Origin of the sequence: Hymenobacter jeongseonensis (genome assembly GCF_015694725.1) — a bacterium.
Lineage (GTDB): Bacteria > Bacteroidota > Bacteroidia > Cytophagales > Hymenobacteraceae > Hymenobacter > Hymenobacter jeongseonensis.
The window spans coordinates 1-57234 of record NZ_JADQDQ010000008.1 but is presented as its reverse complement, the minus strand read 5'-3'; the positions used below and the strand labels follow the sequence as shown (position 1 = coordinate 57234).

The 57234-nt window shown below is 57.5% G+C and carries 53 protein-coding genes (1 of these 53 only partly in view); 33 read left to right on the top strand and 20 right to left on the bottom strand.

Annotated elements, in window-relative coordinates:
• Positions 1–524, bottom strand: the 5' portion of a protein-coding gene (locus tag I2I05_RS15745) for a M48 family metalloprotease (RefSeq protein ID WP_196283216.1). 289 nt of this gene lie to the left of the window's left edge; 524 of the gene's 813 nt are visible here — the first part of the coding sequence; the start codon lies at positions 522–524; the stop codon falls past the left edge of the window.
• Positions 525–640: 116 nt separating this feature from the next.
• The gene (locus tag I2I05_RS15740; RefSeq protein WP_196283215.1) at positions 641–1240 is read right to left on the bottom strand and encodes a murein L,D-transpeptidase catalytic domain family protein; all 600 of its coding nucleotides are present in this window, start codon (positions 1238–1240) and stop codon (positions 641–643) included.
• Between the two features lie 305 nt (positions 1241–1545).
• Between I2I05_RS15740 and I2I05_RS15735 the strand changes: the two genes are divergently transcribed.
• Entirely contained in the window at positions 1546–1965 is a 420-nt protein-coding gene (locus tag I2I05_RS15735; RefSeq protein WP_196283214.1) for a hypothetical protein, read from the top strand.
• A gap of 62 nt (positions 1966–2027) precedes the next feature.
• Here the strand turns inward: I2I05_RS15735 and I2I05_RS15730 are convergent, their stop codons facing one another.
• Positions 2028–2375: a hypothetical protein gene (locus I2I05_RS15730; RefSeq protein ID WP_196283213.1), complete on the bottom strand. Its 348-nt coding sequence runs from the start codon at positions 2373–2375 to the stop codon at positions 2028–2030.
• 255 nt (positions 2376–2630) lie between these two features.
• Positions 2631–3110, bottom strand: coding sequence for a DUF4199 domain-containing protein (locus I2I05_RS15725; RefSeq protein WP_196283212.1), 480 nt, complete (start codon positions 3108–3110; stop codon positions 2631–2633).
• 287 nt (positions 3111–3397) lie between these two features.
• Between I2I05_RS15725 and I2I05_RS15720 the strand changes: the two genes are divergently transcribed.
• Together I2I05_RS15720 and I2I05_RS15715 are read left to right on the top strand one after the other, a co-directional pair.
• Positions 3398–5020: an ABC-F family ATP-binding cassette domain-containing protein gene (locus tag I2I05_RS15720; protein WP_196283211.1), complete on the top strand. Its 1623-nt coding sequence runs from the start codon at positions 3398–3400 to the stop codon at positions 5018–5020.
• Positions 5021–5119: 99 nt separating this feature from the next.
• On the top strand, positions 5120–5923 hold the full coding sequence (locus tag I2I05_RS15715) for a hypothetical protein (protein ID WP_196283210.1): 804 nt from the start codon (positions 5120–5122) through the stop codon (positions 5921–5923).
• Between the two features lie 78 nt (positions 5924–6001).
• On the opposite strand, the gene I2I05_RS15710 is transcribed toward I2I05_RS15715, so the two are convergent.
• Positions 6002–6160, bottom strand: coding sequence for a lmo0937 family membrane protein (locus tag I2I05_RS15710; RefSeq protein ID WP_196283209.1), 159 nt, complete (start codon positions 6158–6160; stop codon positions 6002–6004).
• Between the two features lie 198 nt (positions 6161–6358).
• Between I2I05_RS15710 and I2I05_RS15705 the strand changes: the two genes are divergently transcribed.
• A complete protein-coding gene (locus I2I05_RS15705; RefSeq protein WP_196283208.1) occupies positions 6359–7246 on the top strand; it encodes a 3-hydroxybutyryl-CoA dehydrogenase in 888 nt (295 codons plus the stop codon).
• Between the two features lie 149 nt (positions 7247–7395).
• A complete protein-coding gene (msrA, locus tag I2I05_RS15700) occupies positions 7396–7932 on the top strand; it encodes a peptide-methionine (S)-S-oxide reductase MsrA (protein ID WP_196283207.1) in 537 nt (178 codons plus the stop codon).
• 77 nt (positions 7933–8009) lie between these two features.
• Here the strand turns inward: msrA and I2I05_RS15695 are convergent, their stop codons facing one another.
• Positions 8010–8831: a 2,3,4,5-tetrahydropyridine-2,6-dicarboxylate N-succinyltransferase gene (locus I2I05_RS15695; RefSeq protein ID WP_196283206.1), complete on the bottom strand. Its 822-nt coding sequence runs from the start codon at positions 8829–8831 to the stop codon at positions 8010–8012.
• Between the two features lie 80 nt (positions 8832–8911).
• Between I2I05_RS15695 and I2I05_RS15690 the strand changes: the two genes are divergently transcribed.
• The 5 genes from I2I05_RS15690 (at position 8912) to I2I05_RS15670 (ending at position 14910) form a co-directional block, all read left to right on the top strand.
• Positions 8912–10096 (top strand): glycosyltransferase, encoded by a 1185-nt coding sequence (locus tag I2I05_RS15690; RefSeq protein WP_196283205.1) that lies wholly within the window; start codon positions 8912–8914, stop codon positions 10094–10096.
• 107 nt (positions 10097–10203) lie between these two features.
• Positions 10204–11214, top strand: coding sequence for a 3-oxoacyl-ACP synthase III family protein (locus I2I05_RS15685; RefSeq protein WP_196283204.1), 1011 nt, complete (start codon positions 10204–10206; stop codon positions 11212–11214).
• 111 nt (positions 11215–11325) lie between these two features.
• Entirely contained in the window at positions 11326–11988 is a 663-nt protein-coding gene (locus tag I2I05_RS15680; protein WP_196283203.1) for a metal-dependent transcriptional regulator, read from the top strand.
• 57 nt (positions 11989–12045) lie between these two features.
• A complete protein-coding gene (mnmE, locus tag I2I05_RS15675) occupies positions 12046–13470 on the top strand; it encodes a tRNA uridine-5-carboxymethylaminomethyl(34) synthesis GTPase MnmE (protein WP_317192358.1) in 1425 nt (474 codons plus the stop codon).
• Between the two features lie 147 nt (positions 13471–13617).
• Complete coding sequence (locus tag I2I05_RS15670; protein WP_196283202.1) at positions 13618–14910, top strand: citrate synthase; 1293 nt, start codon at positions 13618–13620, stop codon at positions 14908–14910.
• Positions 14911–15001: 91 nt separating this feature from the next.
• On the opposite strand, the gene I2I05_RS15665 is transcribed toward I2I05_RS15670, so the two are convergent.
• From I2I05_RS15665 to lepA, 5 genes are all read right to left on the bottom strand, one after another.
• Positions 15002–15379, bottom strand: coding sequence for a hypothetical protein (locus tag I2I05_RS15665; RefSeq protein WP_196283201.1), 378 nt, complete (start codon positions 15377–15379; stop codon positions 15002–15004).
• A gap of 446 nt (positions 15380–15825) precedes the next feature.
• Entirely contained in the window at positions 15826–17802 is a 1977-nt protein-coding gene (locus tag I2I05_RS15660; protein ID WP_230688365.1) for an OmpA family protein, read from the bottom strand.
• An 8-nt stretch (positions 17803–17810) separates the two neighbouring features.
• Positions 17811–18392, bottom strand: a complete 582-nt coding sequence (locus I2I05_RS15655; RefSeq protein ID WP_196283357.1) for a 7-carboxy-7-deazaguanine synthase QueE — start codon at positions 18390–18392, stop codon at positions 17811–17813.
• A 203-nt stretch (positions 18393–18595) separates the two neighbouring features.
• The gene (locus I2I05_RS15650) at positions 18596–19498 is read right to left on the bottom strand and encodes a bifunctional 5,10-methylenetetrahydrofolate dehydrogenase/5,10-methenyltetrahydrofolate cyclohydrolase (protein WP_317192357.1); all 903 of its coding nucleotides are present in this window, start codon (positions 19496–19498) and stop codon (positions 18596–18598) included.
• 163 nt (positions 19499–19661) lie between these two features.
• Positions 19662–21449 (bottom strand): translation elongation factor 4, encoded by a 1788-nt coding sequence (lepA, locus tag I2I05_RS15645; RefSeq protein ID WP_196283199.1) that lies wholly within the window; start codon positions 21447–21449, stop codon positions 19662–19664.
• 355 nt (positions 21450–21804) lie between these two features.
• On the opposite strand from lepA, the gene I2I05_RS15640 reads away from it, so the two are divergent.
• The 3 genes from I2I05_RS15640 to fdhA all read left to right on the top strand — a co-directional run bounded on the left by I2I05_RS15640 (position 21805) and on the right by fdhA (position 24356).
• Positions 21805–22458: a hypothetical protein gene (locus I2I05_RS15640; RefSeq protein ID WP_196283198.1), complete on the top strand. Its 654-nt coding sequence runs from the start codon at positions 21805–21807 to the stop codon at positions 22456–22458.
• A 172-nt stretch (positions 22459–22630) separates the two neighbouring features.
• Positions 22631–23038 (top strand): GlcG/HbpS family heme-binding protein, encoded by a 408-nt coding sequence (locus I2I05_RS15635; RefSeq protein ID WP_196283197.1) that lies wholly within the window; start codon positions 22631–22633, stop codon positions 23036–23038.
• Between the two features lie 91 nt (positions 23039–23129).
• The gene (gene fdhA / locus I2I05_RS15630) at positions 23130–24356 is read left to right on the top strand and encodes a formaldehyde dehydrogenase, glutathione-independent (RefSeq protein WP_196283196.1); all 1227 of its coding nucleotides are present in this window, start codon (positions 23130–23132) and stop codon (positions 24354–24356) included.
• A 95-nt stretch (positions 24357–24451) separates the two neighbouring features.
• Here fdhA and I2I05_RS15625 read toward each other — a convergent pair whose 3' ends face one another.
• On the bottom strand, positions 24452–24736 hold the full coding sequence (locus I2I05_RS15625; RefSeq protein ID WP_196283195.1) for a TIGR03643 family protein: 285 nt from the start codon (positions 24734–24736) through the stop codon (positions 24452–24454).
• Positions 24737–24922: 186 nt separating this feature from the next.
• Here I2I05_RS15625 and I2I05_RS15620 point away from each other — a divergent pair, with 186 nt between their 5' ends.
• From I2I05_RS15620 to I2I05_RS15600, 5 genes are all read left to right on the top strand, one after another.
• Positions 24923–25945, top strand: a complete 1023-nt coding sequence (locus I2I05_RS15620; RefSeq protein WP_196283194.1) for a carboxypeptidase-like regulatory domain-containing protein — start codon at positions 24923–24925, stop codon at positions 25943–25945.
• 98 nt (positions 25946–26043) lie between these two features.
• Positions 26044–29460 (top strand): methylmalonyl-CoA mutase family protein, encoded by a 3417-nt coding sequence (locus I2I05_RS15615; RefSeq protein WP_196283193.1) that lies wholly within the window; start codon positions 26044–26046, stop codon positions 29458–29460.
• Between the two features lie 71 nt (positions 29461–29531).
• Positions 29532–30374 carry a DUF1444 family protein gene (locus tag I2I05_RS15610; RefSeq protein WP_196283192.1) on the top strand — a complete coding sequence of 281 codons (843 nt, stop codon included), beginning with the start codon at positions 29532–29534 and terminating at the stop codon, positions 30372–30374.
• A 294-nt stretch (positions 30375–30668) separates the two neighbouring features.
• A complete protein-coding gene (locus tag I2I05_RS15605; RefSeq protein ID WP_196283191.1) occupies positions 30669–31130 on the top strand; it encodes a DUF1572 family protein in 462 nt (153 codons plus the stop codon).
• 227 nt (positions 31131–31357) lie between these two features.
• Positions 31358–31984, top strand: coding sequence for a chloramphenicol acetyltransferase (locus tag I2I05_RS15600; protein ID WP_196283190.1), 627 nt, complete (start codon positions 31358–31360; stop codon positions 31982–31984).
• 114 nt (positions 31985–32098) lie between these two features.
• Here I2I05_RS15600 and I2I05_RS15595 read toward each other — a convergent pair whose 3' ends face one another.
• Positions 32099–32569, bottom strand: coding sequence for a hypothetical protein (locus tag I2I05_RS15595; protein ID WP_196283189.1), 471 nt, complete (start codon positions 32567–32569; stop codon positions 32099–32101).
• A 185-nt stretch (positions 32570–32754) separates the two neighbouring features.
• Between I2I05_RS15595 and I2I05_RS15590 the strand changes: the two genes are divergently transcribed.
• The 7 genes from I2I05_RS15590 (at position 32755) to I2I05_RS15565 (ending at position 39419) form a co-directional block, all read left to right on the top strand.
• The gene (locus tag I2I05_RS15590) at positions 32755–33624 is read left to right on the top strand and encodes an aldo/keto reductase (RefSeq protein WP_196283188.1); all 870 of its coding nucleotides are present in this window, start codon (positions 32755–32757) and stop codon (positions 33622–33624) included.
• A gap of 153 nt (positions 33625–33777) precedes the next feature.
• A complete protein-coding gene (locus I2I05_RS15585) occupies positions 33778–34878 on the top strand; it encodes an OmpA family protein (protein WP_196283187.1) in 1101 nt (366 codons plus the stop codon).
• Between the two features lie 77 nt (positions 34879–34955).
• Positions 34956–35519: a pseudouridine synthase gene (locus tag I2I05_RS15580; protein ID WP_196283186.1), complete on the top strand. Its 564-nt coding sequence runs from the start codon at positions 34956–34958 to the stop codon at positions 35517–35519.
• 94 nt (positions 35520–35613) lie between these two features.
• Entirely contained in the window at positions 35614–35748 is a 135-nt protein-coding gene (locus I2I05_RS22175) for a hypothetical protein (protein WP_262895163.1), read from the top strand.
• 231 nt (positions 35749–35979) lie between these two features.
• On the top strand, positions 35980–36612 hold the full coding sequence (locus I2I05_RS15575; RefSeq protein ID WP_196283185.1) for an FKBP-type peptidyl-prolyl cis-trans isomerase: 633 nt from the start codon (positions 35980–35982) through the stop codon (positions 36610–36612).
• Positions 36613–36714: 102 nt separating this feature from the next.
• A complete protein-coding gene (locus I2I05_RS15570) occupies positions 36715–37344 on the top strand; it encodes a hypothetical protein (RefSeq protein ID WP_196283184.1) in 630 nt (209 codons plus the stop codon).
• 140 nt (positions 37345–37484) lie between these two features.
• Positions 37485–39419 (top strand): KUP/HAK/KT family potassium transporter, encoded by a 1935-nt coding sequence (locus tag I2I05_RS15565; RefSeq protein ID WP_196283183.1) that lies wholly within the window; start codon positions 37485–37487, stop codon positions 39417–39419.
• A gap of 100 nt (positions 39420–39519) precedes the next feature.
• On the opposite strand, the gene I2I05_RS15560 is transcribed toward I2I05_RS15565, so the two are convergent.
• Positions 39520–41340, bottom strand: coding sequence for a M61 family metallopeptidase (locus tag I2I05_RS15560; protein ID WP_196283182.1), 1821 nt, complete (start codon positions 41338–41340; stop codon positions 39520–39522).
• 133 nt (positions 41341–41473) lie between these two features.
• On the opposite strand from I2I05_RS15560, the gene I2I05_RS15555 reads away from it, so the two are divergent.
• The 3 genes from I2I05_RS15555 to I2I05_RS15545 all read left to right on the top strand — a co-directional run bounded on the left by I2I05_RS15555 (position 41474) and on the right by I2I05_RS15545 (position 44030).
• Positions 41474–42118: a C40 family peptidase gene (locus tag I2I05_RS15555; protein WP_196283181.1), complete on the top strand. Its 645-nt coding sequence runs from the start codon at positions 41474–41476 to the stop codon at positions 42116–42118.
• A 644-nt stretch (positions 42119–42762) separates the two neighbouring features.
• Positions 42763–43203, top strand: coding sequence for a DUF2147 domain-containing protein (locus tag I2I05_RS15550; protein ID WP_196283180.1), 441 nt, complete (start codon positions 42763–42765; stop codon positions 43201–43203).
• Positions 43204–43394: 191 nt separating this feature from the next.
• Positions 43395–44030: a hypothetical protein gene (locus I2I05_RS15545; protein WP_196283179.1), complete on the top strand. Its 636-nt coding sequence runs from the start codon at positions 43395–43397 to the stop codon at positions 44028–44030.
• Positions 44031–44104: 74 nt separating this feature from the next.
• Here I2I05_RS15545 and I2I05_RS15540 read toward each other — a convergent pair whose 3' ends face one another.
• The gene (locus I2I05_RS15540; RefSeq protein WP_196283178.1) at positions 44105–46186 is read right to left on the bottom strand and encodes a M1 family metallopeptidase; all 2082 of its coding nucleotides are present in this window, start codon (positions 46184–46186) and stop codon (positions 44105–44107) included.
• Positions 46187–46395: 209 nt separating this feature from the next.
• On the opposite strand from I2I05_RS15540, the gene I2I05_RS15535 reads away from it, so the two are divergent.
• Complete coding sequence (locus I2I05_RS15535; RefSeq protein ID WP_196283177.1) at positions 46396–48666, top strand: T9SS type B sorting domain-containing protein; 2271 nt, start codon at positions 46396–46398, stop codon at positions 48664–48666.
• Positions 48667–48689: 23 nt separating this feature from the next.
• Here I2I05_RS15535 and I2I05_RS15530 read toward each other — a convergent pair whose 3' ends face one another.
• The 3 genes from I2I05_RS15530 to I2I05_RS15520 all read right to left on the bottom strand — a co-directional run bounded on the left by I2I05_RS15530 (position 48690) and on the right by I2I05_RS15520 (position 50019).
• On the bottom strand, positions 48690–49343 hold the full coding sequence (locus tag I2I05_RS15530) for a cytochrome c oxidase subunit 3 (protein WP_196283176.1): 654 nt from the start codon (positions 49341–49343) through the stop codon (positions 48690–48692).
• A gap of 84 nt (positions 49344–49427) precedes the next feature.
• The gene (locus tag I2I05_RS15525; RefSeq protein ID WP_196283175.1) at positions 49428–49766 is read right to left on the bottom strand and encodes a hypothetical protein; all 339 of its coding nucleotides are present in this window, start codon (positions 49764–49766) and stop codon (positions 49428–49430) included.
• Positions 49759–50019: a hypothetical protein gene (locus I2I05_RS15520; RefSeq protein ID WP_196283174.1), complete on the bottom strand. Its 261-nt coding sequence runs from the start codon at positions 50017–50019 to the stop codon at positions 49759–49761. Before I2I05_RS15520 ends, I2I05_RS15525 begins: the two co-directional genes overlap by 8 nt.
• Before the next feature lie 195 nt (positions 50020–50214).
• Between I2I05_RS15520 and I2I05_RS15515 the strand changes: the two genes are divergently transcribed.
• Positions 50215–51003 carry a TapB family protein gene (locus I2I05_RS15515; protein WP_196283173.1) on the top strand — a complete coding sequence of 263 codons (789 nt, stop codon included), beginning with the start codon at positions 50215–50217 and terminating at the stop codon, positions 51001–51003.
• A gap of 18 nt (positions 51004–51021) precedes the next feature.
• On the opposite strand, the gene I2I05_RS15510 is transcribed toward I2I05_RS15515, so the two are convergent.
• Positions 51022–52395: a M23 family metallopeptidase gene (locus tag I2I05_RS15510; RefSeq protein ID WP_196283172.1), complete on the bottom strand. Its 1374-nt coding sequence runs from the start codon at positions 52393–52395 to the stop codon at positions 51022–51024.
• 150 nt (positions 52396–52545) lie between these two features.
• Here I2I05_RS15510 and I2I05_RS15505 point away from each other — a divergent pair, with 150 nt between their 5' ends.
• The 3 genes from I2I05_RS15505 (at position 52546) to I2I05_RS15495 (ending at position 54590) form a co-directional block, all read left to right on the top strand.
• Positions 52546–53400: a hydroxymethylglutaryl-CoA lyase gene (locus tag I2I05_RS15505; protein ID WP_196283171.1), complete on the top strand. Its 855-nt coding sequence runs from the start codon at positions 52546–52548 to the stop codon at positions 53398–53400.
• 76 nt (positions 53401–53476) lie between these two features.
• Positions 53477–53791, top strand: coding sequence for a hypothetical protein (locus I2I05_RS15500; RefSeq protein WP_196283170.1), 315 nt, complete (start codon positions 53477–53479; stop codon positions 53789–53791).
• 34 nt (positions 53792–53825) lie between these two features.
• Positions 53826–54590 carry a (Fe-S)-binding protein gene (locus I2I05_RS15495; RefSeq protein ID WP_196283169.1) on the top strand — a complete coding sequence of 255 codons (765 nt, stop codon included), beginning with the start codon at positions 53826–53828 and terminating at the stop codon, positions 54588–54590.
• 25 nt (positions 54591–54615) lie between these two features.
• Here I2I05_RS15495 and I2I05_RS15490 read toward each other — a convergent pair whose 3' ends face one another.
• On the bottom strand, positions 54616–56736 hold the full coding sequence (locus I2I05_RS15490) for a T9SS type A sorting domain-containing protein (RefSeq protein WP_196283168.1): 2121 nt from the start codon (positions 56734–56736) through the stop codon (positions 54616–54618).
• Positions 56737–57234 lie beyond the last annotated feature (498 nt).

The following is a 57234-nucleotide window of genomic DNA, read 5'->3' as shown; positions in this document are numbered from 1 at the left end:
GAACTACCGGGGCTATTGGGGTCGTAGGATGCAATGGTGGCTGCACCGGCCAGTCCCTGGGTTAGGTTTGATTTGGCCACCTGCGCGGCCGAGTGGCGGCCCACCACGTGGCCGACTTCGTGCGCCAATACTCCCGCCAGCTGGGCTTCGGTCTTAAGGTTCTTCAGCAAGCCTTCGGTAATGAAGATTTGGCCGCCGGGCAGCGCAAAGGCATTCACGGTTTTATCGTCGGCGAGAAGGTGAAACTGGAATTTATAAGGCGTCTGGCCGGCTTTGGTGGTGGAAATTATTTTCTGGCCTACCTGCTGCACCGCGGCCCGGGCTTGGGCGTTGGTGCTCACGCCGCCGTACTGGGCAGCCATGGAAGGAGCGGCTTGCACGCCCAAGGCTATTTCCTGGTCGGCGCTCATGCTCACGTGCTGGGTTTCGCCGGTCACCTCGTTTTTGGAGGTGTTGAAATAGTAGCCAAAAAGGGACACCGCCGCCACAATAATGGCAATGATGAAGCGGAGATTGAGTCGCATGGAATGAAAAAAGGGATAAGCGTGAGAGGCGCCGCCAGCGGCCCCGCCGCCGAACATTGCCCGATGGCCTTATAACGCACCCTTTTCGTTCTGGTTATTCTTCCGGCCCGCGTGGGCTAGCGCAACCCGGCAAAAGCCGTCACCGCCGTGTCCACGTTCAGCCACCGCGAGCGGTAGCCCGCGTCGGCCGGCCCGTGCAGGTACATGATGCTGCCGCCCTTGATGGCCTTCACAATGGCGGTGGTTTCGGCCACGGGCAGTGCCGGGCAGCCCTGGCTGCGGCCCAAGCGGCCGTGGGCCTTCACAAAGTCCTGGCACACATAATCGGCCCCGTGCACCACCACGGCGCGACTTTCGGCATTGGTATTGAACCCGGGGTCGAGACCCGAAAGCCGCAGCGAAAGCCCGTGCTTGCCGGTGTACGTGGTAGCCGCGGTGCGGTAAAATCCCAGGCTGCTCATCTCCGAGCCGCCCTTGTTGGAAAAAGAAACCGGGACATCGGCTCCGCTGGCTTTGCCGTGCGCCACCAGCGTGTGAAATAATACCTTCCCTTGCTCAACATTAATCACCCACAACCGCTTTTGGGTGCTGGGGCGGCTAAAGTCGATAAGGGTAAGGACGGGCGGGCTTGCCGTGCGTGCGCCTTCGGGCCGTAAATTATAATACCCTACCAAGCTCTGGCGAAAAACCGTGAGGGACAGCCCGGAGGCTCCCAAGCCGAGCCTGCTATAAAGCTGGGCAGTTTTTTGTTCAAATGCCGTCTGGTAGTAGGCCCGGCGGGCAGCAGGCGGTAATGCCGCTATTGCCGATTTAGAGACAGATTGCGCTGCCAGTTCGGCTGGGGAAAGTGCTAGAGATAATAGAATGCCGGCAACGAAAATATTTCTAAACATCAATAAAACAGTGCTACTGTGGTTTTTGAACAATTCTGAGTTGGCCTCTATACATAATCAGGCCAAATTTAGTGCTTAGATTCGTTCAAACCCCGGTGCCAGGCACTGTATTTTTATTATTAAACCCCATGGGCACTACTTTTTTTTCGCCTCGGTACATGCGCCAGCTGCTGCCCGTTCTAGCCGGCATCCTCCTGAACGGGTGTGGCCACGCCCTCCCTGAAGTGCCCGGATTCGACGCCACCACGTGGCGCAGCGACCCCTACGCCTGCCGCAATTTGCGCCGCACCGCCGTGCCTGCCCTGGTGCGAGCCAAAGAACAACTCTACGAAGCCCGGGCCAACGATGTAACCGCCCTACTCGGCCCGCCCGATGAAGAAGAACTCCGCGCCGGCACCGAAAAAGTGTACTACTATTATCTGGAGCCCGGAACGCAATGCGAAGCCCGCCACGCGCGCTCTGGGGCAGCCTGCCTCAGCATACGGTTTGGCCCCATTGGCACCGTCACCGAAGTGTTAGCCGACCCGCTACGGATACAAAACCCCTAAAAAAAGCCCGCTACGATAATAGCGGGCTTTTTTATATCCAGCAGTGTCAAAAGCAGGTATGCTTAGCCGAGGCCGTGCCCAGGCTCATTGGAGCCGGCTGGGTGGTCGTTGCTGTGCTGCAACTGGCTTAGCTGCGAAGGCGTGAGAATGCGGCTGCACTCCTGCTCAAACTGTGCTTCCAGTTCGGCCACTTTCGAAGCGCGAGTAGCTTCGTCGCCTCTATACTCGCGGGCTATGCTTTTGAGGGTAACCAACTTAGTGCGGTTCAGGGCGAGTAGACTGAGAAACTGACCTTCATTAAGGTGAAGCCGATTGCTCATTTCCCGCGTGATGACCAGCGCATCGTCGTCGGCCGATTTGCTTATTGAAGCGAGACTGAAAGTCGGGTGTTCGGCGAGGCGGTCAGCCATTTGGGCTTGGGCAGAAAACGAACTCGAAACGAGAAAAAACAGAACGAGAGAAAATATAACTTTATACATAAAAAAGCAGAGATTGGGGTGAAAATTCCTGCGCCGTTTTTGATTAACAGCAGAAAGGTAGTGGATAGTTTCTGTTTTGTCTAATTTTATTTATACAACATGTATTGCTACTATATATCGGACAAACAAAAAACGGCCTCAATTGAGGCCGTTTTCATTGCTACACCCAGGTATTATTGAATAGCGCTAATCAAGGCTGGTAATCGGTTGGTGGTCGGGGCTCTTATAATACTGCATTGCAATAAGTGAGACAATTACGCCCGTCATCGAACCCAGCAGGATAATGCCCAAGCCCCCGATGAGGATGCCCAAGTCGGCACCGAACAAGTCGCGGGCCTGAATCCGCTCAACGGACCCCATCACGCCTTTGCTAAGGCCGCCCAGCAACCAGAAAAATATCGCCAACAAGACCGAGGCCACAATCGCCGTCACGATGCCCGTGCCGAAGCCCTGCAGGTAGCTCATGCGGTTGCCGCGGGACTTTTTGAAGCGCTTAATTGCCAGCACCACGCCCACGGCCAGAATCACCAAATCGAGGGTACCGGCCTCAATTTGGTCGAGGAAGCCAGCCAGCGCCGCAATGCCAGTGTAGGCCATCAGCACGATGGCTGTGAGAATGCCCAAGCGCAGGCCGTTGTTTTCGGGAGTTATTGAATGGTCAGCCATGCTCGTGGGGTGCGTTAAGTGAGTGAAAGTGGAAGTGGGTATCACGTTGTTACGCATTTTATACTTGCTCTCGTGCTCAGAGGTTATCGGAAGGCTTTTCGGAGGGATTGGCTGATAATATTGCGCCCGGGCGAGGGCACTATTTTGACCGTAAGGCCGTTATTTCCGCTCGAATTGGCCATTACTTTTCCGTGCGAAATTTTGGCCCGCCTCCTGTTGCGTAATTTTGGGGCCCGCGGCGCGCACATGCGCGTGTTTTTTAAAGTTTGCCATTATTTTTTGACTGAATGATTTCGACCACCAATGTGAGCCTGCGCTACGGCAAGCGCATCCTGTTTGAAGACGTTACCGCTAAATTCCTGCCGGGCAACTGCTACGGCCTCATCGGGGCCAACGGTGCGGGCAAATCCACGTTCCTGAAAATCCTCTCCGGCGAGCTGGAGCCCAACACCGGCTCGGTAGAAATGCCAGCCGGCCAGCGCTTGGCGGTACTGAAGCAGAACCAGTTTGCCTACGACGAGCAGCCCGTGCTGCAAACCGTGATTCAGGGCCACCAGCGCCTGCACGCGGTGATGACCGAAAAGGACGCCCTCTACGCCAAAGCCGATTTCTCGGATGCCGACGGCGAGCGCGCCGCTGAGCTGGAAGGCGAATTTGCCGACCTCGAGGGCTGGAACGCGGAGTACGAAGCCGCTGAGCTGCTCTCGGGCCTCGGCATTGTGGAAGACAAGCACCACTCGCTGATGGCCGACCTCGGCGCCAGCGAGAAAGTACGCGTGCTGCTGGCCCAGGCCCTGTTTGGCAACCCCGACGTGCTGCTGCTCGACGAACCAACCAACAACTTGGACGCAGAGAGCGTGCTGTGGCTGGAAAACTTCCTCGACTCGTTTCAGAACACGGTGATTGTGGTGAGCCACGACCGCCACTTCCTCGACGCCGTGTGCAACTACATGGCCGATTTGGACTTCGGCAAAATCACGATGTACCCCGGCAACTACACGTTCTGGTACGAAAGCAGCCAGATGGTGCTGCGCCAGCGCCAGGATGCCAACAAGAAAACCGAAGACCGCCGCAAAGAGCTCGAAGAGTTCGTGCGCCGCTTCTCGGCCAACGCTTCGAAGTCGAAACAGGCTACCAGCCGCCAGAAACTGTTGCAGAAGCTGACGCTGGAAGACATCAAGCCCAGCTCGCGCCGCTACCCGTACATCGCCTTCAAAAGCGAGCGCGAGCCTGGCAACCAGTTGCTGAGCGTGGAAAACCTGAGCGCGAAAGTGGACGGCCAGACGATTTTCAAAAACGTGTCTTTCACGCTCGATAAGAAGGACAAGGTGGCCATTGTGGGCCGCGACGACCGCGCCGCTTCCCTCCTCTTCGATATCATGTTTGGCGAAGCCACGCCGGCTACCGGCGAAGTAAAATGGGGCACCACCATCACGCCCAGCTACTTTCCGAAGGAAAACAACAGCTTCTTCCAGTCGGGCGACCTGAACCTGGTGGACTGGCTGCGGCAGTACTCCACCGATAAGGACGAGAGCTTCGTGCGTGGCTGGCTGGGCCGGATGTTGTTTTCGGGCGAAGAGTCGCAGAAGAAATCCAACGTGCTGAGCGGGGGTGAGAAAGTGCGTTGCATGCTCTCGAAAATGATGCTGGAAGGCGGCAACGTGCAGGTTTTGGACGACCCTACCAACCATTTGGACCTGGAAAGCATCACTGCTCTAAACAACGCCCTGCGCGACTACCCCGGCTCGCTCTTGTTTGCCTCGCACGACTTGCAGTTCATCGACACCGTGGCCAATCGCATTATCGAACTCACGCCCGATGGCATCATCGACCGCCGCATGAACTACGAAGAGTACCTGGCCGACGAAACGCTGAAAGCCCAGCGCCAGAAAATGTATAAAGTGGCCTAACCTTTTTTGGGTTGGTCCGGATTGCAGAATGAGAGATGGGATTTCATCTCTCATTCTTTTTCACGAGTGCTTCGTTCTTCCTTTTTCTTCTTGCTAAGCATGCCCATGAAACTCCCGCTGCTTCCCCTGCTGCTCCTTGCTGGCGTGGCCCTTCTACCTGCCCACAGCGCCCTGGCGCAGGAAAAGCCGGTGCTAAACACCGCGCCTCCCGGGCCGCCGGCCACGCCACCGCGCCCCACCGAGCCCACGCCGGCTACTACTCCGCCTCCAGCGGCGGCCCCAGAGCCAGTTGCGGCCCCTGCAGCCCAGCCCACGCCCGATAGCCCCTCGGGCCTGGATTTCCCCAACCGCAAGGCCACCAAGGCCGGCGGCGCGGAGGACAAGCCCCCAACGAAGAAATTCCTTTATACCAATTTTGGCTTGGGCTTCGCTTCGAACGATGGGCTCAACCAATTCAACGTAAGCGCCGCGCCGGCCATAGGATTCCGCATCACCGACAAGTTTGCCGTTGGGCCGGGCATTTCCTATGCCTATAGCAGCTTCAGCTTAAGCAACGATGCGAAGAAGGCCGGTTTTACGCTGAACAGCCAAGGCGACAACAGCATCAAATCAAGCAGCATTGGCTTGAAGGCTTTTGCGCAGTACATCGTCTACAAAGAGTTTTTTGTACACGCCGAATACGAAGTCACCAACGCCGAGTTGATTGACTTTGACCCCAGCAATGGCTATTATAAGTTAAAGCGCACCGTAACTACCCCGCTCGCGGGTGTTGGCTACCGCTCCCCCATGGGCCAGAACGCGGCCTTTGACATTGTTGCGCTGTATAATTTCGACAACACCCTGTATGCCCTGTACCCAGGAATTGTGCTGCGCTTTAGCTTTCTGTACAACTTCGGGAAATAAAGATTTTCAAACTCCACAAAAAAGCCGCCCCGATTGCTCGGGGCGGCTTTTTGTATCTATTACAGTCGGAAACTGTCGTTAGACAGCGCTTCGGCCGCTGATAACACGCAGCAAGATTGCAATGATGGCAATTACCAGCAGCGTGTGAATGATGCCACCGGTATAGAAGCCACCAAAGTAGCTGATAGCCCAGATGATGACCAAAACGACGGCGATGATATAGAGGAGGTTACCCATGACTAGAGAGAGTGAAAGGAGGTGAAAGAAAAAGTGTCTCTGCGGCTTTGTACGCGGCTTCTTTCAAAAGGATATAATAACCGAAAAAATATTTTTCACGATGCAAACAAAACCGCTGGTTGCTAATAGCCCTCGTAGCTTTGCCGCACGGGCCAACTGGCCGCTAACCTCCACACCCTCCCTCTTTTCCCACTAGTTATGAACGTAGCCGTTATTGGTTCCGGCACCATGGGCAATGGCATTGCCCACGTCTTTGCACAACACGGTTTTACCGTGGCGCTCATCGACATCAGCCAGCCAGCTTTGGACCGTGCGCTGGGCACCATCACTAAAAACCTGGACCGCCAGGTAGCTAAAGCTACACTAAGCGAAGACGATAAAACCACCACTTTGGGCCGCCTTAAGACCTACACTTCCTTGGAAGCCGGCGTTGCGGGGGCCGCGCTGGTGGTTGAAGCCGCCACCGAAAACTTAGACCTGAAACTGCAAATTTTCCGCGACCTAGACCAGTACGCGCCCGCTGAAGCCATTTTGGCTTCTAACACTTCCTCCATTTCCATCACCAAGATTGCGGCAGTCACGAAGCGTCCCCAGCAGGTGATTGGCATGCACTTCATGAACCCCGTGCCGGTGATGAAGCTGGTCGAGGTGATTCGCGGCTACGCCACTTCCGACGCCGTGACGGCCAACGTAATGGAGCTGTCGCGCCAGCTGGGCAAAACTCCCACCGAAGTCAACGATTACCCAGGTTTCGTGGCCAACCGCATTTTGATGCCCATGATTAACGAGGCCATCATCTCGCTTTTCGAAGGCGTGGCGGGCGTGGAAGAAATTGACACGGTGATGAAACTGGGCATGGCGCACCCCATGGGCCCGCTGCAATTGGCCGATTTTATTGGCCTGGACGTGTGCCTAGCCATTCTGCGGGTGTTGCACGACGGCTTGGGCAACCCCAAATACGCGCCCTGCCCGCTACTAGTGAACATGGTAATGGCCGGCCGCCTGGGTGCCAAATCCGGCGAAGGCTTCTACCAATACACGGCCGGCTCGAAGGAGTTGGTTTTGGCGGAGCGTTTCCGCAAATAGCGAACTGCTCCGTTAAGGAACGTCCTGCTTCATCCTGCGTCCGCGCAGCCGAAGCAGGACGTTCTGTTTATGGTGATTTTCGGTAAGAAAAATAACTTCCGCTGCGTCTGGCGCGTTGTCTACCCAACCAACGAATCAACATCCTACCTATGCAAAAAGCAACATTTGGCGCCGGCTGCTTCTGGTGCGTCGAAGCCGTATTTCAGAACCTGAACGGCGTGAAGAAAGTGGTATCCGGCTACGCCGGCGGCCGCATCGCCAACCCTACCTATAAAGAAGTGTGCAGCGGCCTCACGGGCCACAACGAGGTGATTGACATCACCTTCGACCCCGCCGTCATCAGCTACAAGGAACTGCTCGAAATCTTCTGGAAAACCCACGACCCCACCACCCTCAACCGCCAGGGCAACGACGTGGGCACACAGTACCGCTCGGGCATCTACTACCACAACGACGAACAGAAGCAATTAGCGGAGGAGTACAAGCAGAAACTTAACGACAACCACGCCTTCCCCAACCCCGTGGTGACCGAGATTCTGCCCGCTCCCACCTTCTACCCCGCCGAGGATTACCACCAGAACTACTTTAACCTGCACGGCCACGAGCCCTATTGCCAGTTTGTGGCCCGCCCTAAGGTGGACAAGGTGAAAGCGCTGTTTGGCGACAAGTTGAAGGCGGGCGTATAGGAAAACGTCATTAAGCAAAAGGCCCCGCCTCCATTTCGGAAGCGGGGCCTTTTGCTTATCTATTTGAACTAGGATTATTAGACCGAAACCCCAAAGTCCCGCAACGCGTCATTGAGCGAAGTTTTCAAATCGGTGCTGGGCTTGCGCTGGCCAATGATGAGGGCGCAAGGAACCTGGTATTCGCCGGCCGGGAACTGCTTGGGAATGGAACCGGGAATCACCACCGAGCGCGGCGGCACGTAGCCGCGGTACTCTTTGGGCTCGCTGCCCGTCACGTCGATGATTTTCGTGCTGCCCGTGATGGTGACACCGGCGCCGATGACCGCTTCTTTGCCAATGCGGCAGCCTTCCACCAAAATACTGCGGGACCCGATGAAGGCGCCGTCTTCGATAATAACCGGGGCTGCCTGCACGGGCTCCAGCACGCCGCCCAAGCCCACGCCGCCGCTCAAATGCACACCCTTGCCCACTTGGGCGCAGGAGCCAACGGTGGCCCAGGTATCAACCATTGTGCCTTCGCCTACATAGGCGCCGATGTTGACGTAGCTGGGCATGAGGATGACGCCGGGAGCTAGAAATGCGCCGTAACGGGCCGTGGCGGGCGGTACCACGCGCACCTGCTGGCCCGCGTAGTCGGTTTTGAGGCGCATTTTGTCGTGGTATTCGAAAGGCCCAACCGACTCCGTTTGCATTTGCTGCAGCGGAAAGTAGAGAATGACGGCTTTTTTCACCCAATCGTTCACCTGCCACTCTTCGCCGTCGCCCAGGGGCTGGGCCACGCGCAGGCGGCCTTTGTCCAGTTCTTCGATGACGTGCGCGATGGCGGCTTGGGTGTCGGGGTTTTGGAGCAGGGCGCGGTCGGCCCAGGCTTGCTCAATCAGGGTTTGAAATTCGGACATGGGTACTAATCGTTAATCTGGCAAGCCACCGGAGAATGCCACGGCTCACTTAGAAGCGGCAAAACTAGCATCTTTGAGCCGTGCTTGGCTCCGGTTCTTCTCAATTGGTGGTGTTGCTGGCTTCGGTGTTGAAACCCGTAGACGACACGCGCATGCACGAAAAGTTTGCTCAAACCCTGCTCAGCCGGCCCAACACGCAGGTGCACGTAGTGGGCCGCGCCCCCGGCAATGCCCTCGACCGCAACTTACCCAAGGAATTTTTCCGCCTCCACCAGCACTCAATTTTCGAGGGTTCGCGCCTCAGCCTGAAACGCCTAATGGCCCAGTGGCGGTATTGGCGGCTGCTAAAGGCATTGCGGCCCGATATCGTCATCGTGCATGCGCCGGAGCTGTTGCCGCTCACCGTGCTGTGGCAAAAAATGAGCATAGGACGCAAATTCCTATATGATATCCGCGAGAATTACGCGCTGAATATTTCCACCCAACGCGTGTACGGAGGCATTACCCAGCGCTGGTTGGCTGCGGGCTTGCGCTGGGTCGAAGGCTGGGCAGCTGCCCAAGCCGCCGGCCTTATTCTGGCCGAAGCGAGCTATGCCGATGAACTGCCGTTTTTGGCAAAGCTGGACCCGAACCGCGTGGTTGTCATAGAAAACAAATACCAGCCAGACCCCGGAGAATCGGCAGCCACGCAAGCCCTCCAATTACCCTACACCGTGCGTCCGATACGCGTTTTATACTCGGGCACCATATCGGAGCTCAACGGCGTGTGGGAAGCCATTGCGTTCACGGAACAGCTGCACTGGGCATGGCCAGGTGGGGCTCACCTCACCATCGTTGGGTTTTGCCAGCAGCCAAATTTACTTCGTCGACTTCAGGAAAAAGTAGCGGCGCACCCGGCTTGGTTGACCCTAGTTGGCGGGGCTGAGCCGGTGCCACATGCGCGTATTGTGGCCGAAATAAATCGGAGTCACCTGGGGCTGCTGCCTTACCGGCCGCACCCGAGCACGGAACGCTGCCGCCCCACCAAGCTGTTTGAGTATTTGGCGCACGGCTTGCCCCTCATTTCTTCCCCTAATGCGCTGTGGCAAGCACTGCTGAGTAAACACGGGGCGGGCTGGCAACTTGATTTTACCCAGCCCCTCGACCGCACGGCAGTTGTGGCCCGCTTGCAAACCAGCAATTTTTATCCTTTGGGCGTGCCAACTGAGGTTCTGTGGACCGAGGAAGGGAAAAAATTGTGGCTTTTGCTGGATTCTCTCGTTTAACCTGCCACCTTTGCCCCCCGTTTTACGTCAAGTGCGCAACTTGTCGTTTTCGGCAGGCAGTCCCACCAGTACCATCACCCAGAATTCCCATTCATTTTCCGTCATCCATGGCAACCTTACGTCAGTCTTACATTGCCGGTGTCGGCCATTACGTTCCCAGCCGGGTAGTTACCAACGCCGAGCTGGAGCCCATGATGAATACGTCCGACGCTTGGATTCAGGAACGGACCGGTATCAAGGAGCGGCGCTGGTTTGAAGAGGGCAAAGACACCACGGCCAACATGGGCGCCAACGCCGCCCGCAAAGCCCTTGAAATGGCCGGCGTGACGCCCGACGACGTGCAGCTGATAGTTTTTGCCACGCTCTCGCCCGATTACTTCTTTCCCGGTTCCGGCGTGCTGCTGCAGCGCGAGCTGGGCATGAAGAACAACGCGCCTGCCTTGGATGTGCGCAACCAGTGCTCTGGGTTTATCTACGCCCTGTCGGTGGCCGACCAATTTGTGCGCACCGGCATGTACGATACCGTGCTAGTAGTGGGCTCTGAAATCCATTCTTCCGGCCTCGACAAGTCGCCCGAGGGCCGGGGCGTTTCCGTCATCTTTGGTGATGGCGCCGGTGCCGTCGTATTGCGCCCCAGCACCGAGGAAGGCCGTGGCATTCTCAGCACCCACCTGCACTCGCAAGGCGAGTACGCTGAAGAACTGATTGTGAAGGAACCCGGCTCGAACCGAGCCAACCGTTTGCAACACGTGCTCGACAATCCCCAGGAGCTTTATCCGTACATGAACGGCCAGAACGTGTTCAAACACGCAGTGGTGCGTTTTCCACAGGTTATCAAGGAGGCCTTGGACCAGAACGGGTACGCCGCTACCGATATCGATATGCTCATTCCGCACCAGGCCAACTTGCGCATTACGCAATACGTGCAGCAGAAAATGGGCCTTTCGGATGACAAAGTGTACAGCAACGTCCAGCGCTACGGCAACACCACCGCCGCCTCCGTTCCCATTGCACTGAGCGAGGCCGTACAGGAAGGCAAGATTAAGAAAGGCGACTTGGTTTGCCTAGCCGCGTTCGGCAGCGGCTTCACGTGGGCATCGGCACTGCTGAAATTCTAGTGCCCGCGCAATTGAAAAGGAAGCGTTAACCAGCGAAAGTGGCCGGCCAACCACAACGAGGCTATCACAGCTCGCCAGTTAGTTCTACCTTTTTAATTTTACCCGAAGAAGATGCCCAGCCACACCGAAGAGAACTACCTTAAAGCAATCTATAAGCTGGCCGAGGCCGAGCCCGACAATACCGGCGTCAGCACCAACCGCATTGCCGCCGCGCTCGACACCCGCGCGGCTTCGGTGACGGACATGCTCCGCCGCTTGGCCGACAAGGGCCTCCTCGCCTACGAGCGGTACCGCGGGGTGCAACTCACGGCTGAGGGCCAGCGCCTGGCCCTGCTCACCATCCGCAAGCACCGCCTGTGGGAGGTGTTCCTCGTGCAGCAGCTAGGCTTCAATTGGGACGAGGTGCACGAAGTCGCGGAGGAGTTGGAGCACGTGCAGTCGCCGCTGCTCATGCGGCGGCTTGATGCCTTTCTGGGCCATCCGGCGCTCGACCCGCACGGCGACCCCATTCCGGCCGAGGACGGGGCCATGCGCCGCCCCGCGCACCGCCTCCTGGCCGACCTTGCCGTGGGTGACCGGGGCACCTTGGCCGCCGTAAAAAACACGACTGCCCCTTTCCTGCAATACCTCGACAAAGTTGGATTACAGCTCGGCGCCTTAGTTGAAGTCCTGGACAAGGTGACCTTCGACAACTCTTTCGAAATCAGAGTAAATAAAGAGCGCACCGCTTTGATTTCGGCTGAAGTAAGCTGCAACTTATTCGTAACCGAATAACCTCTTTCACGGATTCAATCGCACAATCCGAGCACCCTAAGTAAACCGAGCGTAGCCGTGGTTCAGCCCATTTTTTCCGATACCATTGTCGCGTTGTCTACGCCGCCGGGCGCGGGAGCCTTGGCCGTCATTCGCTTATCCGGCGCCGCAGCTATTGCTCTCACGGCTTCCGTTTTTTCCAAGAAAAGCCTACCCACGGCTGCGGGCCACACCCTGCATTACGGCACCTTGCGCGACCCCAACAGCGGTGAGATTCTCGATGAAGTAGTGGTGGCCTTGTACCGAAATCCCCGCTCCTTCACCCGCGAAGACGTGGTGGAAATCAGCTGCCACGGCTCCGACTACGTGGTGCGTCAGGTCTTGGCCCTGTTCCTTCGGCAAGGCGCCCGCCTGGCCGAAGCCGGCGAGTTCACCAAGCGCGCTTTCTTGAACGGCGCCATGGACTTGGCCCAGGCCGAAGCCGTAGCCGACCTCATTGCCTCCGATTCGGCCCTGAGCCACCGCGTGGCGCTGAACCAGCTTCGGGGCGGATTCTCACAGGAGCTGCGCGAACTCCGCGGCCGGCTCATCAAATTTGCCGCCCTGCTGGAACTTGAGCTCGATTTTGGCGAAGAGGACGTCGAATTTGCCGACCGCACGGGCTTGGCGCACTTGCTGGCCGAAGTGCGCCGCGTGGTGGCAGCCTTGCTCCGTTCGTTTGAATTGGGCAACGTTATCAAAAACGGTATCACTGCCGTCATTGCCGGCCGGCCAAACGCGGGCAAGTCCACCCTGCTCAACGCACTTTTGCGCGAGGAGCGCGCCATTGTATCGGCCATTCCGGGCACCACCCGCGACTTTATCGAGGACGAAATAAGCCTCGATGGCCTGCGTTTCCGTTTTGTCGACACCGCCGGCCTGCGCGATAACCCTGCCGATGAAGTAGAAGCCATCGGTGTAAGCCGGACCCGGCAGCGTGTGCGACAAGCGGCCTTGTTGCTCTATCTCTTCGACCTAAGTGAAATGACGCCGGCCGAGGTGCAGCGTGAAATCCAGGAGTTGACAGAGGGCTTGGACCTGCCGGTAATGGCGGTGGGCAACAAAACTGATTTATCCACTACCGAAGCGCTGGCTGCGTTTGAAACAACGTTTCGGGCGGAACATTCCCTGACTGCCAGTTCCGCGCCGCTGGTTTTTGTGGCCGCTAACCAGCAAATTGGATTGGATGCCTTGCAAACGGCTTTGCTGGCCCAGGTGCGTGGTTCCGCGCTGGAAAACACCGCGTCAGCCACCATCGTGACCAACGTGCGCCACGCCCGCGCCCTCGAAACTGCCGCCGCGCACCTTGCGGCTGTGCAGGCGGGCCTCGACACCGGCCTGGGCACCGAATTACTAGCCGCCGACTTGCGGCACGCCCTGGCCGCGCTGGGCGAGATAACCGGCGAAATTTCTTCCGAAGACCTTCTCACCAGCATTTTCACCCAGTTCTGCATCGGCAAATAAGAATCTGGACGGCGCTGCTTTCATTTATTATCGAACATCTCTTCTACTTCACCTGTACTAAAGCCTATGCAAACGGCCGGAAAGTTTCCCGGCTTACGGCTTATGCCTTAGTTTCGCACTGTAATTTCTCTTTCATCACTCCCGCCCATGGCAGAATCTGCTGAACTTATCCTCGACGGCAAATCCATCACCTTGCCCGTCATTGAAGGCACCGAACACGAAAAAGCATTTGATATCGGCAAACTGCGCGACCAAACTGGCTACGTTACCCTCGATTCGGGCTACAAGAACACCGGTGCTACCAAGAGTGCCATCACTTTCCTCGACGGAGAAGAAGGCATCCTGCGGTACCGCGGCTATCCAATTGAGCAACTGGCTGAAAAATCGAGCTTCCTTGAAGTTGCCTACCTGCTGATTTACGGTGCCCTGCCCACCAAGGAGGAATTCGACGGTTTCAAGTACAGCATCACGCAGCACACCCTCGTGCACGAGGACATCCGCAAGATTCTCGACGGTTTCCCGTCGTCGGCCCACCCCATGGGCATCTTGTCGTCGCTCATTTGCTCGCTGACGGCGTTCTACCCCAAGAGCATCGCCCCCGAAATCAGCAAGGAAGAGTTGGATTTGAACATCGTGCGCCTGATGGCCAAGATTTCGACCATCGCCGCGTGGAGCTACAAAAATTCGGTGGGCCACCCGCTCATCTACCCGCGCAACGACCTGGATTATTGCGCCAACTTCCTCTACATGATGTTCAGCTTCCCCACCGAGAAGTATGACATCAACCCCATCGTGGTTAGCGCCCTCAATAAGCTGCTCATTCTGCACGCCGACCACGAGCAGAACTGCTCCACTAGCACGGTGCGCTTGGTAGGCTCGGCCAACGCCAGCCTCTACGGTTCGGTTTCGGCCGGCATCAACGCCCTTTGGGGCCCGCTGCACGGCGGTGCCAACCAGGAAGTTGTTGAGATGCTGGAAGCCATTGAGGCCGATGGCGGCGACACCAGCAAGTGGATTGCCAAAGCCAAGGATAAAAATGACTCGTTCCGCCTCATGGGCTTCGGGCACCGCGTTTACAAGAACTTCGACCCCCGTGCCACCATCATCAAAAAGGCGGCCGACGAAGTGCTGCAGGCCCTGGGCCTGCAAGACAGCCCCCTGCTGAAAATTGCTCAGGAACTCGAGCAAGCGGCCTTAACGGACCAGTATTTCATCGAGCGCAAGCTATACCCGAACGTCGACTTCTACTCCGGCATCATCTACAAAGCTCTGGGCATTCCTACTGAGATGTTCACGGTAATGTTTGCCTTGGGCCGCCTGCCCGGCTGGATTGCCCAGTGGAAGGAAATGCGCGAGAACAAAGAGCCCATCGGCCGTCCCCGTCAGATTTACACCGGCGAATTGGAGCGCGACTACGTATCCATCACAGAGCGCGCCTAGGCAAATCCTGGTTGTTGCCAACTATAAACAAAAAGCCCGCTCTAAGAGCGGGCTTTTTCGTGTCCGGGGAATTTGCAAGGGAATCCCTCCCCTACTTCAGGCGGTGCGCGGTAAAGTTGGTGCGGAGGGCTTGGTAAGCCAGCAATTGATGTGGCTTGAGCAAGAACATGAGCTCGCTCTCGTAGCGCTGCTGCGCCCAGGAAAGCTGGGCATCACGCTCTTCGGCACTGGCACCATTGAGCAGAATCTCCAAGTCGCGACGCTCCGTGAGCATGTTGAGGTGCAACTGCTTCACGGCGAGGTATTGGGCCTCATTGAAGTGGATGCGGTCGGCCAGGGCCCGAGTGAGCGTGGTGGCCCGGCTCATCATTGCCTGCGAGTAAGAACCGTCGCCAGGACCAGCTGCGTTGGCGGCTGGGGCGAAGCTAACGCCCGCAGCAATGCATGTAGCCAAGAACAAATTTTTCATGGGTTGGGAGTTGAAGGTGAAAAGATTTGTGAGAAAGCCAAGTGGTTAGTGTTTGACTGGACCAAACGTAAGCACAATTTATTTTTGAACGAAAAATATTTTTTTTGGCACTTTTTGCATTCAGCAATTCCCCTCAACACTTATAAGAATCTCATTTCAAATGACTTGAATTGTTTAAAAAAACAGTGCCCTTAAGCAAAAAAAAAGCTTGCCAACGGGCAAGCCATATTAATTCCCCACCAAAATGATATTATATTTTCACTTGTTTAAAGCAACACTTTAAGTAAAAGCCAACGAATAATCAATTTTTGACATTTGGCTTTTCCCAAGAAGGACGTCCCAAACCGTATGCAAATATCCTGGCCTTATCTAAAAAGCCGTTGTAAAACCGCTGGTCCGTTTTTCTCAGGAGCCTGAATTGGTCGCTGCCAAGTGCCAGCGCCGGCTTATAGAATGCGTAACTCGATACGCCGGTTCAGTTGCCGGTTGGCTTCGCTATCGTTGGCCGCCAACGGGTTCCGGTCGCCGTAGCCTTTGGCGCGCAAGCGTGCGGGCGGAATGCCGTGGCTCGACAGGTACGTAACAACGGATTCAGCCCGCCGCTCCGAAAGCTGCAGATTTGCCTCGGGGGTACCCACGTTATCGGTAAAGCCCGAAACCTGAATCTGCACATCCTGGTACTGCCGCAAAAACTCGATGAGGCGGTTTAATTCGGTTCTTGATTTTGGCTTGAGGTCGTACTTGTTCGTATCAAAAAACAAGTTGTTCAGTACCACGCTCCGCCCCGAACGCACGGGCTCCAAGTAGATATCAAGGGTCAGCGGGTCAAACGCGTGCTTATCGGAATAGTCGAAACTGAGGCTTTTGAGCAGATATTTGTCGGCCGCTGCGTACATGGCGTAGTGGTGGCCCTCGTTCAGCACCACCGTGTAGTCGCCATACTCCGGGTCGGAAGTCACAAACTGGGTAAGCACATCGGTGTCAATGTCGTAGAGCTTGACTTCAGCTTTGAGCGGTTTCTTGGTGTTGGCGTCGAATACGCGCCCCTGCGTGTACGTGCTGGTTTCGCGGGCTTTCACCACCGTTGGCACCGCAAAGCTGAACAGCTCCACGGGCCGTTCGCGCACCATGCGCGAGCCCGCCGCCGGCTCGTCGGTGGCGCGGCTACGCGAGCAGAACCCCTTCTGGTTATCAGAAGTGATGAAGAGCGAGGCTTCGTTTTCAAAGGTATTGAGCGGGTAGCCCAAGTTCTTGGGTTCGCTCCACTTCCCGGCCACGACCTGCTCGCACCGAAAGACATCGAGCCCGCCCATGCCCACCAGCCCATCGGTTACATAATAAAGCGTGGTGCCGCTGGCGTGAATAAAGGGCGCCATGTCTTTGCCAGCGGTGTTGACGGGCGTGCCCAGATTTTGGGCTGGGCTCCAGCTGCCACTGGGCTGCAGGTTGGTCACATATATATCTTCTTGGCCCTGGCCACCGCGCCGCGTTGACGTGAAATACAGCGTACGGCCATCGGCGGATAGCGATGGCTGCGAGTCCCATTCCGTCGAATTCACGTTGATGCCCAGGTTGGCCGGTGCGCTCCAGTTGTTACCGGTGCGGCGCGAGATGTACAAATCGCAGTTTCCAATGGCTTTGGGCCGGTCGCAGGAAGCAAAAACCAAGGTTTTTCCATCCCCCGAAATGGTGCCTGCTCCTTCGTTGTAGCTCGTATTAATTGCCCGCGAAATGGGCACCGGCATGCCCAATGTGCCGTCCTTGTTTTGACGGCTCACAAACAAATCCTCGCCGCTACTCGCGGCCGGACGCCCCGTAAAGAGCAGAAACCGATTATCGGCCGTGAGCGCCGGAAAATACTGAAACTTGAAACTGTTCAGCGGAGCTGGCAATGGCACCGGCGCCTCACCCACGGGGTTTTTGATGGCTTCCAGCGCAAACTCGCACGTGCGCAGCTGTCGCTCCGACTTTGCCAGATTCCGGTGGGCTTTCGGGGCCACTTTCAGCAGCATTTTATAGGCATTCAGTGCCGTCTGGTACTCGCCGTAGCTCAGGGCCAAGTCGCCCAGCATCTGGTATTCGGAGGCGTGCGACGCATCGAGCGCCACCTTGCTGAGGCCGTCGCGGTAGGCCGCCAATGCCCCCCGGTTGTTCCCAATCGCCTTTAGCAGTGAGCCTTTCATCAAATACGCTTCCCCAAACGAGGGAAACTTTTCATTGAGCTGGTTTAGCGTTTCAATGGCTTTGATGAAGTCCCGCTCCTTGGTCTGTTGCTGCGCTTTTTCCAGCAGGTTGCGGGCCTTCGTGTTGGTAGGAGTCTGAACCTTAACGGGAATCTGGCTCGAGGCTGGGGCCACGAAGGCGAGCCACAGCAGAAACATCGTTCCGAGCCGCACGGCCCCCAACACTGAAATACCACGCATAAGAAAGGCTACGGGATGTCTAGATATTTGTGCGTTTGCAGCGATACCTGCCAACGGGGATGTTGCTTCACGTATTCGACAAGCTCAGGCGTCATTCGAGCCGCCCGGCTCCATTCGGGTTGCAGGTAGAGCCGGGTGGAAGCCGGAACCAGCGCCGCGTGTTCCTCGGCCCATGCAAAATCGTGCCCATTAAAAACTACGACCTTTAACTCGTGCGCGGCGGCCAGCACTTCGGGCAGGGGCGCTTTAAACTTCTTGGGCGACAAACAAATCCAGTCCCAGGTGCCCGACAGCGGATGCGCGCCCGAGGTTTCGAGCCAAGTGCGACAGCCTGCGGCTTGCAAGGCCGCCGTGAGCGCCCCCAACGGGTGCATCAGCGGCTCGCCACCGGTGATGACAACGTCGCGGCCAGGATGCGCCAACACGGCTTCAACCAGTTGCGTGACGGACTGGCGCGGGTGCGCGTCGGCATCCCATGATTCCTTGACATCGCACCAAACGCAGCCCACATCGCACCCCCCCAGCCGAATGAAGTAAGCGGCCCGACCTGTATTATAGCCTTCGCCCTGAATGGTATAGAACTGCTCCATTACGGGTAGCAGCAAGCCCGCTTTCGGGGCCACCTCAGCACCGTTTGATACAACTATTTCTGAAGAAAGTAAATTCACGGTAATCATAACGTAATGCGTCAGAAAGCTGAGCATTCTGAACGTTGGCAAAGGAACACACCGTTCCAAACGCCGGACTTTAAAAGTACGGCCTAGCCATAGCTTAACCAAATATTCCTAAAATATCAGCGGGTCAGCTTGGGGTATATTTGCCCCTTGGCGGCGCGGAGTGTGTTAAGCAAAAGCATGGCAATTGTCATGGGCCCGACTCCGCCCGGCACGGGCGTGATGGCGGAAGCCAACGGGGCTACCTCGGCAAAATTAACATCGCCTTTTAGGGTGTAGCCGCTCTTCTTGCTGGCATCGGGCACGCGGGTAGTACCCACGTCGATGACCACTGCGCCGGGCCGCACCATATCGGCGGTCACGAACTCGGGCCTACCAATTGCGGCTACTACTATATCCGCCGTCCGGCATATTTCGGCCAGGTTTTGGGTACGGGAATGACATAAAGTAACGGTGCAGTTAGCTGTATCCAAATTCTTGGCTAGTAGAATACTAACTGGTGTGCCTACAATGTTGGAGCGACCAATCACCACGCAATGTTTACCGCTGGTTTTAATTCCCTGACGGCTCAGCAATTCCACTATGCCCGAGGGCGTGGCGGGCAGCAAGGCGGGCAAGCCGGCTACCATCCGCCCGATGTTCATGGGATGAAAGCCGTCGACGTCCTTCTCCGGCCGGATGGCTTCGATGACCTTTTCGGGGTTGATGTGCGCGGGTAACGGCAGTTGCACGATGAAGCCGTCAATTTCGGGGTCGCGGTTTAGCTCTTCTACTTTAGCCAGCAATTCGGCTTCGGTGATATTGTCCTCGTAACGGAGCAGCGTGGACAGAAACCCTACTCTTTCGCAGGCCAGTACTTTGTTCCGAACATAGGTTTCGGAACCTCCGTCGTGGCCTACCAGAATAGCGGCCAAGTGCGGCACCTTTTGCCCGGCGGCCTTCAGGGTTGCTACGTCGGCAGCAATTTCGACTTTGATGTCCTCGGCGGTTTGTTTGCCGTCGATGAGATTGGAAGTTTGCACGGGGTTCATAAATTGTCTGGCATCCTGAGCGGCGCGAAGGACCTTACCACGTCCGTTCCGCATCGATTATAAATTCTAACCAAGGATGCAGTGGTAAGAAGCATCCTTCGCCAGCTTGACGGCAATACAAAAAAAGAGCGGCCCGAAAGCCGCTCTTATCAAATCAATCAATCTTGAGAACCGCCAGAAAAGCTTCTTGCGGAATTTCGACGGAGCCCACGGAACGCATCCGTTTTTTGCCTTCTTTCTGTTTTTCGAGCAGCTTCCGCTTCCGGCTGATGTCACCGCCGTAGCATTTGGCAATTACGTTTTTGCGGAGGGCCTTCACCGTCTCACGGGCGATGATTTTCTGGCCAATCGACGCCTGGATGGCAATGTCGAACATCTGGCGGGGCAGTAGCTCACGGAGCTTCTCGCAGAGACGCTTGCCCCACTCGTAGCTCTTGGAGCGGTGTACGATGGCCGACAAGGCATCCACTTTCTCTCCGTTCAGCATCACGTCCAGCTTCACCATGTCGGCTTCGCGGAAGCCAATCAGCTCGTAATCAAGCGAGGCGTAGCCGCGGCTGATGGTTTTGAGCTTATCGAAGAAGTCAAATACAATTTCCGACAGCGGCAACTCGAAGGTCATTTCCACCCGCTCAGAAGTCAGATAGGATTGGCCTTTGATGATACCGCGCTTGTCCATGCACAGCGTAATGATAGGACCTACGTACTCAGATGCCGTGATAATCTGAGCCTTAATGAACGGCTCTTCAATGAGCTTAATCAAGTTCGGCTCGGGCATTTCCGACGGCGCGTTGATGGTCAGCATCTGGTCCTTGGTGCCGATGGCGTGGAACTGCACGCTGGGCACCGTGGTGATAACCGTCATGTTGAACTCGCGCTCCAGACGCTCCTGCACGATTTCCATGTGCAGCATGCCCAGGAAACCGCAACGGAAGCCGAAGCCCAACGCCACCGACGTTTCGGGCTCCCACACCAGCGAGGCGTCGTTGAGTTGGAGTTTTTCCATGCTCGAACGCAGTTCTTCGTACTCGGTGGTTTCAACCGGGTAGATGCCGGCAAATACCATGGGCTTCACATCGGCAAAGCCCTGAATGGCTTCCGGTGTGGGCCGGCTCACGTGGGTGATGGTGTCGCCCACCTTTACCTCGCGGGCTTCTTTGATGCCCGAGATGAGGTAGCCCACGTTGCCCGCGCTCATTTCGGTGCGCGGCTCCTGGTTGAGGCCGAGAATACCGATTTCGTCGGCCCCGTACTCCTTGCCCGTGGCCATGAACTTCACCTTGTCGCCTTTGCGCATGGTGCCGTTCTTGATGCGAAACAGAACTTCGATGCCGCGGTACGAATTGAAGACCGAGTCAAAAATCAACGCCTGCAGAGGAGCTTCCGGGTCGCCTTTCGGCGCCGGAATTCGCTCGCAGATGGCGTTGAGAATGGCTTCGATACCAATGCCAGTTTTGCCCGAGGCGTGCAGAATATCACCGGCATCGCAACCAATAAGGTCCACGATTTCGTCGGTCACTTCCTCCGGCATGGCGTGCGGAAGGTCGATTTTGTTGAGTACCGGGATTATTTCCAAATCGGCCCCGATAGCGAGGTAGAGGTTGGAAATGGTCTGAGCCTCGATGCCTTGAGAAGCATCGACAATCAGCAAGGCGCCTTCGCAGGCGGCAATGCTGCGGCTTACTTCGTAGCTAAAGTCGACGTGGCCGGGCGTGTCAATCAGGTTCAGCGTGTAGATTTCCCCTTTGTAGGGATACTGCATCTGGATGGCGTGGCTCTTGATGGTGATGCCGCGCTCGCGCTCCAGGTCCATGTTGTCGAGCAACTGGGCCTGCATGTCGCGCTTGGCCACGGTGCTGGTGAACTCCAGCAGGCGGTCGGCCAGGGTGCTTTTCCCGTGGTCGATGTGGGCAATGATGCAAAAGTTACGAATATTCTTCACAGAGGGCAGTTTTTCAGTCCGCGAAGGTACGAAGGATGGGCCGCAAAAGCCAGCCGGCAGCCGTTGGCCGTTCACTGTGAGCCCTTAGATTTATTGAACGCAGGTGCTTAGTTTTGCCAATTACCCATTTCAGCGCGATTTATTCAAGCCGCCTATGCAACCGGAAACCGCTACAAACTCTGCTGCGCCCTTCGAAACGGAGCGGCATAAGTTTATTACTGCGGCCCTAAACGGGACGGCTATCTACATCCTTGCCTATTATTTGGTATGGGGGGTGCACGACGTTGCCAAGGTTGGGATATCCAAGCATTACCACCTGCGGGGGAATTGGAATCCTAGCTGGGTGGTATACACAATGGATAATAGCGAATGGTGGCGCAGGGCCATTATTGTGGTGTATGGCGTGGGACCAGCCTTGTGCTTGGTGCTTGGCATTGCGGCTTTCCTGTGGTTCTGGCAGCGGGCTCGCGCCCAGCGCGGACTATTCAAGCTGTTGTTGTTGTGGGTGGCTTTTCACAGCTTGAACGCTGTATTTGGCGCCCTTTTGGCCGATACGTTCACGCTGTCGGGCTTCTATTACGTTCCGGATTGGCTGTTTAACATGGGCAAAACGCCTGCGATGGTAACGGCTTGTTTGTTTGGCTTAGTCCAATTGGTGCTCGGTTATTTTGGGTCCATGGCCTTCCTGCAGGCCCACGACTCGAGAACAGTCATGCGCTACACCAATCGCAAGCAGATGGTACTATTCACGCTTATGACGCCGTGGGTTGTGGGAGGGCTTTTTATTTCGCTCACCAAGCTGCCTTATTTATCCATTCAAGAAGTGCTGCACCTGCTGATAATAGGCTTGCTGCTCGTCCCCATGGCGTTGGGGTGTTTGAACGAAACGTTTTCCGAAACCGTAGAACGCGCCTTGCCAACGCACGTGGCCTGGGGCCTGGTGGGCTTGGCGGTGCTGGTTGCCGTAGCATGGCGGTTTGCCCTGAGCCCGCCGTTGGTTTTTGGCTAAAAGCACATCAATTTAGGTTTGCCAACTGGAAGCCTACCTGTCTGCTTTGACCTTATGCTATCGTCGCAAATTTGGGCGGTATTATCGCAATACCTAGCTGAAGCATAAACATGCTGGGGCCTTTTGCGTTGTTTGAAGAGAATCTTCTCTCCTATTAACCCTCCAAAACAACATGGGAATTACCCTAGCACAAGCGCAGACGGCACTGGAAGCCGCACACCAGAAGGCCGTTGCCATGAACGTCAAGATGAACATTGCCGTGGTCGACGCAGGCGCAAACCTGGTCGCCTTCATCCGCATGGACGACGCCTGGCTCGGTTCGCTCGATATTTCCATTAAAAAAGCCAAAACCGCCCGGTTTTTTGACATGCCCACCGGTGCTATCGGCGGCTTGTCCCAGCCCGGCGGCTCGCTCTTCGGCATCGAGCACTCCAATGGCGGGCTCATCACCTTCCCCGGCGGCATCCCCATCAAGGGCCGCAGCGGCTTGGTAATGGGCGCCATCGGCGTATCGGGCAGCACTGTGGAAGACGACCACGCCGTAGCCGAAGCTGGCGTTCAGGCCCTTGAGGGCAACTAAGTCCGACTGAATGAATAGGTAAAGCGTCATGTCAGGCATCGCTCGGCATGACGTTCTTTTTTCATCCCTTCACACTTTAATCCCCAGCATCATGGCAGACAACAGAGGCGTAGTATACCTGGGCCCCGGCAAAGTCGAGGTTCAGAGCATTGATTTTCCCGAGCTGAAGAATCCCAAGGGCAAGAAAATTGTCCACGGCGTGATTCTGAAGGTGGTTTCCACCAATATTTGCGGCTCCGACCAGCACATGGTGCGCGGCCGGACCACGGCGGCACCCGGGCTGGTGTTGGGCCACGAAATCACGGGCGAGGTGATTGAAGCCGGCGCCGACGTGGAGTTCCTCAAAAAAGGGGACCTAGTATCCGTGCCCTTCAACGTGGCTTGCGGGCGCTGCCGCACCTGCAAGGAGATGAAAACCGGCATTTGCCTGACCGTGAACGAAGGCCGCGCCGGTGGCGCCTACGGCTACGTGGACATGGGCGGCTGGGTCGGCGGCCAGGCCGAGTACGTGATGGTGCCTTACGCCGATTTCAACCTGCTGAAGTTCCCCAATAAAGACCAGGCGATGGAGAAAATCCGCGACCTGACTATGCTGAGCGACATTTTCCCGACCGGTTTCCACGGCGCTGTGAAGGCGGGCGTGGGACCCGGGGCGACTGTATATGTAGCCGGTGCGGGCCCCGTGGGCTTAGCTGCTGCCGCTTCGGCGCAGTTGCTTGGCGCGGCCGTAGTGATTGTGGGCGACATGAACAAGGCGCGCCTAGCGCACGCCCGCTCGTTCGGCTGCGAAACGGTGGACTTAAACGAGGACGCAAGCTTGGCCGACCAAATTGCGCAGATTCTGGGCGTGCCCGAAATTGACTGCGCCATCGACTGCGTAGGCTTTGAGGCCAGCGGCCACGGCACCCAGGCCAAAACCGAAGTGCCGGCCGCCGTTCTCAACTCCCTCATGGAAATCACCCGCGCGGGCGGCTCCATTGGCATTCCCGGCCTATATGTAACCGACGACCCTGGGGCCAAGGAAGTTTCCGCTAAAACCGGTAACCTGTCCATCCGCTTCGGTTTGGGCTGGGCCAAGAGCCACTCTTTCCACACCGGCCAGACGCCCGTGATGAGCTACAACCGCCAGCTCATGCAAGCCATTCTGTACGACAAGGTGCAGATTGCTAAAGCCGTGAATGTGGAAATCATCACCCTTGACCAAGCCCCCGAAGGATACGCCGAGTTTGACAGCGGCGTGGCGAAGAAGTTTGTAATCAACCCGCACAACCTGATTCCGAACGTTAAGCCCAAAGCAAAAGCCAAGGCGACTGCTTAAGCTATAACAAGCTCAAAAGAGAACAGCCGGGCTGCCCAAAGGCAATCCGGCTGTTTTCTTTTGAAAGCGCCAAGAAGTTGGTTCACCAGCGGCCTCTACTTGCGCTTGGATATTTTGTTAAATGTGATGTTTTTCTGCAAGGTCGACTTGAAACGCGCACCATCGACGGCACTTATGGCGCGGTGCTTAGTGGGGCGGTTTTGCACGCGGGCGCGCCACATCCGCCACGACGACGCTTTCATTTCGCGACGCATTAGCTTGATGACCTCCGATTCGGGCAATCCGAACTGCAACTCTATTGCTTCGAAGGGGGTGCGGTCTTCCCACGCCATTTCGATAATGCGGTCAATGTCTTCGGCTGTTAGTTCGGATTGGGTCATGCTTGTTATCGGCCGTTAGCGCTGCTTTTTGCTACATCGGTACGGTTGCAACAAGCGAAAACACATTTCGGGTAATTAATAATCACAAATGATACTGCGCTACTTGAATGGTTAGTACTCAGAAAAATCAGCGGTGCAACCAAGGAGCAAGTTTGTGGCCTCCCCTGGGCAACCAAACTGCTCAATATGCTTTTCTCTGCAATTCGTCGGCTAAATACCCTGCTTGTTATTTACTCTGTTCCTGCTATTTCCTCACCGATTCGGATTATTAAAGCCTACCAACCGGTTGATGCCCTACGCCGTGATTTTGGGGCAACACGAGCGAGTGGCCGTGACATTGGGTTGATACGCGTTGCATTGTTATTGTTTCTGCTGGCTGGAACGCTGGCAAGCGCGGCCCAGCAGCTGACTGGCCGGGTGCTAGCTGCTGCTTCCGACCAGCCGGTGGCTTTTGCCACGGTGGGCATCAAAGGCAAGGCGCTGGGCTCGACGGCCAATGCCAGCGGCCACTTCGCTTTTGCAGTGCCCGCCGCTTTGCCCGATGTCGATTCTGTGATTATTTCTTGTGTCGGGTTCCGGGCGCTGCGGCTCACGGTTGGCCAGTTGCGGCGGGGTGAGGCCGCGTGGCGCCTGCTGCCGCAATCGCAAACACTGGGCGAAGTGCAGGTGCGCCACTCCCAACTCAGGCCGGCTATTCTAGGGCGCAAGGAGGTGGGCGGCCTGGCCTACTGGACCACCAACTCCCGCGATACCAGCGAGACCGTGGCCACCGACGAACGGGGCAGGGAATTGGCGACGCTTTTGTCCGTGCGCAAGAATTGCTACCTCGACACCTTCCGCTTTCACGTCCAACAAAACGACTTTAAGGCCATTCGCTTCCGGTTTAAACTCTATGAAATGGTCGATGACCGCCCCGGGCGGCAGTTGCTTACCGACGACATCCAGTTTACCCTGGCCAGCCAGCAAACCGGCTGGATTAGCTTGTATTTGCACGCCTACAACATTCAGTTGCGCAAAGGACAGACCGTCGCGGTGGGCTTCCAATGGCTGCATGGCGAAAGGCTGGCCCCTGAAAACGGGGTGTTTGGCGGCCAAGCCGCTTTTCCCTCGGTGGGGCATCGAGCGCTTGTGCGCAAAAAAAGTGAAGCCGATTGGCGCATTTTTCCAATGAATCTGAGCATGTATCTGGCCGTACAACAGCACGACTAACGTTCGAATAACGTTCTACAAAAAGCCCCGGTGCCACCGCGCCGGGGCTTCTTTCGTACCTTCACCCCGTCAAATTCCCACTCGCTACTCCCCTGCTTATGCAAGCTCCTGTTGCGCCCTACAAGCCCAAAAATCACGTTCGTATTGTAACTGCTGCCGCGCTGTTCGACGGCCACGACGCGGCCATCAACATCATGCGCCGCATTATCCAGAGCAGCGGCGCGGAGGTGATTCACCTCGGGCACAACCGCTCGGTGCAGGAAATCGTGGATTGCGCCATTCAGGAAGACGCTCAGGCCATTGCCATCACCAGCTACCAGGGCGGGCATAATGAGTACTTCAAGTACATGCACGACCTGCTGAAGGAGCGCGGCGCAGGCCACATCAAAATCTTCGGCGGCGGCGGCGGCGTGATTCTGCCCACCGAGATTGCCGAGCTGCAAGGCTACGGCATCACCCGCATTTATTCGCCGGACGATGGCCGCGCTATGGGCCTGCAAGGGATGATTAACAACCTGCTGGAGCAGGCCGACTTTCCGACTGGGCAGAACCTGAACGGCGAAGCCGACCACGTAAAGGAGAAGGACGCCCGCAGCATCGGCCGTTTGATTTCGGCCGCTGAGAATTTTCCCGAGGAGTTTGAGCGGGTGAAAAACGAGCTGGTAGCCGATTTCAAAATGGGCGAAAACAACCAGAACCAAACGCTGAACTCCGGTCATAAAGCACCTATCCTCGGCATCACGGGCACGGGCGGCGCGGGCAAATCCAGCCTCGTGGATGAGCTGGTGCGGCGGTTTTTAATGGACTTCCCGGACAAGACCATTGCCATCATCTCCGTCGACCCCAGCAAGCGCAAGACCGGCGGCGCGCTGCTCGGCGACCGCATTCGGATGAATGCCATCAACTCGCCGCGGGTGTACATGCGCAGCCTGGCCACGCGCCAGAGCAACCTAGCCCTGAGCAAGTATGTGCAGGACGCCGTGGACGTGGTGCGCGCCGCCAACTACGACCTCATTATCCTCGAAACCTCCGGCATTGGTCAGTCCGACACCGAAATCATCGAGCACTCCGACGCCAGCCTCTACGTGATGACGCCCGAGTACGGCGCGGCCACGCAGCTGGAGAAAATCGATATGCTCGATTTTGCCGACGTCATTGCGCTGAACAAGTTCGACAAGCGCGGGGCGTTGGATGCACTGCGCGACGTGCGCAAGCAGTACCAGCGCAACCACGGCCTATGGGACACGCCCACGGACCAGATGCCGGTGTTCGGCACAATAGCCTCGCAGTTCAACGACCCCGGCATGAACCGGCTGTACCGGGCGGTGCTGAAGATGCTGGAAACGAAGACCGGCGCTACGTACGCCTCGCACCTGGAAACCAGCGCCGAGGATTCGGAGAAGATTTACATTATCCCGCCGCACCGCACCCGCTACCTCTCCGAGATTGCCGAAAGCAACCGCGCCTACGACCAGCGCGTGCGCGAGCAGGCCAACATTGCGGAAGTAGCCGGCGCCTTCGCCAAGCTGGAAGAGCACTACCGCGCCGACAAAAAGAGCCCCGAAGGCACCGTGGTGGAGTTCGGCAAAAACAAGCAGACGCAGCTCCGCCGCCTCGATGCCGACAGCCAGGCCATTCTGGAGAATTGGGAAGGCACTCTTCAGAACTACCGCAATCTGGAGTACGTGTACTCGGTGCGGGGCAAGGAAATCCGGGTGCAGACGCACACCAAGTCGCTTTCCGGCAATATGATTCCGAAGGTTTCGGTGCCGCGCTATACGGGCTGGGGCGACCGGCTGCGCTGGGCCATGCAGGAGAACTTCCCCGGTGAGTTTCCCTACACGGCCGGCGTGTTTCCCTTCAAGCGCGAGGGCGAGGACCCGACCCGCATGTTTGCCGGCGAGGGCGGGCCGGAGCGCACCAACCGCCGCTTCCACTACGTGAGCATGGGCCTGCCCGCCAAGCGCCTGAGCACGGCCTTCGATTCCGTAACCCTTTATGGTGAGGACCCAGACCTGCGGCCCGATATTTATGGCAAAATCGGTAACGCGGGCGTGAGTATCGCCTGCCTCGACGATGCCAAGAAGCTGTATTCGGGCTTCAACCTGGCCAATCCCAGCACGTCGGTTTCGATGACGATAAACGGCCCGGCGGCTACGCTGGCCGCGTTTTTCATGAACGCGGCCATCGACCAGCAGTGTGAGCTGTATATTAAGGAGCACGAGCTGACGGACGAAGTCAACGCCAAGATTGACGCACTGTTTGCGGCTAAAGGCCAGCCCCGGCCCCGCTACCAGGGCGAGTTGCCGGCCGGCAACGACGGCCTCGGCCTGCTCCTGCTTGGCGTGACGGGCGAGGACGTGCTGCCCGCCGACGTGTACGCCGCCATCAAGGCCAAGACGCTGACGCAGGTGCGCGGCACCGTGCAGGCCGACATTCTGAAGGAAGACCAAGCCCAGAACACCTGCATTTTCAGCACCGAATTTGCGCTGCGCCTAATGGGCGACGTGCAGGAGTATTTCATCACCGAGAAGGTGCGGAATTTCTACTCCGTGTCCATCTCCGGCTACCACATTGCCGAGGCGGGGGCCAACCCGATTACGCAGCTGGCCCTCACGCTGAGCAACGGCTTCACGTTCGTGGAATACTACGTGAGCCGGGGCATGAGCGTGAACGACTTCGCGCCGAACCTGAGCTTCTTTTTCTCCAACGGCATCGACCCGGAGTACGCCGTGATTGGGCGGGTGGCGCGCCGCATCTGGGCCAAGGCCATGAAGCTGAAGTACGGCGCCGACGCCCGCAGCCAGATGCTGAAGTACCACATCCAGACGTCGGGCCGCAGCCTGCACGCCCAGGAAATCGACTTCAACGACATTCGCACCACGCTGCAGGCACTATATGCCATCTACGACAACTGCAACTCCCTGCACACCAACGCCTACGACGAAGCCATCACCACGCCCACCGAGGAATCGGTGCGCCGGGCCATGGCCATTCAGCTCATCATCAACCGCGAGCTAGGGCTGGCCAAAAACGAGAACCCGCTGCAAGGCTCCTTCATCATCGAGGAGCTGACCGACCTGGTGGAAGAGGCGGTGCTGCTCGAATTCGACCGCATCACGGAGCGCGGCGGCGTGCTCGGGGCCATGGAAACCATGTACCAGCGCGGCAAAATCCAGGAGGAAAGCATGCACTACGAGATGCTGAAGCACACCGGCGAGTACCCCATCATCGGGGTGAATACCTTCCTCTCATCGAAGGGCTCGCCCACGGTGGTGCCGGCCGAAGTTATCCGGGCTACGGAGGAGGAAAAGCAGTACCAAATCGACATGCTCCAGCTGCTGCACCAGCGCAACGCCGACCAGGCCCCGGCGCGCCTCAAGCAGCTCCAGCAAGTAGCCGTGGCCAACGGCAACCTCTTCGCCGAGCTCATGGAAACGGTGAAGTACTGCTCGCTCGGCCAGATTACCAACGCACTGTTTGAGGTCGGTGGGCAGTACCGGCGCAATATGTAGGGTTAGCTTTTCTGATTAATTAAAACGGGCTGCTACAACTAGCAGCCCGTTTTTCTTTGTACTTGATACCCATGAAATACTGGATACTTGCTGCTTCATTAATTCTCAGTGCATGCACTCACAAAAAAGAAATGCTGACAGAAAAGGAGTTTGCGGAAGAATATTTATTGGTTCTTAAAAAGGACAATCCAGGAGTCATCTACAGTCTTTCTCCTGATTTAGGAATTACAGCAAAGTATAAAGGGAAAGATTATAGGCATTTTCCTGACAACGCGTATCGAGAATATACTTTAGAACCTGATTCGATTGAACAAGTCTTAAAGAAGTTCTCACAGACAGCTCATGAGCTATATCAAGAAAGCGAAGCCGTAGATGTTAATTACATCATTCCTGTGATTAAACCCACTAGTTTCCTCAACGATATTGGCCAATTAGGAGAAGCTAGTGACTCTATAAAACCTACTGTTGTTTATCAGCAATACAACGATAAATTATTAATCGTTTTTGCAGAAGACAAGGAGCACGGCATTCACTACTTTACTCAGGAGAATTTCCAAAAGCTAAATATCAGTCAGGATTCGGCACAGGGAATAGCACTGACTAACTTAGAAAGAAAGCTGCCCAATATTAAAAAAACAGGGGATAACGGAAGATATATGGTAACAGCCGGTGGCGACTATGAAGCAAGTTTGATTTTACTAAACTTCATTTGGTCACAAAATAATTTTGAGGTGAAAGGAGACATAGTTGTTGCAATTCCAAATCGAGATATGTTGCTCGTTACTGGGAGTAAAGACAAGGCTAACCTCAAATGGCTGAAAGCCGAAGCTCAGCAATCTTATGACTCGGGGTCATATCAAGTTTCTCCTTCTTTATTCAGATGGAATGGCAAGAAGTTTTTGAAATTTGAATAGTAACTCAAGACATGCCAAGCTTCCTCAGCGGCTCTAAGAGGCACCAAGGGCACGGGGGCGGGCGGGGGGGCCAGGCGGGTGCGGCGCTGGGAGATATGAAGATTCGGCAGCGGCTTGGGGGATGCTTGTTTATTGAACTTACACTTACAAACCCAAAACTGTCTGATATTGCATTAGGCGTCTAGGCGCCAGCGGAGTAGCCCAGTCAGTGAGCGGCAAACCATTACCGCAGCAGTATTGCGTATTTGCCCAGAAAACCGGAATCGCCCGTTACCAGCGACTCCTCCGTCTCCTATGCTCACCGACACCTTGCGCCTGCTTTTCCAACGCGACCTAAAACGGGTGCAACAAGAACTCTCTTCCTACCGCGACGAGCAAAGCATCTGGCGCGTTGACAAGGGAATTGCCAATTCCGCAGGCAACCTGAGCCTGCACCTCATCGGCAATCTAAACACCTACATCGGGGCCGAGTTGGGTGGCAGAGCTTACACCCGGCACCGTGAGCTGGAATTCTCTCTCAGAAACATTCCCCGGCTCCAGCTGCTGGAGAAGCTGGGAGAAACGAGCCGCATCGTGGATGAGGCGCTAGCCCACCTAGCACCCGAGAGGCTGGCGCAGGAATACTCCCTTCTGGTGTTTGAGCAGAAGACTTCAACCGAGTTTATGCTCGTTCATCTGGCCACTCACTTGGGGTATCACCTGGGCCAAATCAACTACCACCGCCGCTTGCTCGATTCTCGGCAGCCCCCAAATTAACGCGCGTTTTGGCCCAGCCATAACTCGTGACTAATCATGCGGTGGAGGCATCGCCTTAGCTGCCGCAAGGCGGCAAATTTGCGTCAGGCTGGGTTATAGGCCTGATGAGAGTCGTTCTGCTGCGAGGCACAGCTTCGGCCGATGCCCAGACACGAGGCACAGCTGCTCCCAAACTCGCGCCAGTTACAGTTTTGTATAGCGCCCACCCTGCCGACCTTTGCCGGCCCATGAAGCACCTTATTGACCAAGCCAGCTGGAACCGGCGCGAGCATTTTGCCTTCTTCTCCGCGTTTGAGGAGCCTTTCTTCGGCCTAGTGGCCACCGTCAACTGCACCCGCGCTCTGGCCGAAGCCAAGCGACTCGGGGTGCCGTTTTTCCTGTATTATCTGCACGCGGCCTTGCAGGCGGTGAACCAAGTGGAGGCCTTTCGCTACCGCATTGAAGACGGGCAGGTGTACTGCTACGACCGCATCCACGCCTCGGCCACCATCGGCCGGGCCGATAACACGTTTGGGTTTTCCTTTATCGAGCACCACGACGAACTAGCGGACTTCCTGCCCGCCGCCAACGCCGAAATCGCGGCCGTGCAAGCCAGCCAGGGCCTACGCTTGAACGAACAGACCGGCCGGCCCGATGTCATTCACTTCTCGGCCATTCCGTGGGTGCGCTTCACGGGGCTGAGCCACGCCCGCAGCTTCGGCCACCCCGACAGCTGCCCCAAGATTTCGGTAGGCCAAACCTACCTGGAGGACGGGGCTACGCTCATGCCCGTATCCATCAACATCCACCACGGCTTGGCCGATGGGCACCATGTGGGGCAGTTTCTGGCCGCGTTCCAGGAGCGACTGGGGTAAATGCTTTGTTAGAATGTACAGCGCAACGGCAAGTTTCACACGGATTTAAGCGGGGCAATTCACGCCACGCCTAGCTGCCTTTGCCTGCACAGGGAAATCATTACTGAACCACTATTAAGATAGCAGCCGGGCTTGGTGCGCAATGTTGATGAGGGCCGGCGCGTTTTTGAGCGTTGCCAAAACCACTTCTTTGGCCGCTTGCTTCAGCTCATCGCGGCTGATGTCGCGGGTTTCTTCGAGCACCAGTTCGGCTAGCGTTTGAAAAGCATGGCTTAGGGCTTGGCGTCGGGGCCGTTCGGTTTGCAGCTCGGCGTAAGCCTCCGCCAAGTGCAGCTTGATTTTCTTTTTTCGGGTACGAAACACCGATTCCTGGTCGACCGCTGGCTGAATCGTGTCGAGCAGGGCTACCAGCGGCAGCAGCCTAGTGGCGGTTGTGGCAACGGCTCCGCGGATGCGCTGGTGGGGCAGCCCTGCTTTCAAATTGCGATGCGGTACAACGGCTTCCTCCATCTCACCAGTGGGCTGGTTGAGGGGCGCCGCCGGGCTGGGCAAAGCATCAAATTGCGGGGAGGCTGAGAACATCATATCGCACTTAGTGCCGCGAAGATAAACGCGAATAGAAACAGGGACAATGCCAGGACCACACCGGGCGCCGAGAAATGCCTGCCCTTGAGTTGACGCAACTGCAAGCGGCAAGTCATCAATTTTCAGTCCTGCTCAAACATCTCGCATTCCAAACCGTCTTCCCGGCACCAACCCCATTCAATCCCATGACCATCACCATTGCCCAACACACCGCTCATCCCCTCACTGTGTCCCGCCTCGGTTACGGCACCATGCGCCTCACCGGCCCCGACATCTGGGGCGAGCCCGCCGACCGGCCCCAGGCCCTGGAAATCTTAAAAACTGCCGTTTCCAGCGGCGTAAATTTCATCGACACCGCCGACTACTACGGCGAAGACGTGACCAACCGCCTGATTGCCGAAGCCCTGCACTCCTACCCTTCGGACCTGGTAATCTGCACGAAAGTGGGCGCCACCCGCCGGCCCGATAAAAGCTGGGTGCCCTACAACACCCCCGAAAACCTGCGTGCCAGTATCGATAACAACCTCCGCACCCTCAAGCAGGAACAGATTCAGCTGGTGCACCTGCGCCTGATGGGCCATGGCCCGGTGCCGCTGGCCGAGCAGCTCGGCGCCATGTTTGAGATGCAGCGCGAGGGCAAAATCCAGCACGTGGGCCTGAGCAATGTGACCCGTGAGGAGTTGGAAACCGGCCTGCAACTGGGCTCCATCGCCACGGTGGAAAATATGTATAGCTACGCCCAGCGCACCACCATGCAGCTGCCGCACGGCGCCAATCCCGGCGGCGAAGAAGTGCTGGATTTGTGCGAACAACACGGCATTCCGCTTATTCCCTTTTTCTCACTGGTGCACGGCCTGCCCAACGCCGGCAACAAGTTGGCCGAGATAGCCAAAAAGCACAACGCCACCGAAGCCCAGCTCAACATTGCCTGGCTGCTGCACAAGTCGCCCTGGATTTTGCCCATTCCGGGCACGTCGTCGCTGGCCCACTTGCGTGAAAACCTGAAGGCGGCCCAAATCCACCTCAGCGCCGAGGACATGGCCTATTTGGGTTAAGAAAGGTCATCCTACGGAGTCTATTTATAAAACATCTTGCTCCGCTAACGTCCGCGCAGTCAACGCTGCCACAACCAAGCACATCGGCTGCGCGGGCGCCAGAGGAGCAGGACGTGCTTTTTATTCTTTTCTTAAGGCATTAATTTCAGCCTTATGAAACGCAGCTTCTGGTATGGAATCGGAGCGTTGCTCCTGGCGGGTCCCACCATTCAGGCCCAATCCCTGTCGGGCATCTGGCAGGGCGTCGAAGCCGACACGGGCAAAGAAGAGGCCGGCCACTGGCCCGCCGTGCTCCGCTTGCAAAAGAACAAAAGCGGGGAGCTTTTTGGGGTGTTGTACCAAGAGGTGGGCGGGCAGCCGGCCATTTCCGTCACCTTTCAGGTGCGCGGCACCCGCGAGGGCTCCGGCATGCGCCTGGAACACCTGCGCAAGCTGAACGAAACTGGCAGCACCCGCACCAGCTACTGGTGCGATGGCGCCATCGCATTCACGTACGATGCCAAGCTGGAAAAACTGACCGGGCGCGCTATTTACCGCCCTGTTGGCGACTGCGATTTCGGTACGTTCACCCTGTACCGCATCAAGCTAAAATCACCCCTTACGGTGAAAGCCGGCGCCGAAACCACCATCAGCGTGTCGGGCCGCAACGTGCTGTGGTACGCCGACCCCGACCTTAAGCAACCACTCAACACCGGCAACGCTTACCGCACCAGACTCCGCAAAACCACCACGTTCTACCTCACCCAAGGCTACTACCCCACCAGCCAGAGCCCGGTAGTCCCCATCACCATCCAGGTAACCGGCTCCGCTCCCGCGGTGAAAGCGCCTCCCACAGCGCCACCAGCGCCCACCTCACCCGATACCGCTCGCCCAGTTCCGGCACCAGCGCCAGCGCCCGCACCCCCGCCGATTGTGGCACCTACGCCGGTGGTCCTTCCCACGGTGCTGTTTAAGTTGGGCACGCCCGAACTTTTGCCGGAAGGCATGCCAGCCCTCAACCGTTTGGCCGATGAGCTCAAGGCGCGGCCCACGCTCCGGATTCAAGTAGCCGGACACACCGATAAAATTGGTGAACCCGAAAAAAACCAAGCCCTGTCCGAGCAACGAGCCGCTGCAGTGAAAGCCTATCTGGTGCAAGCCGGCATTGCGGGCGAGCGCATCAGCACCATTGGCTACGGCGACTCGCGGCCGGTTTATCCTTCGCCCGATGCCCGCAACCGCCGCGTGGAGGTGGTAGAAATAAAGCAAGAATAGTGCGCCTCCGTTAATCCATGCCGGCCGCCATCGTTTCCTGAACCAATAACACACCTTTCGCTTCGATTATCTCATCAATGCTTCACCGCCATTTCTTAATTCACAAGCCCTACGGCTACCTCAGCCAGTTCATCGGCGAAGCCAAGAAAAAAAAGCTGGGCGAATTTCACAATTTCCCGGAAGGCATCATGGCCATCGGCCGCCTCGATGAGGACAGCGAAGGACTGCTCCTGCTCACCACCGATGGCCGGGTGAGCGAACTCATCCGCAGCAAGAAGATTGAGAAGGAATACTACGCCCAGGTTGACGGCCTGATTGACGACGAGTCCCTGGCCCGCATGCGCACCGGCGTGGAAATCGGCATCCACAATGTGCGGTACCAAACCAGCCCGTGCACGGCGTTTCGCCTGGACCCCGCTCCTGCTTTCGCGCCCCGCTCGCGCAAGATTCGCGACGACCGGCACGGCCCCACCAGCTGGGTTTCGATTACGCTCACGGAGGGCAAGTTTCGGCAGGTTAGGAAGATGACGGCGGCGGTGGGATTTCCCACGTTGCGGCTGGTGCGCGTGCGGGTGGGAGCCATTCACTTGGGCGCCATGCAGCCGGGCGAGGTGGTGGAAATGAACAGTCTGGAAGGTTAAGCCCAGGTTAATTTATGCTGCATGCATAACATTATGACTGAGTCTTCGTATCTTTGCACCAGAATCAACCATTAGCCTGATTCGCTACTTTATTATGAAAAAGACCACCGCATTATCGTTGTCTTCCCTGCTGCTGCTGGGTGGAATGAGCTATCTGGCTGCCAAAGTGGCCGACCTGGACCTGACCTTCTACTTCCACGGCGACGACGACCAGCACCTGTACTGCTAAGCACTATTTTATCCACTATTACCGTTCAGAGCAGTTATATTAGGAAAAAGCCCGGCCCAATGGTCGGGCTTTTTTGTTAAGGACTCGGCCATTACGGCCGGGCCATGCGGTTCGGCGCGGCTTTTGGAACTTTGCCCAGGCAACGGCGTAACCCGTTGACCCTATTTTTTCACTGGCTGCCGGGCGTGGTTTCGGCAAGAAGCACCCGCAGCATCACTTTCTCTCCTGCCCATGAACCTTGATTCCCACCAAGCTCAAGTAAGCTACATCATCGGCCGCGACCTGGCCCGCAACTTCGCCCAGCAAGGCCTCGACCTGGACGTAGATACCTTGGCCGGCGCGCTGAAAGAAGGCCTCCAGGGCCTGCCCAGCCGCCTCACCCAGGAACAAATGCAGGCCGCTATGCAGCAGTTGCAGGAACAAATGGGCGGTGCCGATGACGAACAACAAGACCAAGACCCCAATTCTATGAACAACAACAAAGCCGAAGGCGAAGCCTTCCTCGCCCAAAACGCCGCTAAGTCGGGCGTGACCACCCTGCCCAGCGGCCTGCAGTACGAAGTACTGACCCAGGGCACGGGCAAAACCCCCACCCTGAAATCGTCGGTGACCACGCACTACCACGGTACTCTGATTAACGGCACCGTATTCGACAGCAGCTACCAGCGCGGCCAGCCCGCCACCTTCCCCGTGAACGGCGTGATTGCCGGCTGGACAGAAGCCCTGCAGCTCATGCCCGAAGGCTCGAAGTACCGCTTGTATATCCCCTCGGACCTGGCTTACGGCAAACGGGGCGCGGGCCGCGACATCCCCGGCGACACGGCTCTGATTTTCGATGTGGAGCTGATTAAAATAAATAACTAAGGCGACGTGGTGGTGGAAAATGCCTTTACATCTTCTACCACCACCCGCTCCGTTGTGCCCCACTGGACACGTCCCACCAGCACTTTGGCTGTTTCTGAGCCCATGAACGACCTCGAAGCCCAGCCCCCTGCCGAACCAACCCCGCCCGTGGCCCCGGAACTACCTTCCGGGGCCACTTTGGTATCGGGGCCGCTTTACGATGCACAATCAGCGCCAGCCGCGCCGCTTGAACCGCCACCGCCCCTACCGGACCTGCGCAGCAAAGACGGCCGGGTGGTACTGACTGATTCCACGGTTACGGTGCTGGGCAATACTTTTCTGCTGCTGGAGCTGGAACGCGCCGAACTGACGCCCGTACGCTGGATACTGTGGTACCTGCTGGGGGGGCTGGGGCTGGCCACCGTCATGATTGCCTTTCTGCAAAACTGGCTGAGAACCGGGCCTGCTATGTTTGGCATGGCCCTTACGGCCTTGCTGCTGGCCTACGGCCACCGCGGCACTAACCGCCTTCGCCTGCACCGGCTGGGGCGCGAAATGGTGAATTTTGCCCTGCCGGGCGACACCTTGGCCTGGCAGCGGCTGGTGGCGGAAGTAAACCGCCGCATCTACCGGGTGCACGACTGGGCTGCACGGGAGGCCGTTGCACTGCTCGCGGCCGCCGACGAAGCTAATCGCCAAGCGGCGCAAGCTGCCGCCGACGCGGCAGGACCTGATAAATCAGCCGAAGAATAATCCCTCAACTATTTAGGGAACAATCAGATGATGCTTAACCTAGCATCATTACTGCGCCTACTCCACTAGTTGGCTGCTACCTTCGCGCGCTTTAAATTCTTTGTAGCCTCAAGCGAGCTACTTATCGTTGACCCCATTTCATGGATTCTAAACATTCGCATACCGCCATTTCGGGGGCGGGATTGCTAATTGCCCTTGGCATCATCTACGGCGACATCGGCACGTCGCCCCTCTACGTGATGAAGGCCATTGTGCCGGGCCTCATTGACCCCTTGCTGGTATACGGCGGTATTTCCTGCGTGCTTTGGACGCTCACGCTCCAAACCACCGTAAAGTACGTGCTACTCACCCTTAATGCAGATAACAACGGGGAAGGCGGCATTTTCTCGCTCTACGCACTGGTGCGGCGCCGCGGCGCCTGGCTGTCGGCCGTGGCCATTATCGGCGGGGCGGCGCTGCTGGCCGATGGGGTTATTACGCCGCCGATTTCGGTGTCGTCGGCCATCGAAGGATTGCAGGCGGTGTACCCGAGCATTCCGACCGTACCCATCGTCATTGCCATTATCCTTGGGCTGTTTCTGATGCAAAGCTTTGGCACCCAGATTGTGGGCAAAGCTTTTGGCCCGCTCATGATGGTGTGGTTCACCATGCTGGCGGTGCTGGGAATTTCGGGCATTTCCCTCCACCCGGAGATTTTGAAGGCCGTGAATCCCGTGTATGCTTACAAGTTGCTGGTGGAATACCCCGGCGGTTTTTGGCTGCTCGGGGCAGTATTTCTGTGCACCACCGGAGCCGAAGCCTTGTATTCGGACCTGGGCCACTGCGGCAAGGGCAACATCCGCATCAGCTGGATTTTTGTTAAAACCTGCCTACTGCTCAACTACTTCGGCCAGGGCGGCTGGCTCATTGCCCACCAGGGCGAGCAGCTAGCCGGCCGCAATCCGTTTTATGAGCTTATGCCACCTTGGTTTCTGCTCATTGGGGTGGGCATTGCGACTATTGCGGCCATCATCGCCTCGCAGGCGCTTATCACGGGTTCGTTTACGCTGGTGGCGGAGGCCATTCGCCTTAATATGTGGCCCAAGGTGAAGCTCAACTACCCTACCGATGTGAAGGGGCAGCTGTTCGTGCCCAGCATGAACCGCTTGCTGCTCATTGGCTGCATTGGCGTGGTACTGTACTTCCGGGAGTCGAGCAACATGGAAGCGGCTTACGGCTTGGCCATTACTCTGACCATGATGATGACCACGCTGCTGCTCACCATGTGGCTGCGGGCCAAGCGCGTGGCCCTACCGTTGGTATATGGTTTTGCCATCGTGTACGGGCTGATTGAAGGTTCGTTTCTCGTTGCCAATCTCATCAAGTTTCCCCACGGCGGCTGGGTATCGCTGGCTATCGGGACGGCGCTGATGGGAGTGATGTACGTGTGGCTGAAGGCATTTTTCATCAAGCGCCGCCTCACGGAATTTGTGCGCCTGGAGCCTTATGTAGATGCATTGAAGCAGCTCAGCGACGACGAGTCCATCCCCAAATACGCCACCCATTTGGTGTTCTTGACTTCGGCAGAACGCAGTTCTGAAATTGAGCAGAAAATCATCTACTCCATTTTCCAGAAGCGCCCCAAACGGGCCGACATCTACTGGTTTATCCACGTTGAAACCACCGACGAGCCCTACACCATGGAGTACAAGGTCACCGAAGTGGCTAAGGATGACGTGTTTCGCATCAATTTCCGCCTGGGCTTCCGGGTGCAGCAGCGCATCAACCTGTATTTCCGCAAGGTGATTGAGGACTTGGTGCGCAACAAGGAAGTGGACATCACCTCGCGCTACGAGTCGCTTAGCAAGCAGCACGTTACCGGCGATTTCCGGTTTGTGGTGCTGGAGAAGTTTCTCAGTGTAGAAAATGACTTCCCCACCGTCGAGAAACTGGTCATGCAGGCCTACTTCTACATTCGGCAGTTTATCGCTTCGGAAGACCAGTATTTCGGGCTGGACACCTCTTCGGTGAAAGTAGAAAAGGTACCGCTGGTGATTGCGCCCGTGCGCGAAGTGGCCCTAAAGCGCATTATTTGACGCAGCTTTTGACCTAAGTGCACACAAAAAGGCCCGTGGAGCATGCTCCACGGGCCTTTTTGTGTGCACTACATAAGTATCTTTTCGCTATCGAAAGGCCTTATTTCGTTGGGCCAAGCCAGCGGGCCAGCACGCGCTGCTGGGCGGCCGTAGGGCTGGGCACGGGCTGTACGGTGTATTTGCGGTCCGCATCGGCAAGGGCTTTTAGGGCCAAGTCACGCGTTAGGCCATCGCGGCGCACCTGCAACTTGAGCTCGGTGCCCACGGGGCTGCCCAGCAGTTGCTTGGCCGATTCTTCGTTGGGAGCGGCGCCGTTGATAAGCAATACCTCGTCATTCACGTTCAGGCCGCCGTTCCAGGCGGCGCCATCGCGCTCCACGCCCGTCACCAAAAAGCGACCGTTGCGGTTGGAAAACGACGCGCCTAAGGTGCCGTTGGGGTTCAGGGGCGCCACATTCAGTGCCAAGCCCGCATAGCCGAGAGCGGCGGCATAATCCAAGGTTTTGGTGCCATACACACTGGTGCGGAAGAAGTCGTCGTAGCGACGACCAGCGACCGTAGCGACGGCATCCTGAAATTCCTTGTCGGTAAAGCCCCGGTTGGCTTTCTTGTAATAGGTATCGTAAAGCAGGCGAAACACGTCGTCGAGGTGCTTTTCGCCTTTGGTGGCTTCGGCAATATTCAAGTCCAGGATGGTACCAATCAGGTCGCCCTTGGAGTAGTAGCTGATTTCGGTGTTGTTGGTATTTTCATTAGGACGGTACGCCCGAATCCACGCGTCAAAGCTCGATTCGGCGGCGGATTGCACCTTGTTACCAGGCGTGTTCTCAACTTGAGTGATGGTATTGCCCAGCTTGCCCAAGTATTCCTCCTGCGAGATGACGCCCGCCCGTTTGTTAATGAGCTTGGCGTAATACGACGTCATGCCTTCGCTCACCCACAGCATGTTGGTATAGTTTTCTTGGTCGTAGTTAAACGGCCCTAGGGCCACCGGACGAATCCGCTTCACGTTCCACAGGTGGAAATACTCGTGGGCGGCCAGGTCCAGAAACGACTTATATCCCGCCTCGGTGCTGTAAGCCACACGGCTTACTTCGAGCGTGGTAGAGTTGAGGTGCTCCAAGCCCCCGCCGCCGCGCTCCAAATTGTGCACGATGAAGAGGTAGCGGTCGAGCGGGTTTTGACCCACCACGCGGTGGGCTTCCTCGCATACTTTCTTCATGTCGGCCATCAGTTTGGCTTCATCCACGGTGTAGGTGCCGTACATGGCCACTTTGTGAGGCGTGCCGTTGGCCGTGAATTCCAGCACTTTGTGCGTGCCGATTTCAAAGGGCGAGTCGGCAAGCTCGTCGTAGCTGGCAGCTTTATAGGTGAACTTGCCGGTGCTCGGCTTAAGGGCCGTGCTCACTTGGTTCCAGCCAGCGGCGGGTTCCACCACCACGGTGCTGCTCAATGATTTGTTATCAGCGGGATACATGAACACGCTGGTGCCGTTAAGGTAGCCGTGGTCGGCGTCGATGAACGACGTCCGCACCGTCAGCTCGTAGGCGTACACCTTGTAGTTGACCTGGAAATTGGCTTGTTTGGGGTGGCGCACCCGCCAAGTGTTTTTGTTGAGTTTTTCAACCGCCAACGCCTGCCCACCGGTGGTGCGGGCCTGGAAGCCTTCCACGTTTTTGGCAAATTCGCGCACCAAGTAAGAGCCCGGTGCCCATACGGGGATTTTAATGTCGGTGTAATCGGCCGGAAAGCCGCCGAGCTCCATTTTAACCTCGAAGTAGTGGGTTTGGGGTGCTGGCATGGCCAGGGTGTAGCGGAGCGTAGGCACGACGGCCGCGGGCGTTGCGGCGGCCGTGAAGCCGCTGGCCAACAGACCGGCCAGCGCTAGGTGGCTAACAAGTGTTTTTGAATTTTTGAGCATTAGCAATGTTGTAAGTTTTGTTAAGGGCACAAAGTAAGTCCGTTAAGCTGCCTCCAACCTAGCGACTACCTGAGCCGTTAGGAGCGGTGGTGACGTATAGGACGCACCAGCTTACTTTTCCATTCCTTATCAAATGCGTTTCCTCTGGCTAATTTTCGTAGGACTGGTGGTGGGCATGCTCGCGGTGTTGCCGCGCCTGAACTCTTCCTCACCTCAGCCGAAGGAACTGGCAGCGACCCCGCGGGAGGAGTTGAGCAGCGGAACTCCGCGCATGGCGGTGCTCACCACGCCTCGGCACGCCGAGCTGCTGGTGGGCGAGGCAGGCCGCCGCGATAGCATCGTGCGGTACGCGCTGCAGCAGCTGGGCACTCCCTACTTATACGCCGGCACCACGCCCGAGACCGGGTTTGATTGCTCGGGCTTCGTGCAGTTTGTGTACAGCCGCTTTGGTATTCCGGTGCCGCATTCCACCGCGCTGCTCATCGACGCCGGCCAGCCCGTGCCCCGCGCCGACGCCCGGCCCGGCGACCTCGTTGTGTTCACCGGCACGGCCACAACCTCTACTACCCCCGGCCATGCCGGCATCATCATCTTAGCCAAACCCGGCGGCCCCATTCGGTTTGTTCACTCTTCTTCGGCCCGCCGCGAATCGGGGGTGAAAGTGAGCCAGGTAGAAGGCACCGACTACGAACGGCGCTTTATGCAGGTACGGCGGGTGGTGTTGCCGGGGAAGGCCACCGACGCCCGTTCCATCCCGAGCAAGCAAACCACTCGGTAGCGGGGTGAGACAGCGGCTACTTTTCCAAACGCAATTTCAAAATCCCTGTAACGAAGCGATGCCCGGCCTGCCTCTGCCGTCCCACTGAAGGGCGACTGGGCAAACCGGGCATCTAATCCTTCAAATCTTACCGAGCGGCGAAACTGGGGTACAGTTCCGGCGTCCACTACTGAGAGTAAGACCTGGCCGAATGTGGGAAGCCTTAGGAGCTACCCCACGAAGCTGTTGTTAGGCGCGTACTGCGGTGAAGCGTACGACATTCGACAGGCTGGGCAGGATTTGTTTGGGACTACTAGACATTTTGTACCTCCTTTCTTTACGTTCGACATAACCCCGCTCGCGCGGCCCAGCACCTTAGGGCTGCTTGGGAGGGGCCGTAGCACTCACTACTGAGCGGTAAAGTTAATAGCCATCCTTAAGGTTCAAAATTTGCGCCCCCATTTTGTAGTAAATCATGCCTTGATATCGTTTGTTGGCTGATTTTCAACGCTATTTTTTTTGATTTGGCTGTGATTTTTTGGTGGTTTGCTTAAAACTTAGAAGTTGGCCGTAAACTTGCCTTATGGGCAGTAAGCGCTTCCGGCGGATGCTCCGGAAATTTTATCTTACCTTTTCCCACAAACCCACACCCACAACGTTCTAAAATGAAAAAAACACTGCTCTTACTCGTTGCTCTCGTATTAGGAGTAGCCAGCTTTGCTTCGGCGCAATCGATGTCGCCGCTCGGTATCTGGACCAATTCGGAAAAAAAGGCTACGTTTGAAATTTACAAATGCGGCAATAAGCTATGCGGCAAGATTGTGAGCCTGACCGTTCCCAACGACCCCGCCACGGGCAAGCCCAAAACCGATACGCAGAACCCCAATCCGAAGCTCCGCAGCCGCCCCCGGCTGGGCATGGTCTTCATGGAAGGATTTGAATACGACGACGATAACAAGTGGGACGATGGCAAAATCTACGACCCCGAAAGCGGCAAATCGTATTCCTGCTACATGAAAATGGAAAACGCCAACACCATGGAAGTGAAAGGATATATTGGCTTCTCGCTCATCGGCAAGTCGCAGGTCTGGACCCGCGTTAAATAAGCCTTTAGCAGCTGCTCCACACAACTTAGCCAGGTTGGTTTCTTACAGAAACCGGCCTGGCTAAACTGTAAATAGGAGTTTGGGAATTGCCTTCATCCCCTCCATTTCCTGCTCTGCTGGCGACATCGCCCGCCTTGTGCTCAGAAACTATTTGCACAAGCGCATGTTTCGAATCCATTAACTCCCGCGTTTTGCTCGATTTCATTCACAACCTTTTTCGCTCCAAAGCGGGCACTCCGGCAGCTTGGCATGCCGTGGCGTTGTCGCCAGCCCAAGTGCAGCGGCATGCGCGTTGGGTCGAGCAGCGGGTGTACCTGAATTGGCTGGGGCCTTATTTCAAGGCTTACCACCTGCGCAAGGGCGGTGCGGCGGGCAGCCGCGGCTTTCAGGTACAGTTGCTACAGGAAAGCGGCTGCAAAGGAGTGCTTTTGCTATATGAACCCAGCATCGGCCCGGGCAATTTTCGGCATTTTTTTGAGCACCTGGGCGAGCGGCTCACGGCGCTGGGCTACCACCGGGCCTGCGCCGACCAGTGCCGCCAGCACCACGAGCACCATACCGAAACCACTCTTAAGCAGCTTTTCAAGCCCAACCCCACCGACTGCCCCCAAACGGGCAACTGCAACCAACAATTCGGGTTAGTAACCATCGACTTGGTCGCCATGAACCGCCAGCCACTGTTTATTCGCCTTACCAGCAACGCCGTGCTCCAACCGGGCTTTACGCCCGCTCGCTCGCTCGACGACTTGCTCAAGGCGTTACTTGATGCTCCGGCAGCTGATGCCGCCATTGAGGCAAAAATCACCGAGTACCACGACGTGTTTTAAGGCACTTTCAGCTCCATTTTGACACAAAAAAGCCGTTCCCGAGCAGGAACGGCTTTTTTATGTCAAAATGAGTGTTATTCCCGAATAAAGCGTCCTTGTCCCAGTAGCTCTCCGCTGCCACCCAGCAGCCGCAAGTGGTACATTCCCGAAGCGAGTTTTCGGGTATCAAGTTGCGGCCGAGTAGCCAGCAAGGTCTGACGCAGCACCACCCGGCCGGTTATATCGGAGGCTTCGGCAGTGACGCGAGCGGCAGGCAGGGCCGCCAGCTGCAATTGTTCGCGGCAGGGATTGGGATAAAGCGTGAGGGCCGAAAGGCCGGCGCCGGCCCGGGTAGCCAGCAGTGTATTGTCGCGCACCGGGGCGGTAGTGGCACGGTCCAGCAGCCACTGGTCGGGGTCGACGGCCACGCTTGCCACCGTACCATTCACAGTGAGTTGGAAGGTTTCTGACGCTTGCATTTGGCGCAGGCGCACGGTCTGCGTCGTGCCGTTGGTAAATGTCAGCCGGTAATCGACGTCGGTTTTGAAAAACGGCGTAACGGATGGCACGGATACCGTTTCGACCACACGCAGCACGAAATTGCTGCCGCCTTGGTTCCACCGGCCGGTAAACGTGGGGTAGCCTTGCCCCCGGAACCACTGCTCGAAGAAGTATCCCAAGGGCCGGCCGGCCTCGGCTTCAAAAATGCGCTGCATATCGGCGGTGCGGGCCGTGGAGCCGCTAAACTGGGTTTGGTACGTGCGCAGGGCTCGGAAAAACTTTGTATCGTCGTTGAGCAGATAGCGCAGCATGTGCACCACGCCAGCCCCCTTCTTATAGGTCAGGTAATAGTCGAAAATACGGCCCACGCGGGTCGTGTCGGGCACGTACACACTGCCGGAATTCTGGAAGGCAAGGTTGTGCGCGCTGTTCATCCAGTTGCGGGCACTGGCGGGCGTATCGAAGGCTTGGAGCGACAGGTATTCGCCATAGGAAGCAAAGCTTTCATTCAGCCAGATGTCCTCCCAGGTGGCGCAGGTCACATTGTCGCCGAACCACTGGTGAAAGAGTTCGTGCGCCGTGATGGTTAAGGCAAAGCCGTCCTGCGTGGTCATGGTTTGGTGCTCCATGCCGCCATACAAAGGCGCTGCGGCGTGGCCGTATTTCTCGTTGGCAAACGGATAGAGCCCGACCAGGGCGGAGAAGTTTTCGAGGAAGCCGGGCGTGAGGTCAATCCAGCTTTTCCAGTAGTTGAGGTAGTTCTGGTTATATACGTAGTTGACGATGGGAACGCGCGGGCCACCCACGGGATTGGCGTAAGTCACGTACTCGATGTAGGGCGCTACTGCCACCGATATCAGGTAATACGCAATGGGATGACGGGATTTCCACTCGTAGCGCACCTTGTTGGCCGGCAGTGGCACGGTGCGTACCAGTACGCCGTTGGACCCAACTTTATTAGGCAGCGAAGTCGTAACCCAAACGTCCGATGAATCGGCCTTATCGGTGAGCACCTGCTTGCAGGGAAACCATTCGTGCGCTGAAAACGGCTCCGACAGCGACCAAGTCACATTAAAAGGAAAGGTTGGCGACCCATTATTGGTGTCCATATGCACCGTATTGCGGTTGCTCAGGCCGTTGCCGATGGCCGCGGAGTTGCCGCTCGGCGCCGTGCCGTGGTAATAAATCCGGGCATCGGCCAGGGTATTGGCGGCGGCGGGCTGGGCCAGTTTAGCCGTAGCATCGGGCCCTTTGCGCAGGATGCCGGGCGAGCGCCGGCCGTTCACCACCACCGAATCGATGAGCAGGGTGGCCGTGCCCGGCATCGAGGTAGCCGGCGCTTGGTAGAGCTCAAAGGCCAAGGAATCGAGTGGCTGACTGCCTACCCGTATGCGCATCCACACCGACCCGGCCACGTTCAAGGAAGTGTTTTCCAGGGCCAAATCCAGCTTGTAGTACTTCACGTCGTAGCGCTCCATTTTGGTCCGGTGCGAAACCGAAGACGTAGCCGGCCGCTGGGCGGCCTGCACGTGGGCGGCGGCGCAAAGCCGTCCGCCATCTAAATCGGCCTGGCTAAGGGCACGAGGGGGCGCAACCTGTCGCGGCTGCTGGGCTTTCAGTTGAAGCGGTGCTGCGAAAAGGCCACTGGCCAAGAGGGTATAAAGTAGAGTTCGCATACAGTGAATGGAAGTGGGCAGGAATTGACTTTGGCAGGAGTTGGCGAACGAAAAGCGGCCTCCCGAAGGTAGCGCGGCGCCGACCAAATCCACCCGTTCAGCCTGAGCCCTAGCGCCGCCTCGCAAACGCGAAGGAACGGCCAGAAGTTGGTTTTTGCCACCGTATATTTCGGCTGGTTCCGGGTTTAATACACTTCTTGGTCTATCCAATGCCTTTTCGCCTCATGATGCCCGGCCCCGGCTGGTCAGCCGTTTTGCTGTGGTTGGGCAGTTGGCTGATGGTGGCAGCCCCGGCGAAAGCCACGCACATTGTGGGCGGCGAAATGGAACTGGTGCACAACAGCGGGGATTCCTACACGCTGCTGCTAAACCTGTACTTCGATGCCGTGCACGGCAGCTCCAGTGCGCTGGATGCGGAACTGACGGCCAGCATCTTTGAGAAAGGTAGCAACCGGCGCATGGCCAACGTGGTGCTGCCGCTCACGTCCAACACCTTCGTCGATTACGCGAACCCTGCTTGTGCCACGCCTTCGCTCAGCACCCGCAAAATGGTTTACAGCCGGGCCATTACCCTGGCTGCCAATACCTACGCCAACGCCCAGGGCTACTACGTGGCCGTGGAGCGGTGCTGTCGCAACGAGGACATCAGCAACATTGTGGAGCCTGACAAGGCGGCTCAGGCCTTTTACCTGGAGTTTCCGGCGGTGGTGCGGCGTGGCCAGCCTTTTCTCGATTCAACCCCGAGCCTTTTTCCGGCACTGGCCGAATACGCCTGCCGCAACGAACTGTTTTACTACGATTTCAGTGGCCGGGATGCCGATGGCGACTCCTTGACCTACGACCTGGTGACGCCCTTAAACGGCAACGCCAACGCCGTGACGCCCAAGCCGGCCACGGCCAGCGCCGCGCCCTACGACCTCATTCAGTGGATTGCGGGCCTCGGCACCGCCAACCAAATTCCGGGCAAACCCACCCTCGCCATCGATGCACTAAAAGGACGCCTTACCGTGCAGCCCCTCGACACCGGTTTGTTTGCGTTTGGGGTGCGCTGCACGGAGTATCGGCGGGGCGAGAAAATTGGCGAGACGCGCCGCGACTTTCAGTTGAAAGTGCTCGACTGCGCCCCGAATGCAACGCCCAGCCTCGTGCTGCTGCCCGCCCCCACCGGCCGTGTGCCGTACCGGCCCGGGCGCGACACCCTGCGCTTGGTATCGGGGGGCAACCGGTGCGTGCGCCTGCGCTTCACCGACCCCGACCCCAGTTCGCGGCTGAGCTTGTCGCTGAGCCCAGTGAACTTCTCGGGGCTGCTGCCCAATTTCACCACCGCCAGCAGCGGCGCGGTTCGTACCCCCGGCGCGCCCGACACCCTCACCACCACGATGTGCTTTCCGGAGTGCATCGATACGCAAGGTCGCGTGTTTTATCTGGACGTGGTGGTGGCCGATGATGGCTGCAGCCAGCCCAAACGCGACACGGTGCGGGTTGCTTTTATGGCGGTGCCCCCGGCAAATTCGCGCCCCACCATCGTCACAACCGCCAGCCCAACCCGGCCGCTCCGGGTGCAAGTTGGCGATTTACTGGCCTTCGATGTTATCGGCACCGACGCTGACCGCGACGCTATCCAATTGGAAATGACTGGCCAGGGCTTCAATCCCACCGACATTGGGGCGGCGCTGTCGCAGGGCACGGTGGGCACGCAACAGCGGGGCCGCTTCACTTGGCGGGTCGATTGTCGGGCCGTTGGGGCCGATTCGGTGCTGAATTTCCAGTTTACGGCCGCCACCTCACCCTGCGATGTCCGTCAGGCTACCGTCATCACCGTGCCCGTGGTGGTGAGCTACACCAACCGGCCGCCAACGCTCACTTCTACCCTGCCCGTGGCGCAATCCGAACAGATTCCAGTAATCGAATTACCACTTGGGCAGGTGTACACCGCAACTTTTCGAGGAGTTGACCTTGACCGCGACGGCCTCACCCTGACTGCTACGGGTAGCTCAGAGAATGGCAAGGAAGGCTTTGACCTGGCGCTGGCCGGGATGCGCTTCGAAGCCCAGAACGGCACGGGCGCCGCCAACGGTACCTTCCGCTGGGATGTGAGCTGCGCCGCGGCCAACCTGCACCGCAACCTTACGGTTACCTTCCAACTTATTGACGCCACGTGCAAGCCGCTGCCGCAAGTACAGCGTATCCGCCTGCAGGTAACCAATCCGGATTCGTTGGGAGTAACGCTGTACAATGTGATTACGCCCAACCGCGATGGCCAGAACGACGAGTTCCGACTGCCGGATTTGCCGCCCAATTTCTGCGACATGCAGTTTGCCAACGTTCGGATTTTCACACGCTGGGGCCAGCAGGTATTCAGCTCGTCGGACCGCAATTTCCGGTGGGCTGCCGGGCAGGACAGCGCAGGGATGTACTACTACTTCGTGACCTACAACGACGGCCGAAAATACCGGGGCTGGCTGGAGGTAGTGAAGTGATAAAGTCGCTACCGCTGCGCCGTTTAATACAGAAACAGGAAGATGGCAAAAAGGGCGACCCACAGCACATCGACGAAATGCCAATAAGTGCCCAGCAATGTTAAATGGCGCCGCTGGTAGGGATTTCGGATAAAAACGAGCGTGCGCACCGCATCACGGTTGGCGTGAACAACTCGTAGCAGCAGCGTTAATAAGAACAACATACCGCCCAACAAATGCGCAACGTGCAATGCCGAAATAAGGTAGACAAACTGGCCGCTGCTGTTGCTGGACGCGCCTTGGAACGGGACGCCATTGGCCATCAGTTCGCGCCAGCCCAACACCTGCAGCCCGGCAAAAACACAACCCAAGAACAGAGTGGCACCCAGACAGCGGGCCAGGGTACCCAAGTCGTCCTCGGCATAAAGCCGAGGCGCCTGGGAAATAACAAAGCTACTGAGCACCAATACAATGGTGCTCAGCGAGAAATAACGGGGCAGCGCATGCAGGCCCGTTGGCAGGCCACTCCGCAAGCGCGTGGCCACGTACGCGGCCACCAGCACAACGAACATCACCGTGATGCCCAGCAGGGCCAGGTACAGTGCCACCGTAATCGGGGGCAGCCCTCCGATACGGTTGAAGGGGGACGCGCGACGCCGCGCGCCAACCTGGTTTTGGTGTTCGTGTTCGGAGTTCATCAGGGCCGGCAGAGGATGTTCACTAGCAAACTAATCGGCGAAGAATTAGTTGCAAATTCCCTGGCCTCGGACCGCAAAACTGACTTAGCGGAAGAACGAGCCAATTTTGCCGAGCACGGCGTTGAGGGTGATTTTGGGCGTGCGCTGCACTCCAAACGTCACGTAGGTTTTGCCCGCTACCCGCAAATCCAGCACCCAGCCCAATTGATTGGCCAAGTCATTGATTTGCTGCATGGGGTCGGGCCCGGGCGGCTTTGGCGCTTTGGGCGCGCCCGGGGCCTTGGGCGGACCGGCCGTGAGCAGGTCCAGCACCTGCTGGCTCGGGATGTTGAGGATGAGGTAGGTGCCCGCGGCCGCCAGCTGCAAGGCATGGCCGTTCCAGTTGATGACCAGCTGCGCCTCAATTTCGAGGGTACTAGGCACCGGCTTCGGGGGGGCTGGGCGGGAGTTGGGGTGTGGCCGGGCGGGTGGCGGTGCCGGCGGGCTGGTCGCCGCGGGTGCGGATGCGGAGGGAACCGTTCAGTTTCCAGGTGGCCGCGGGTGCGTTGGGGTTCTGTGGGTTGGGCACTTGCAGCTCCATTTGTTCGAAGGCGCAGCTGAGCTCAACACCGCCCGAAAGCTTGCCGAGCAGCGAGGCGGCCATGTCGGCCCAGTTTGAAGAGGAAGAATCGGGCATTGCTACTAATCAATAAGAAATGAATGGACAGCGCCCGGGTCGGGCGCGCCAACTGGCCGCAAAGTACGGTCCTGCGACTGCTAACGCAACGTGGGGACTCGAGTTGTCATTCTATCCGGTGGGATAGCCCGCTGCGTACATTGCACTCAAATGGCTTATCTCAACTTTCATCTTAGGTCCACCCCCTTCTACAGCGTGGCTTTCGCAGTTGGAATGCTGCTGGCCGGGGCTGCACGGGCGCAGCCTACATCCATTTTGCTGCAGCTGCCACGGCCGGCGGCGGTTTCCGAACTCACGTTTGAGCGCGCAGCGGCCGACTGCACCCACCCGTTTGGATTCAGCGAAGGGCAGAGCATTGAATACCAACTGCTAAATACTAAAGGCCGCGCCACCAATACGTGGCGCTACCGGGTGCTAAAAATCAGCACCGATACTGTGCCCCGTAAGAAAGGCATTCCCGTGGTGGTCACACGGGTTCAGCTTAAGAGCGGGCTTTACGACCTCAATAACCGGGTGCTTCAGCAGCAGGACCTCACCCATTTTTGCCGCAACGACACCACTTTTACCGATGGCATGGCGACCATTAATTACGAAAACATGAAGTCCTTTCGTAACCGCCGACTGGCTTATACAGTTACCCCGTTGGCCTGGCCCAATCAGCCGGCGGCGGGCAGCCAATTGGCCAACGGAGGGGTGGCCGTGCAAGTGAGCAGCCCCATGGTGGCCATTGCCAAAGTCCAGACCATGATTAGTCAACGCACTGTGCTGGCCGGCCCAACACGCGTCACCGTACCGGCCGGTACGTTTAGCTGTTACGCGGTAGAGAGCAAGCGCGAAGTGTCAACCACCACCCGCCCCGACCTGATTTTGAAAAACAGCGGGCGCGAGGTCAATTACTACGACCCGGTCGTGGGCATAGTCAAAACCGAATTCTATGACAAAAACGGCAAGCTGGTGCAAACCCGCGTGCTCACCAAACGCTAGGCTGCAACCGGCCTGGTATCAGATAATGGCCCAGCCGGTTTCGCCCTGCGGCCCGCGCAACAGGCTAAACCCGGCGGCCTGGCCCAGTACCACAACCGAAGTCTGGGCCGCGAGCGCACCGCCCGCCGGTGCCGCTGCTACGGGCAGAGTGAGCAACTCGGTGAGCGCCGGAAGCACAACGCGCCGCAACGGGTTGCCGGTGGCGCCCACTACAGCTTGGGCCAATACGTAACCGATTTGACCAGTGGGAGTCTGCACCCGCAGCGCGGCCCCTTGCTGGCCCACTACCAAAAGCGGCATTTGCTTGGGGAGCACAGGGGCGCGTTGCGACTTTTTCAGCTTGCCATCTTCGGGCCCGGGGCGCAAGGCGGCGTCGGCCCGCAGGCGCACAAATTCCCCCCGGCGGTCGGGGCCTTTGGGCAGTGCCGTCACGGCCTCGGGGCGCCGCACAAAGGGAAACGGGTCGACGGCGCCCTTCCCGCTGCGGTAGATGCCGAAGTGCAAGTGTGGCACCGTGGTGCGGGCGTTGCCGGTGTTGCCCACCAAGCCCAAGGTATCGCCGGCGCTCACGCGTTGGCCGGCGCTCACCAGCTGCTTGTCGAGGTGGGCGTAGTAAATGTGGCTGCCGTGCTCGGCATCGGCCAGCCACACCACGCGGCCGCCAATCGGCGTTTCGCCGGTGCGGGTGATGAAGCCCGACGTTGCCGCGACCACCGGCGTGCCCCGGGAGGCAAAAATATCGATGCCTTCGTGGCGGCGGGTACCGGCGTCGCGGTCGGCGCCCCAGAAGCTTCCCACGGCGGCGTCGGTGCGGCCCAACACCGGAAACACGCTCAAGCTCGGCTCCCGGTTCACGCGCAGTGTGTAGCGGCCCGCAGCCAGCAGCTCGGGCTGCACCCGTAGCAGGTGCTGGCCGTCGACATCGGCCTGGTAGCGGAAGTCCAGAACCAGGGTGTCGGCGCTGGCGAGGGGCACGGGAACCGTGCCCGGCACTACCTCAAAAGCATCCAAAAAGACCCGTGCCGACGCCCCAGTGCCCAACGAAAGGCTCACGTGCACCTGCTCGCCGGCCCGCACGGCGTAGCGATAGCCGGCCGCGCTGGGTTCGCCGGGCCGGAAATACCCCGTTTCAGCAAAAGGCAACGCCACTACCAACGAATCGCGCAGGGCTTGCTCGGCCGCACTCAGCCAAGCGCGTCCGCCGGGGCGTTGGTCGAGGCCGGCTTGCGCCAACCGGCGGGCATACGCTTGGTGCGGCGTGGATTTTTGAAACAGCGCCTTGAGGCTTTGCTGCTTGCTACAGCCACTGATTACCAGGACCACGCCGAGCAGCATCGGCATAAAAAAATCGAAGCGCGGCCGCTTCACCGGCCGTTGAGTTGTTGCATCCATCCTATTCAGCATGCCGTTCAAACAACTTCAGCCTTCGCGTAGTTCGGTTGCGTGTTTCCCCGGCGCACGGGCTGCAGCTAGCGCTGAGTGCCGGCCTGCTTGCTATGGCCTGCTACCTTTATGGCCCCGTTCCTCCCCTATTTCTCCGCCATGAAGCTAATTGAATGCCCACGTGACGCCATGCAAGGGCTGCCCGATTTCATTCCGACTGTCACCAAAATTGAGTACCTCAATGCCCTGCTGAAGGTCGGCTTCGACACGCTCGACTTCGGCTCCTTTGTTTCACCGAAAGCCATTCCGCAGCTGCGCGACACGGCCGAAGTACTGGCTGGCCTGGACCTGACGGGTTCCAGAACCAAGCTCCTGGCCATTGTGGCCAACCTGCGCGGCGCGGAAACGGCCGTTCAACACACTGAAATAAGCTACCTCGGGTTCCCGCTTTCGGTTTCCGAAACGTTCCAGCGGCGCAACACCAACCAAACCACCGCCGAGGCCCTGGCCGACGTGGCTACCATGCACGAGCTGTGCGAGCGCAGCGGCAAAACCTTGGTCACCTACCTTTCGATGGGCTTTGGCAACCCGTATGGCGATGCCTGGAGTCCGGAAATTGTCACCGATTTCACCCAGCAACTGGCGGCAATGGGCATCCGCATTGTGGCGCTGTCGGATACCATCGGGGCTTCCACGGCAGCCACCATCGCACCATTGTTTTCGGCGTTGATTCCGGCATTTCCGCAAATTGAGTTTGGCGCACACCTGCACACAACGCCCACTACCTGGCGCGAAAAAGTAGCCGCCGCCTATGAAGCCGGGTGCCGCCGCTTCGATGGCGCCATCGGCGGCATCGGCGGCTGCCCCATGGCGGCCGATGAGCTAACCGGAAACATGGCCACGGAAAACCTGCTGGCGTACCTAGCCGAACAGGGCGTTGAAACCGAACTGGACATGGCCGCATTTATGCGGGCTCAGGGAATGGCGGCGGGTGAAGTATTTGCTATTCACTAGAGTTAATATATTTTATTTTTAAATATTCACATGGATTTTTGAGCACTTTGGTTACTTATTGTTTTTCAATAAACAAGTGAATTCATCTTTACCCGATACCACGGATGAAAGCAGTAAAAAGCCGCTTATTAGAATAACCTTTTTCAATAGGCAAGCAACGAAACTGACGCTGTGGATAGAATTGGCTTGCATTGAAGTAGAATTGGAAGCGTGTATGGAATACCGCGTAGAGTCTGATGAAACTGAGTATACAATACATTTTGATGGCCAATTTGTGGTTCTTTATTTAGAAAATAGATTTGGACCCAAAGTATTCAAAAGGCCATATCCAACGGATTTCATAAATCCAGGAGATTGGGAATTAATTGAGGATTATTCAGACATTGAATAACTCTCGTGTAGATAGTGCGTCATTTTTGTATTCTATGCCTTCCAGTATTGCCGTCGATATTTTCATCCCCTGCTTCGTTGACCAGCTCTACCCCGCCACGGCCCTGAACATGGTGAAGGTTTTGGAGAGGGTTGGGGTGCAGGTGCACTACAATGCGGGGCAGACCTGCTGCGGGCAGCCGGCTTACAATGCGGGCTACCACCCGCAGAGCCGCGCCGTGGCGGAGAAGTTTCTGGCAGATTTTGCTGCGCCGGCAACACCCACCGGCCAGAATACGCCTTCGCGCTACATCGTGAGTCCTTCGGCGTCGTGCGTGGGCATGGTGCGCAATAGCTACACCGAATTATTTGCGGGCCGGGGGCAGGAAGTGGCCTGCCAGGGCGTGCAGGTCCGTACGTATGAGCTCACCGAACTTTTGGTGAAGGTGCTCGGAATCACGGCCATTCCCGGTGCCCAGCTTCAGGGCAAGTATACGTACCACGACTCCTGTTCGGCACTGCGCGAGTGCGGCATTCGGGCTGCTCCGCGCCAGCTGCTCGACGCGGTGGCCGGGCTAGAACGCCTCGAAATGGCCGAAACCACCACCTGCTGCGGCTTCGGTGGCACCTTCGCCGTGAAGTTTGAAGCCATTTCGGTGGCCATGGCCCAGCAGAAAGTGGAGCATGCCCTCGATACGGGTGCCGACTTCATTATCAGCACCGATGTGAGCTGCCTGATGCACCTGGAGGCGTACATCAAGAAGGAAAAGCTCCCGCTGAAGTGCCTTCACATTGCCGATGTGCTGGCCAGCGGCTGGTAAAACCGAAGCACCGCAATGCCGGTGCTTAATCCGCCAAAACCAACCGAATGCTTTGGGGCCCGCACCTCACAATGTATATCCCCGCACCAAGCCCAGCCACGGCAAGCTCAGCCGTGCCCGTGGCGTCCACATTGCCGTTGGCCACCAACTGGCCCTGCACATTATAGAGCTGCACCCGGTTGCTGCCGGCGCCTTTCACAACCACTGTAGCCCCGGCAAGCGCCGGATTGGGCAGCACTTGCAAGGCACCGCCATTGCTCCCCCCCGCCCAGCTGCCCGACAATGCGACGACCGGTGAGAAGGTTGTTTTGCCATCGGTATCAACTTGCCGCAAGCGGTAATAAATGATGCTGCACGCGTACCGTGCCAGGTTTTGGTCGGTGAATTGGTAGCTCTGGGCTTGCGCGGTGCTGCCGTGGCCGGCTACCTGCCCCACCTTGCTGAACGTCTGGCCATCTCGGCTGCTTTCGATAACGAAATGGGCATTATTCTGCTCCGAAGCGGTGCCCCACCGCAGCAGGGCTGCCGGTCCCTGTGCACGCACGGTGAACTGGGTCAGGACCACGGGCAGCGGCTCCTGAGTTTCGAGCGCGCCGATGTTGCCGGTTTTTGACGCCAATGGCGTGGGATTGCCTACAAAATCCCGGGGGCCGGGATTCACGCTGAATTCGGACTGCAGATTGAGGGCCGCGCCCCGCGCGGGCGAGGAAGGCAGCGGAGTATAAGCAGCCGCGCCGCTTTGAATCTGGGGGTCGGCGATGAGGCCAGTGGCACGGCCATCGGCCATCTTCTCCTGGCCCGTAGCGGCCCGCCAGCTGGCCAAGTCAGCATAGTTAGTGCCTTTCCAATTCAAGGATACGGTGCTCGCCTCCGCCCAATACAGGTTGCCTTCCAGCTTGAGCCCCGTGGTGGTGGCCGTAGCCAGCAAGAGCAATCCGGCAGCGGTTTTTAGCACGTTGTTGCGCAGGGTGATGGCGCTGATGCCGCCGCTCATGATGCGAACCGCCAATGGACTGGTGCCGTTGGCTGGGCGACTCAATAGAACCGTATTGTTGTGGATGGAGGCCCGCTTGATGCCGCCATTTGCCCCGGATGACCACACGGATATGGCGCCCTGGCCGTTCTGGCGGGCATCGTTTTCACTCACGTTGTAGCGAATGGTAAGGTCCGTCATGGGCGGGGCACCCGAGTACTGGGCCAGCAGGTAGCCCGGGCCGCCGTTGTCGTGCGAGTAGTTGTACTGGAGCACCGAGTTGGTGCAGCCGCCGTCGAGGTCAAACCCGCCGCCGTCGATGGCAGTGCCGGAGCTGTTGTGGTGCGACTCGCATTTTTGAATCACCAGATTGTTGCAGCACCAGCCCCAGATGCCGACGGGCCCGCCGCTGCGGTTACCGTTGAGTGCCCCGTTGTTGTAAGCCTCGCAATGCTCCACCAGCGCCCCGTCGATGCCCGAAAGCACGATGCCATTGCCGGTGTGGGTGGTGGTGATGTCGGCCCGGCCCGTGTTGTCGAACGCCTTGCAATTGCCCACGTACCAATTGTGATGCGCCGCCAGGCTTTGCGAGTAGGAAGAAATTCCAGCTTCGCCGTTGGCGTGGCTAAAGCAGTTGGTGATGCGCACATCGGTGTAGCCACTGGTGCCGTTCCAGCTGCCGATGCTGATACCCGCGTTGCGATAGCCGCTCACGTCGAGGCTGTCGAGGCGCACGTGCTGCAGGTGCGTATTAGCGGTGGTGAGATAGAAGATAACGCCCGAACTGGTGTTGGCGCTGCGGCCGCTGCCCACAAAATTGAGCCGGCGCAGCTCAATACCGGCGTTGTTTTCTCCATAGAAGCCGAAGCCGTTGCCACTGGCAATGGTAGCCGCACCCACGCCGTACGAACTCAGCACAATGGGCAGCACAGCAGTGCCTTGGCTGGCAGGCTGCAACCAAATCCCGCCCGAAAAAGTCTGTCCCCCTTCAAAAAGCACCCGGTCTCCGGGTTGGAAGGTTGCGGCATTCACCCGGGCTACGGTGCTCCAGGCGCTGGACTTGGAAGTGCCGGCGTTGGCATCATTGCCACTAGCAGACACATAATAAGTTGCTGCAGTGGCCGGAAATACAATAGAAGACACAAGCAGAATGAACAGTATGATTTTTGCCATAAAATAGCTTTTGTGGAACTAACTGATTCACAAAGCTACAATAGGCAAATGGTATAAAAATATTGATAATTACAGGGCTTTTTTATAATTATTCAAGATAATTTCGACGCCAAGAAGTTATTTGATGCCCCTATTTATGCTGCCACAAAATTGTACTTAGCGACAATATGTTCTAAACACAGCAACGGCCCTGTGGCGCCAGTTTTCTAAGTATGGTTATACAATAGAAAGTTAAGTCATTAAAGACCTCATTTGAAGAACGATACAAAGGTTAATCATTTTACTATTAAAATATTATTGAACTTATTTAAATTTATACACCTATAATTTAACGTCTCATCCGAAGATGGTAACAGACTGATTACAACAGTCCATTTTCAAGGCTAAGTCCCGTCCGCCTCGCTATTCTCTTTATCTCGTGTGTAGTACTCCCCAAAAGTTGGACAGTAAATGGCGGCTATCTTAGTCAACGCCATGAACCCCAAACGTACCCGTCGT

Bases quoted from the DNA above. Each gene is read 5' to 3' on its own strand.
- I2I05_RS15495 (WP_196283169.1), top strand. From the start codon at position 53,826: ATGCCTTCCAGTATTGCCGTCGATATTTTCATCCCCTGCTTCGTTGAC.
- I2I05_RS15490 (WP_196283168.1), bottom strand. From the start codon at position 56,736: ATGGCAAAAATCATACTGTTCATTCTGCTTGTGTCTTCTATTGTATTT.
- I2I05_RS15625 (WP_196283195.1), bottom strand. From the start codon at position 24,736: ATGACCCAATCCGAACTAACAGCCGAAGACATTGACCGCATTATCGAA.
- I2I05_RS15705 (WP_196283208.1), top strand. From the start codon at position 6,359: ATGAACGTAGCCGTTATTGGTTCCGGCACCATGGGCAATGGCATTGCC.
- I2I05_RS15560 (WP_196283182.1), bottom strand. From the start codon at position 41,340: ATGCTCAAAAATTCAAAAACACTTGTTAGCCACCTAGCGCTGGCCGGT.
- I2I05_RS15570 (WP_196283184.1), top strand. From the start codon at position 36,715: ATGAACGACCTCGAAGCCCAGCCCCCTGCCGAACCAACCCCGCCCGTG.
- I2I05_RS15620 (WP_196283194.1), top strand. From the start codon at position 24,923: ATGCTTTTCTCTGCAATTCGTCGGCTAAATACCCTGCTTGTTATTTAC.
- I2I05_RS15580 (WP_196283186.1), top strand. From the start codon at position 34,956: ATGCTTCACCGCCATTTCTTAATTCACAAGCCCTACGGCTACCTCAGC.
- I2I05_RS15655 (WP_196283357.1), bottom strand. From the start codon at position 18,392: ATGGAGCAGTTCTATACCATTCAGGGCGAAGGCTATAATACAGGTCGG.
- I2I05_RS15555 (WP_196283181.1), top strand. From the start codon at position 41,474: ATGCGTTTCCTCTGGCTAATTTTCGTAGGACTGGTGGTGGGCATGCTC.
- msrA (WP_196283207.1), top strand. From the start codon at position 7,396: ATGCAAAAAGCAACATTTGGCGCCGGCTGCTTCTGGTGCGTCGAAGCC.
- I2I05_RS15575 (WP_196283185.1), top strand. From the start codon at position 35,980: ATGAACCTTGATTCCCACCAAGCTCAAGTAAGCTACATCATCGGCCGC.
- I2I05_RS15725 (WP_196283212.1), bottom strand. From the start codon at position 3,110: ATGGCTGACCATTCAATAACTCCCGAAAACAACGGCCTGCGCTTGGGC.
- I2I05_RS15590 (WP_196283188.1), top strand. From the start codon at position 32,755: ATGACCATCACCATTGCCCAACACACCGCTCATCCCCTCACTGTGTCC.
- I2I05_RS15530 (WP_196283176.1), bottom strand. From the start codon at position 49,343: ATGAACTCCGAACACGAACACCAAAACCAGGTTGGCGCGCGGCGTCGC.
- I2I05_RS15715 (WP_196283210.1), top strand. From the start codon at position 5,120: ATGCCCATGAAACTCCCGCTGCTTCCCCTGCTGCTCCTTGCTGGCGTG.
- I2I05_RS15520 (WP_196283174.1), bottom strand. From the start codon at position 50,019: ATGCCCGATTCTTCCTCTTCAAACTGGGCCGACATGGCCGCCTCGCTG.
- I2I05_RS15730 (WP_196283213.1), bottom strand. From the start codon at position 2,375: ATGGCTGACCGCCTCGCCGAACACCCGACTTTCAGTCTCGCTTCAATA.
- I2I05_RS15565 (WP_196283183.1), top strand. From the start codon at position 37,485: ATGGATTCTAAACATTCGCATACCGCCATTTCGGGGGCGGGATTGCTA.
- I2I05_RS15720 (WP_196283211.1), top strand. From the start codon at position 3,398: ATGATTTCGACCACCAATGTGAGCCTGCGCTACGGCAAGCGCATCCTG.
- I2I05_RS15665 (WP_196283201.1), bottom strand. From the start codon at position 15,379: ATGAAAAATTTGTTCTTGGCTACATGCATTGCTGCGGGCGTTAGCTTC.
- I2I05_RS15685 (WP_196283204.1), top strand. From the start codon at position 10,204: ATGGCAACCTTACGTCAGTCTTACATTGCCGGTGTCGGCCATTACGTT.
- I2I05_RS15735 (WP_196283214.1), top strand. From the start codon at position 1,546: ATGGGCACTACTTTTTTTTCGCCTCGGTACATGCGCCAGCTGCTGCCC.
- I2I05_RS22175 (WP_262895163.1), top strand. From the start codon at position 35,614: ATGAAAAAGACCACCGCATTATCGTTGTCTTCCCTGCTGCTGCTGGGT.
- I2I05_RS15710 (WP_196283209.1), bottom strand. From the start codon at position 6,160: ATGGGTAACCTCCTCTATATCATCGCCGTCGTTTTGGTCATCATCTGG.
- I2I05_RS15585 (WP_196283187.1), top strand. From the start codon at position 33,778: ATGAAACGCAGCTTCTGGTATGGAATCGGAGCGTTGCTCCTGGCGGGT.
- I2I05_RS15600 (WP_196283190.1), top strand. From the start codon at position 31,358: ATGAAGCACCTTATTGACCAAGCCAGCTGGAACCGGCGCGAGCATTTT.
- I2I05_RS15610 (WP_196283192.1), top strand. From the start codon at position 29,532: ATGAAATACTGGATACTTGCTGCTTCATTAATTCTCAGTGCATGCACT.
- I2I05_RS15695 (WP_196283206.1), bottom strand. From the start codon at position 8,831: ATGTCCGAATTTCAAACCCTGATTGAGCAAGCCTGGGCCGACCGCGCC.
- I2I05_RS15635 (WP_196283197.1), top strand. From the start codon at position 22,631: ATGGGAATTACCCTAGCACAAGCGCAGACGGCACTGGAAGCCGCACAC.
- I2I05_RS15660 (WP_230688365.1), bottom strand. From the start codon at position 17,802: ATGCGTGGTATTTCAGTGTTGGGGGCCGTGCGGCTCGGAACGATGTTT.
- I2I05_RS15535 (WP_196283177.1), top strand. From the start codon at position 46,396: ATGCCTTTTCGCCTCATGATGCCCGGCCCCGGCTGGTCAGCCGTTTTG.
- I2I05_RS15670 (WP_196283202.1), top strand. From the start codon at position 13,618: ATGGCAGAATCTGCTGAACTTATCCTCGACGGCAAATCCATCACCTTG.
- I2I05_RS15595 (WP_196283189.1), bottom strand. From the start codon at position 32,569: ATGATGTTCTCAGCCTCCCCGCAATTTGATGCTTTGCCCAGCCCGGCG.
- I2I05_RS15510 (WP_196283172.1), bottom strand. From the start codon at position 52,395: ATGGATGCAACAACTCAACGGCCGGTGAAGCGGCCGCGCTTCGATTTT.
- fdhA (WP_196283196.1), top strand. From the start codon at position 23,130: ATGGCAGACAACAGAGGCGTAGTATACCTGGGCCCCGGCAAAGTCGAG.
- I2I05_RS15540 (WP_196283178.1), bottom strand. From the start codon at position 46,186: ATGCGAACTCTACTTTATACCCTCTTGGCCAGTGGCCTTTTCGCAGCA.
- I2I05_RS15640 (WP_196283198.1), top strand. From the start codon at position 21,805: ATGGATAATAGCGAATGGTGGCGCAGGGCCATTATTGTGGTGTATGGC.
- I2I05_RS15550 (WP_196283180.1), top strand. From the start codon at position 42,763: ATGAAAAAAACACTGCTCTTACTCGTTGCTCTCGTATTAGGAGTAGCC.
- I2I05_RS15605 (WP_196283191.1), top strand. From the start codon at position 30,669: ATGCTCACCGACACCTTGCGCCTGCTTTTCCAACGCGACCTAAAACGG.
- I2I05_RS15680 (WP_196283203.1), top strand. From the start codon at position 11,326: ATGCCCAGCCACACCGAAGAGAACTACCTTAAAGCAATCTATAAGCTG.
- I2I05_RS15505 (WP_196283171.1), top strand. From the start codon at position 52,546: ATGAAGCTAATTGAATGCCCACGTGACGCCATGCAAGGGCTGCCCGAT.
- I2I05_RS15615 (WP_196283193.1), top strand. From the start codon at position 26,044: ATGCAAGCTCCTGTTGCGCCCTACAAGCCCAAAAATCACGTTCGTATT.